Annotated in this window: 54 protein-coding genes, 1 tRNA gene, 1 other RNA gene and 1 pseudogene (2 of these 57 only partly in view); 45 read left to right on the forward strand and 12 right to left on the reverse strand. The window is 72.3% G+C overall.

Features of this window, described 5'->3' with window-relative positions; all coding sequences use genetic code 11:
• The 4 genes from ABZU69_RS03215 to ABZU69_RS03230 form a co-directional block, all read left to right on the forward strand.
• On the forward strand, positions 1–1,019 hold the 3' portion of the coding sequence (locus tag ABZU69_RS03215; protein WP_354962771.1) for a pyridoxal-phosphate dependent enzyme. 10 nt of this gene lie to the left of the window's left edge; 1,019 of the gene's 1,029 nt are visible here — the last part of the coding sequence; its start codon lies beyond the left edge, outside the window; it ends in the stop codon at positions 1,017–1,019.
• Complete coding sequence (locus tag ABZU69_RS03220) at positions 1,016–2,146, forward strand: D-alanine--D-alanine ligase family protein (protein WP_354962772.1); 1,131 nt, start codon at positions 1,016–1,018, stop codon at positions 2,144–2,146. The genes ABZU69_RS03215 and ABZU69_RS03220 overlap by 4 nt, the downstream gene beginning before the upstream one ends.
• On the forward strand, positions 2,143–2,814 hold the full coding sequence (locus ABZU69_RS03225; RefSeq protein ID WP_354962773.1) for a M15 family metallopeptidase: 672 nt from the start codon (positions 2,143–2,145) through the stop codon (positions 2,812–2,814). The genes ABZU69_RS03220 and ABZU69_RS03225 overlap by 4 nt, the downstream gene beginning before the upstream one ends.
• A 62-nt stretch (positions 2,815–2,876) precedes the next feature.
• Entirely contained in the window at positions 2,877–3,542 is a 666-nt protein-coding gene (locus ABZU69_RS03230; protein WP_354962774.1) for a hypothetical protein, read from the forward strand.
• A gap of 84 nt (positions 3,543–3,626) precedes the next feature.
• Here ABZU69_RS03230 and gabT read toward each other — a convergent pair whose 3' ends face one another.
• Together gabT and ABZU69_RS03240 are read right to left on the reverse strand one after the other, a co-directional pair.
• Positions 3,627–4,898 carry a 4-aminobutyrate--2-oxoglutarate transaminase gene (gabT, locus tag ABZU69_RS03235; RefSeq protein WP_354962775.1) on the reverse strand — a complete coding sequence of 424 codons (1,272 nt, stop codon included), beginning with the start codon at positions 4,896–4,898 and terminating at the stop codon, positions 3,627–3,629.
• 4 nt (positions 4,899–4,902) lie between these two features.
• Positions 4,903–6,339 (reverse strand): gamma-aminobutyraldehyde dehydrogenase, encoded by a 1,437-nt coding sequence (locus tag ABZU69_RS03240; RefSeq protein WP_354962776.1) that lies wholly within the window; start codon positions 6,337–6,339, stop codon positions 4,903–4,905.
• 140 nt (positions 6,340–6,479) lie between these two features.
• On the opposite strand from ABZU69_RS03240, the gene ABZU69_RS03245 reads away from it, so the two are divergent.
• The gene (locus tag ABZU69_RS03245) at positions 6,480–7,919 is read left to right on the forward strand and encodes an aldehyde dehydrogenase family protein (RefSeq protein ID WP_354962777.1); all 1,440 of its coding nucleotides are present in this window, start codon (positions 6,480–6,482) and stop codon (positions 7,917–7,919) included.
• On the opposite strand, the gene ABZU69_RS03250 is transcribed toward ABZU69_RS03245, so the two are convergent.
• Positions 7,916–8,191: an SUKH-3 domain-containing protein gene (locus ABZU69_RS03250; protein WP_354962778.1), complete on the reverse strand. Its 276-nt coding sequence runs from the start codon at positions 8,189–8,191 to the stop codon at positions 7,916–7,918. The genes ABZU69_RS03245 and ABZU69_RS03250 overlap by 4 nt on opposite strands.
• Positions 8,192–8,237: 46 nt before the next feature.
• A complete protein-coding gene (locus ABZU69_RS03255) occupies positions 8,238–9,086 on the reverse strand; it encodes a YwqJ-related putative deaminase (protein ID WP_354962779.1) in 849 nt (282 codons plus the stop codon).
• Between ABZU69_RS03255 and ABZU69_RS03260 the strand changes: the two genes are divergently transcribed.
• The 10 genes from ABZU69_RS03260 to ahcY all read left to right on the forward strand — a co-directional run bounded on the left by ABZU69_RS03260 (position 8,988) and on the right by ahcY (position 18,867).
• Complete coding sequence (locus ABZU69_RS03260) at positions 8,988–9,596, forward strand: DinB family protein (RefSeq protein ID WP_354962780.1); 609 nt, start codon at positions 8,988–8,990, stop codon at positions 9,594–9,596. The two genes, ABZU69_RS03255 and ABZU69_RS03260, sit on opposite strands and share 99 nt — an antisense overlap.
• Positions 9,597–9,691: 95 nt before the next feature.
• Entirely contained in the window at positions 9,692–9,991 is a 300-nt protein-coding gene (locus tag ABZU69_RS03265; RefSeq protein WP_354962781.1) for a hypothetical protein, read from the forward strand.
• 110 nt (positions 9,992–10,101) lie between these two features.
• Positions 10,102–10,734, forward strand: a complete 633-nt coding sequence (locus ABZU69_RS03270; protein ID WP_354962782.1) for an endonuclease V — start codon at positions 10,102–10,104, stop codon at positions 10,732–10,734.
• A 163-nt stretch (positions 10,735–10,897) separates the two neighbouring features.
• Entirely contained in the window at positions 10,898–11,956 is a 1,059-nt protein-coding gene (locus tag ABZU69_RS03275) for a hypothetical protein (RefSeq protein ID WP_354962783.1), read from the forward strand.
• Positions 11,957–12,024: 68 nt separating this feature from the next.
• The gene (locus tag ABZU69_RS03280) at positions 12,025–13,410 is read left to right on the forward strand and encodes a phosphomannomutase/phosphoglucomutase (RefSeq protein ID WP_354962784.1); all 1,386 of its coding nucleotides are present in this window, start codon (positions 12,025–12,027) and stop codon (positions 13,408–13,410) included.
• A 61-nt stretch (positions 13,411–13,471) separates the two neighbouring features.
• Positions 13,472–13,657, forward strand: a complete 186-nt coding sequence (locus ABZU69_RS03285; RefSeq protein ID WP_210793188.1) for a Trm112 family protein — start codon at positions 13,472–13,474, stop codon at positions 13,655–13,657.
• Positions 13,654–14,850 carry an SIS domain-containing protein gene (locus ABZU69_RS03290; protein ID WP_354962785.1) on the forward strand — a complete coding sequence of 399 codons (1,197 nt, stop codon included), beginning with the start codon at positions 13,654–13,656 and terminating at the stop codon, positions 14,848–14,850. The genes ABZU69_RS03285 and ABZU69_RS03290 overlap by 4 nt, the downstream gene beginning before the upstream one ends.
• A gap of 67 nt (positions 14,851–14,917) precedes the next feature.
• The gene (locus ABZU69_RS03295) at positions 14,918–15,925 is read left to right on the forward strand and encodes a cation diffusion facilitator family transporter (protein ID WP_354962786.1); all 1,008 of its coding nucleotides are present in this window, start codon (positions 14,918–14,920) and stop codon (positions 15,923–15,925) included.
• A 3-nt stretch (positions 15,926–15,928) separates the two neighbouring features.
• Positions 15,929–17,092, forward strand: coding sequence for a mannose-6-phosphate isomerase, class I (gene manA, locus ABZU69_RS03300; protein ID WP_354962787.1), 1,164 nt, complete (start codon positions 15,929–15,931; stop codon positions 17,090–17,092).
• Positions 17,093–17,367: 275 nt separating this feature from the next.
• Complete coding sequence (gene ahcY / locus ABZU69_RS03305) at positions 17,368–18,867, forward strand: adenosylhomocysteinase (RefSeq protein ID WP_354962788.1); 1,500 nt, start codon at positions 17,368–17,370, stop codon at positions 18,865–18,867.
• Positions 18,868–18,951: 84 nt separating this feature from the next.
• Here ahcY and ABZU69_RS03310 read toward each other — a convergent pair whose 3' ends face one another.
• Positions 18,952–19,110: a hypothetical protein gene (locus ABZU69_RS03310; RefSeq protein WP_354962789.1), complete on the reverse strand. Its 159-nt coding sequence runs from the start codon at positions 19,108–19,110 to the stop codon at positions 18,952–18,954.
• A gap of 157 nt (positions 19,111–19,267) precedes the next feature.
• Here ABZU69_RS03310 and efeU point away from each other — a divergent pair, with 157 nt between their 5' ends.
• The 8 genes and pseudogenes from efeU (at position 19,268) to raiA (ending at position 28,744) form a co-directional block, all read left to right on the forward strand.
• Positions 19,268–20,227: an iron uptake transporter permease EfeU gene (gene efeU, locus ABZU69_RS03315; protein ID WP_354962790.1), complete on the forward strand. Its 960-nt coding sequence runs from the start codon at positions 19,268–19,270 to the stop codon at positions 20,225–20,227.
• A gap of 22 nt (positions 20,228–20,249) precedes the next feature.
• Entirely contained in the window at positions 20,250–21,383 is a 1,134-nt protein-coding gene (gene efeO / locus ABZU69_RS03320) for an iron uptake system protein EfeO (protein ID WP_354962791.1), read from the forward strand.
• A 25-nt stretch (positions 21,384–21,408) separates the two neighbouring features.
• The gene (efeB, locus tag ABZU69_RS03325; RefSeq protein ID WP_354962792.1) at positions 21,409–22,686 is read left to right on the forward strand and encodes an iron uptake transporter deferrochelatase/peroxidase subunit; all 1,278 of its coding nucleotides are present in this window, start codon (positions 21,409–21,411) and stop codon (positions 22,684–22,686) included.
• A gap of 217 nt (positions 22,687–22,903) precedes the next feature.
• Entirely contained in the window at positions 22,904–23,593 is a 690-nt protein-coding gene (gene mtrA / locus ABZU69_RS03330) for an MtrAB system response regulator MtrA (RefSeq protein ID WP_109818783.1), read from the forward strand.
• Positions 23,594–23,605: 12 nt separating this feature from the next.
• Positions 23,606–25,363 carry an MtrAB system histidine kinase MtrB gene (gene mtrB / locus ABZU69_RS03335; protein ID WP_354962793.1) on the forward strand — a complete coding sequence of 586 codons (1,758 nt, stop codon included), beginning with the start codon at positions 23,606–23,608 and terminating at the stop codon, positions 25,361–25,363.
• Positions 25,360–27,153, forward strand: a complete 1,794-nt coding sequence (locus ABZU69_RS03340; protein WP_354962794.1) for an LpqB family beta-propeller domain-containing protein — start codon at positions 25,360–25,362, stop codon at positions 27,151–27,153. The genes mtrB and ABZU69_RS03340 overlap by 4 nt, the downstream gene beginning before the upstream one ends.
• 4 nt (positions 27,154–27,157) lie before the next feature.
• Positions 27,158–27,852, forward strand: a pseudogene (locus ABZU69_RS03345) (ComF family protein).
• A gap of 247 nt (positions 27,853–28,099) precedes the next feature.
• Entirely contained in the window at positions 28,100–28,744 is a 645-nt protein-coding gene (raiA, locus tag ABZU69_RS03350) for a ribosome-associated translation inhibitor RaiA (protein ID WP_354962795.1), read from the forward strand.
• Between the two features lie 78 nt (positions 28,745–28,822).
• Here the strand turns inward: raiA and ABZU69_RS03355 are convergent, their stop codons facing one another.
• Together ABZU69_RS03355 and ABZU69_RS03360 are read right to left on the reverse strand one after the other, a co-directional pair.
• Positions 28,823–29,935, reverse strand: a complete 1,113-nt coding sequence (locus ABZU69_RS03355; protein ID WP_354962796.1) for a GNAT family N-acetyltransferase — start codon at positions 29,933–29,935, stop codon at positions 28,823–28,825.
• Positions 29,932–31,083 (reverse strand): GNAT family N-acetyltransferase, encoded by a 1,152-nt coding sequence (locus tag ABZU69_RS03360; protein WP_354962797.1) that lies wholly within the window; start codon positions 31,081–31,083, stop codon positions 29,932–29,934. The genes ABZU69_RS03355 and ABZU69_RS03360 overlap by 4 nt, the downstream gene beginning before the upstream one ends.
• Before the next feature lie 168 nt (positions 31,084–31,251).
• On the opposite strand from ABZU69_RS03360, the gene secA reads away from it, so the two are divergent.
• Positions 31,252–34,176, forward strand: coding sequence for a preprotein translocase subunit SecA (gene secA, locus ABZU69_RS03365; RefSeq protein WP_354962798.1), 2,925 nt, complete (start codon positions 31,252–31,254; stop codon positions 34,174–34,176).
• A gap of 380 nt (positions 34,177–34,556) precedes the next feature.
• On the opposite strand, the gene ABZU69_RS03370 is transcribed toward secA, so the two are convergent.
• On the reverse strand, positions 34,557–34,883 hold the full coding sequence (locus ABZU69_RS03370; protein ID WP_354962799.1) for a hypothetical protein: 327 nt from the start codon (positions 34,881–34,883) through the stop codon (positions 34,557–34,559).
• 101 nt (positions 34,884–34,984) lie between these two features.
• The gene (locus ABZU69_RS03375; RefSeq protein ID WP_354962800.1) at positions 34,985–35,212 is read right to left on the reverse strand and encodes a helix-turn-helix domain-containing protein; all 228 of its coding nucleotides are present in this window, start codon (positions 35,210–35,212) and stop codon (positions 34,985–34,987) included.
• A 217-nt stretch (positions 35,213–35,429) separates the two neighbouring features.
• Between ABZU69_RS03375 and ABZU69_RS03380 the strand changes: the two genes are divergently transcribed.
• Positions 35,430–35,939, forward strand: a complete 510-nt coding sequence (locus ABZU69_RS03380; protein WP_354962801.1) for a hypothetical protein — start codon at positions 35,430–35,432, stop codon at positions 35,937–35,939.
• A gap of 18 nt (positions 35,940–35,957) precedes the next feature.
• Here ABZU69_RS03380 and ABZU69_RS03385 read toward each other — a convergent pair whose 3' ends face one another.
• Entirely contained in the window at positions 35,958–37,010 is a 1,053-nt protein-coding gene (locus ABZU69_RS03385) for a hypothetical protein (RefSeq protein ID WP_354962802.1), read from the reverse strand.
• 352 nt (positions 37,011–37,362) lie between these two features.
• On the opposite strand from ABZU69_RS03385, the gene pruA reads away from it, so the two are divergent.
• The 11 genes from pruA (at position 37,363) to ABZU69_RS03440 (ending at position 47,014) form a co-directional block, all read left to right on the forward strand.
• Positions 37,363–38,991, forward strand: a complete 1,629-nt coding sequence (pruA, locus tag ABZU69_RS03390; RefSeq protein WP_354962803.1) for an L-glutamate gamma-semialdehyde dehydrogenase — start codon at positions 37,363–37,365, stop codon at positions 38,989–38,991.
• A gap of 58 nt (positions 38,992–39,049) precedes the next feature.
• Positions 39,050–39,853, forward strand: a complete 804-nt coding sequence (locus ABZU69_RS03395; RefSeq protein WP_354962804.1) for a tryptophan 2,3-dioxygenase family protein — start codon at positions 39,050–39,052, stop codon at positions 39,851–39,853.
• Positions 39,854–39,996: 143 nt separating this feature from the next.
• A complete protein-coding gene (locus ABZU69_RS03400; RefSeq protein ID WP_354962805.1) occupies positions 39,997–40,512 on the forward strand; it encodes a PadR family transcriptional regulator in 516 nt (171 codons plus the stop codon).
• 64 nt (positions 40,513–40,576) lie between these two features.
• Positions 40,577–41,698: a peptide chain release factor 2 gene (gene prfB, locus ABZU69_RS03405; protein ID WP_354962806.1), complete on the forward strand. Its 1,122-nt coding sequence runs from the start codon at positions 40,577–40,579 to the stop codon at positions 41,696–41,698.
• Positions 41,699–41,816: 118 nt separating this feature from the next.
• On the forward strand, positions 41,817–42,497 hold the full coding sequence (ftsE, locus tag ABZU69_RS03410; RefSeq protein ID WP_030331491.1) for a cell division ATP-binding protein FtsE: 681 nt from the start codon (positions 41,817–41,819) through the stop codon (positions 42,495–42,497).
• Positions 42,498–42,564: 67 nt separating this feature from the next.
• Positions 42,565–43,440 carry a permease-like cell division protein FtsX gene (ftsX, locus tag ABZU69_RS03415; protein WP_354962807.1) on the forward strand — a complete coding sequence of 292 codons (876 nt, stop codon included), beginning with the start codon at positions 42,565–42,567 and terminating at the stop codon, positions 43,438–43,440.
• Positions 43,441–43,589: 149 nt separating this feature from the next.
• Positions 43,590–44,069, forward strand: a complete 480-nt coding sequence (gene smpB, locus ABZU69_RS03420; protein ID WP_354962808.1) for an SsrA-binding protein SmpB — start codon at positions 43,590–43,592, stop codon at positions 44,067–44,069.
• Positions 44,070–44,174: 105 nt separating this feature from the next.
• Positions 44,175–44,550: a transfer-messenger RNA gene (ssrA, locus tag ABZU69_RS03425) on the forward strand.
• A 124-nt stretch (positions 44,551–44,674) separates the two neighbouring features.
• Complete coding sequence (locus ABZU69_RS03430; RefSeq protein ID WP_354962809.1) at positions 44,675–45,364, forward strand: hypothetical protein; 690 nt, start codon at positions 44,675–44,677, stop codon at positions 45,362–45,364.
• 134 nt (positions 45,365–45,498) lie between these two features.
• Positions 45,499–46,002, forward strand: a complete 504-nt coding sequence (locus ABZU69_RS03435; protein ID WP_354962810.1) for a hypothetical protein — start codon at positions 45,499–45,501, stop codon at positions 46,000–46,002.
• Between the two features lie 55 nt (positions 46,003–46,057).
• Positions 46,058–47,014, forward strand: coding sequence for a hypothetical protein (locus tag ABZU69_RS03440; protein ID WP_354962811.1), 957 nt, complete (start codon positions 46,058–46,060; stop codon positions 47,012–47,014).
• A 27-nt stretch (positions 47,015–47,041) separates the two neighbouring features.
• Here the strand turns inward: ABZU69_RS03440 and mdlC are convergent, their stop codons facing one another.
• Positions 47,042–48,637: a benzoylformate decarboxylase gene (mdlC, locus tag ABZU69_RS03445; RefSeq protein ID WP_354962812.1), complete on the reverse strand. Its 1,596-nt coding sequence runs from the start codon at positions 48,635–48,637 to the stop codon at positions 47,042–47,044.
• Between the two features lie 363 nt (positions 48,638–49,000).
• Here mdlC and ABZU69_RS03450 point away from each other — a divergent pair, with 363 nt between their 5' ends.
• From ABZU69_RS03450 to ABZU69_RS03460, 3 genes are all read left to right on the forward strand, one after another.
• Positions 49,001–49,591 carry a YqgE/AlgH family protein gene (locus ABZU69_RS03450; RefSeq protein WP_354962813.1) on the forward strand — a complete coding sequence of 197 codons (591 nt, stop codon included), beginning with the start codon at positions 49,001–49,003 and terminating at the stop codon, positions 49,589–49,591.
• A 109-nt stretch (positions 49,592–49,700) separates the two neighbouring features.
• A tRNA-Ala gene (locus ABZU69_RS03455) sits at positions 49,701–49,773 on the forward strand.
• Positions 49,774–49,909: 136 nt separating this feature from the next.
• The gene (locus tag ABZU69_RS03460; protein WP_354962814.1) at positions 49,910–50,839 is read left to right on the forward strand and encodes a lytic polysaccharide monooxygenase; all 930 of its coding nucleotides are present in this window, start codon (positions 49,910–49,912) and stop codon (positions 50,837–50,839) included.
• Between the two features lie 28 nt (positions 50,840–50,867).
• Here the strand turns inward: ABZU69_RS03460 and mgrA are convergent, their stop codons facing one another.
• Entirely contained in the window at positions 50,868–51,863 is a 996-nt protein-coding gene (gene mgrA, locus ABZU69_RS03465; protein WP_354962815.1) for an L-glyceraldehyde 3-phosphate reductase, read from the reverse strand.
• Positions 51,864–51,933: 70 nt separating this feature from the next.
• Here mgrA and ABZU69_RS03470 point away from each other — a divergent pair, with 70 nt between their 5' ends.
• From ABZU69_RS03470 to ABZU69_RS03495, 6 genes are all read left to right on the forward strand, one after another.
• Positions 51,934–52,914 carry an aldo/keto reductase gene (locus ABZU69_RS03470; RefSeq protein WP_354962816.1) on the forward strand — a complete coding sequence of 327 codons (981 nt, stop codon included), beginning with the start codon at positions 51,934–51,936 and terminating at the stop codon, positions 52,912–52,914.
• On the forward strand, positions 52,911–53,417 hold the full coding sequence (locus tag ABZU69_RS03475; RefSeq protein ID WP_354962817.1) for a hemerythrin domain-containing protein: 507 nt from the start codon (positions 52,911–52,913) through the stop codon (positions 53,415–53,417). Before ABZU69_RS03470 ends, ABZU69_RS03475 begins: the two co-directional genes overlap by 4 nt.
• A 64-nt stretch (positions 53,418–53,481) precedes the next feature.
• On the forward strand, positions 53,482–54,726 hold the full coding sequence (locus ABZU69_RS03480; protein WP_354962818.1) for a histidine kinase: 1,245 nt from the start codon (positions 53,482–53,484) through the stop codon (positions 54,724–54,726).
• Positions 54,723–55,373, forward strand: coding sequence for a response regulator transcription factor (locus ABZU69_RS03485; protein WP_074317086.1), 651 nt, complete (start codon positions 54,723–54,725; stop codon positions 55,371–55,373). The genes ABZU69_RS03480 and ABZU69_RS03485 overlap by 4 nt, the downstream gene beginning before the upstream one ends.
• 76 nt (positions 55,374–55,449) lie before the next feature.
• Positions 55,450–56,526, forward strand: a complete 1,077-nt coding sequence (locus ABZU69_RS03490; RefSeq protein ID WP_354962819.1) for a hypothetical protein — start codon at positions 55,450–55,452, stop codon at positions 56,524–56,526.
• A gap of 56 nt (positions 56,527–56,582) precedes the next feature.
• A protein-coding gene (locus ABZU69_RS03495; protein WP_354962820.1) for a sigma 54-interacting transcriptional regulator crosses the window boundary here: on the forward strand, positions 56,583–56,898 show its beginning. It continues 1,145 nt past the right edge of the window; only the first 316 of its 1,461 coding nucleotides appear in the window; its start codon is at positions 56,583–56,585; the stop codon falls past the right edge of the window.

The following is a 56,898-nucleotide window of genomic DNA, read 5'->3' on the forward strand; positions in this document are numbered from 1 at the left end:
CCGCTGCTCCGGCCGGCCTGTGCCGTGCCGACGTCGAGGAGGCCGCCCACTGGCTCTCCGGCCGGGTGGTCCGCACCCCCGTGCTGCGGTCCGCGGTGATCGACGGGCTGGCCGGGGCCCGGGTCCTGCTCAAGGCGGAGAACCTCCAGGACGGCGGCTCGTACAAGATGCGCGGCGCGCTGCGGTCGGTCGGCCGCCTCGCCACGGCCGGGCACGACGGGGTGATCGCGCAGAGCACCGGCAACCATGCGGTGGCCGTGGCGTTGGCGGCCCGGCAGCACGGGCTCGCGGCCACCGTGGTGCTACCGGTCGACGCGGCGCCGACCAAGGTCGAGCGGGCCCGGGCGGCGGGGGCGCGGGTGGTGTTCGCCGGCACCGGCGTCGACGAGCGGGTGGCGACGGCCCGGCGGCTCAGCGAGGAGACCGGTCACCCCGTCATCGACGCGTACGACCACCCGGACGTGATCGCGGGGCAGGGCACCGCCAGCCTTGAGCTGATCGAGGAGGCCGAGCGCGTCGGCAGCCCGCTGGACGCGTTGGTGGTCCCGGTCGGTGGCGGCGGCGGGGTGGCGGGCGCCTGCCTGGCCGCCGCCGGCACCGCCATCGAGGTGTACGGCGTGGAGCCGGTGGGCTGCGACTCATTGGCCCGCAGCCTCGCGGCCGGCGAGCGGGTTCCGGTCGCCCCGGCGCCCACGATCGCCGACGGGCTGCGGCCGTCCTGCGTGGGTGAACTGCCGTTCGCCATCCTGCGGACCGCCCTGCGCGGGGTCGTCCGGGTCGACGACGACGAGATCGCGGCGGCCTTCCGGCTGCTCCTGATGGAGCTGAAGGTGCTGGTCGAGCCGTCCGGAGCGGCCGGTCTGGCCGGTGCGCTCCGGCTAGCCGCCGAGGCCGGTGTGCCGCGGCAACGAACGGTCGGCGTGGTGCTGACCGGCGGAAATGTGGAGGCGGCGCTAGTGGCCCGGTTGACGGTCCAGCGGCTCGTCGAGTTGACGACTGTGGAAGGAGCGGCGGCATGAGCGCGCCAACTCGGATCGGAATCCTGTTCGGCGGCCCGTCGGCGGAGCACGAGGTCTCCTGCGCCTCCGCCCTCGGCGTGGCCCGGGCGCTGGCCGGCGGCGGGTACCGCACGGTCGCCATCGGCGTCACCCGCACCGGTGCGTTCCGGCTGATGCCGGACGCGCTGCTGGCCGAGCTGCGCGACCGGCCCGCCGCCGAGCGGGCGATCGACGACCGGCTGACGGTGACCGGGCCGGCGGTCGAGCTGCGCTCCGGCCCGCGCGCGGGCACCGTGCAGGTGTCCGCGGTGAACGCCCCCGGCGCGGTGCACGCGGAGCTGGACGTGGTCTTCCCCGTGCTGCACGGCCCGTTCGGTGAGGACGGGGTGGTGCAGGGGCTGCTGGAGTCGCTCGACGTGCCGTACGTCGGGTGCGGCATCCTGGCCTCCGCGGTGGGCATGAACAAGGTGGCGATGAAACGGGCGCTGCGCGCCGACGGCATCCCGACCACCCCGCACGTCGCGTTCGACGCGCACACCTACCGCGCGACCGACGACCCGGAGAAGCTGGTGCTCGGCCTGCGCCGGCCGCTGTTCGTCAAGCCCGCCAGCATGGGTTCGTCCATCGGGATCTCCCGGGTGGACGAGGGCGACGACCTGGCCGCCGCGGTCGAGGAGGCGCTCCAGCACGACCAGCTCGTCATCGTCGAGCAGGGGGTCACCGGCCGGGAGTTGGAGTGCGCGGTGCTCGGCGGCTGGCGCCCGGAGGCGTCGGCCGTGGGGGAGGTGCGCGTCGCCGGCGGCTGGTTCGACTATCAGCAGAAGTACTTCGGCGACGCCGACCCCATGATCGTCCCGGCGGTGCTGCCCGAGGAGGTGACCGAGCGGGTTCGCGAGCTGTCGCTGCGCGCGTTCGCCGCGATCGGCGGCTGGGGGCTGGCCCGGGTCGACTTCCTGTACGACGAGACGACCGGTGAGCTGTACGTCAACGAGCTGAACACGATGCCCGGCTTCACCGCGCACTCCATGTACCCGAAGGTGTGGGCGGCGGCCGGCGTCGGCTACCGGGAGGTGGTGGACCGGTTGGTCGAGCTGGCCCGTACCCGGCACGCGAGCCGACCCGTGACCGCCACCAGGAGCGGCCGATGATCCTGCTCTCCGATCCCCGGGTGGCGGCGGTGCCCAGCGCCGACGACGGCGACCCGCTGGTGGACCGGCGCGAGCTGCCGAAGCTGCGACTGGACCGGCGTGCGGCCGACCCGTCCGGCGCGTACGCCCGGCTGCGCGCCGGCGTCGCGGACCGGCTCCTGGCCGCGCAGCGTGCGCTGCCCGCCGGGGTGCGGCTGCTGGTCATCGAGGGGTACCGGCCGTACCAGGCCCAGTTGGTCATCTTCACCGGCTACCGGGGTGAGCTGCGCCGGCGGCACCCGGACTGGTCCCCGAAGCGGCTGCACCGGGAGACCACCAAGTTCGTCTCGCCGGTCGAGGTGGCCCCGCACAGCACCGGCGGGGCCGTGGATCTGACCCTGTGCACCGACGACGGCGTGGAGTTGGATCTCGGCACGGCCGTCGACGCCACGCCGGAGGACAGCGCGAACGCCTGCTTCACCGACGCCCCCACCATCGACGGGGCCGCCCGGCGGCACCGGCAGATCATGGTGGACGCGCTCGGTGGCGCCGGGCTGGTGAACTACCCGACCGAGTGGTGGCACTGGTCGTACGGGGACCGCTACTGGGCCGTGACCACCGGGGCGCCTCGCACCCGGTACGGACCGGTGGATCTGGCCGCCGCGGCGATCGGTGCCCGTGTCGGCTGAACGGTAGGGCGCTCCCGTCCGTACCAGGCGGTAAGAAACCACCGAGGACGGGAGTGACGGCGATGAGGGTGCAGCGCAAGCACGTGCTGGCGGCGACCGTGGCGGTGCTCGCCGCGGCGGGCGTGGCGGTGGGGACCGGTTTCGGGTTCGCCGGGACCGCACCGGCACGGCAGTCCGTCTGCACGGGCTCGGTCACCTTCTCGGCGGAGGGCGGGGCGCCGGCGGCGACCAGCGACCGGTTCCCGGTGGGTACGCGGCTGCGGGTGACCAACCTGGACAACAACCGGGCGGCCACGGTGACGGTGACCGGCCCGTCGGGCAGTTGTGTGCTGCTCAACGCCGCCGCGATGGAGCTGGTCCGTGAGCCGGGGAAGAACGTGATCCGCCGCAACGTGGTGGAACGGCTGGACGGCGAGGCCGCCCCGCCGGCAGCCGGCACGGTCCGGCCCGGGTCCGCGTCTCCCGGCGCGCCGGGCCCGGCGCCCCGCTCGGCCTGCTCGGGCTCGGTCACCTTCTTCGCCGAGGGCGGGACGCCGGCGGCGACCAGCGGGCAGTTCCCGGTGGGTACGCGGCTGCGGGTGACCAACCTGGACAACAACAAGGTCACCACGGTGACGGTGACCGGCCCGTCGGGCAGTTGTGTGCTGCTCAACACCGCGGCGATGGATCAGATCCGTGAGCCGGGCAAGAACGTGGTCCGCCGCAACACCGTCGAGGTCCTGCGCTGACGATCTGCCGTCAGAAGCTGACACTGCCGTTAGGAAGGGCCCCTTCTTATGCACCAGGCGTTAAGAAGGGGCCCTTCCTTCGGGTCAGGCGAAGGTGGCGTCGAGGATGTCGGCGCCCCGGGTCAGGTGGGCGTCGGAGATCACCAGCGGGGGCAGGAAGCGCAGCACGTTGCCGTACGTGCCGCAGGTCAGGGTGAGCAGGCCGGCGGCGTGGCAGGCGGCCGAGATCGCCGCCGTGGCCGACGGGTCGGGAATGAGCGTGCCCGGCTGCACCAGTTCCACGGCGAGCATCGCGCCCCGACCGCGTACCTCGGCGATCCGGGGATCCCGCTCGGCGATGGCCCGTAGCCGGGGCGCCAGCACCGCCTCGATCCGACGGGCCGCGCCGGCCAGATCCAGCTCGTGCATGGTCTCGATGGTCGCCAGCGCGGCGGCGCAGGCGAGCGGGTTGCCGCCGTACGTGCCGCCGAGCCCGCCGACGTGCACCGCGTCCATCAGCTCGGCCCGGCCGGTCACCGCCGCCAGCGGCAGGCCGCCGGCGATGCCCTTGGCCAGGGTGACCAGGTCGGGCTCGACACCCTCGTGCTGGCAGGCGAACCAGTCGCCGGTACGGCAGAAGCCGGTCTGGATCTCGTCGGCGACGAAGACCACCCCGGCCGCTCTCGCCCAGCCGCTCAGTGCCGGCAGGAAACCCGGCGCGGGCACCACGAAGCCGCCCTCGCCCTGGATCGGCTCGATCAGCAGCGCGGCGACGTTCTCCGCACCGACCTGCTTCTCAATCATCTCGATCGCCCGCGCCGCCGCGTCCGCGCCGGACAGCCCGCCGTCGCGCAGCGGGTACGACATCGGCACCCGGTAGATCTCACCGGCGAACGGCCCGAACCGGTGCTTGTACGGCATGTTCTTCGCGGTCAACGCCATCGTCAGGTTGGTCCGGCCGTGGTACGCGTGGTCGAAGACCACGACCGCCGGCCGCCCGGTGGCGTGCCGGGCGATCTTCACGGCGTTCTCCACCGCCTCGGCGCCGGAGTTGAACAGGGCCGAGCGCTTCTCGAACCCGCCCGGCGTCAGCGCGTTGAGCTGCTCGCACACCGCCACGTACGACTCGTACGGCGCGACCATGAAGCAGGTGTGGGTGAACCGCTCGACCTGCGCCCGTACCGCCTCGACGACCTTCGGCGCGGAGTTGCCGACGCTGGTCACCGCGATGCCGGCGGCGAAGTCGATCCACTCCCGGCCGTCGACGTCGGTGAGCGTCCCGCCCGACGCGTGGTCCACGTAGGACGGGATCACGCTGCCGACGCCCCGCGCGACGGCACCGCCGCGCCGCTTGTGCAGTTCCTCGGAGGATGTCACGGGGTCAGCCCTCGATGTTGTGCATGACGTGCTTGATCCGGGTGTAGTCCTCCAGGCTGTAGACCGAGAGGTCCTTGCCGTGCCCGGAGTGCTTGAAGCCGCCGTGCGGCATCTCGGAGACGAACGGGATGTGCGTGTTCACCCAGACGCAGCCGAAGTCCAACCGCCGGGTCATCCGCATCGCCCGGCCGTGGTCCCTCGTCCAGACCGACGCCGAGAGGCCGTAGTCGACGCCGTTGGCCCAGCGCACCGCCTCGTCCTCGTCGGAGAACCGCTGCACGGTGATCACCGGCCCGAACACCTCGTCCTGGATGATCTCGTCGGCCTGGCGCAGCCCGGAGACGACGGTCGGCGCGTAGAAGTAGCCGCGCTCGCCCTGCCGGGAGCCGCCGGTCTGGATCGCCGCGTGGTCCGGCAGCCGGTCGACGAAACCACTGACCCGGGCGAGCTGGTTGGCGTTGTTCAGCGGGCCGTAGAGCACGTCGGCGTCGTCCGGTGCGCCGGTCCTGGTGGTGCGGGCCTGCTCGGCGAGCGCCGCCACGAAGTCGTCGTGGATGCCCGGCCCGGCCAGCACCCGGGTGGCCGCCGTGCAGTCCTGCCCGGCGTTGAAGTAGCCGCCCAGCGCGATAGCCTCGGCAGCCGCCGCCACGTCCGCGTCGTCGAAGATCACCACCGGCGCCTTGCCGCCCAGTTCCAGGTGCGTCCGCTTCAGGTCGGGGGCCGCCGCGGCGGCGACCTCCATGCCCGCGCGGGTCGAACCGGTGATCGACACCAACTGCGGGGTCGGGTGCGAGACGAGGGTACGGCCGGTGTCCCGGTCGCCGCAGACCACGTTGAACACCCCCGGTGGAAAGAACTCCGCGGCGATCTCGGCGAGCAGCAGCGTCGACACCGGCGTGGTGTCCGACGGCTTGAGCACCACCGTGTTGCCGGCGGCGAGCGCCGGGGCGATCTTCCAGACCGCCATCATCAGCGGGTAGTTCCACGGGGTGACCTGGGCGCAGACGCCGATCGGCTCGCGTCGCACGTACGAGGTGTGCCCGGCCAGGTACTCCCCGGCGGACCGCCCCTCCAGCAGGCGGGCGGCGCCGGCGAAGAAGCGGAACTGGTCCACCGCCGGCGGTAGCTCCTCCTCGGCGGTGAGCTGGCGCGGCTTGCCGGTGTTGCGGACCTCGGCGTCGACCAGTTCCGCCGCCCTGGCCTCCACGGCGTCGGCGAGCTTGAGCATCGCCCGCTGCCGCTCGGCCGGGGTGACGTCCCGCCAGCTCTCGAAGGCGGTCGCGGCGGCGGTCATCGCCGCGTCCACGTCCGCCGCGCCGGAGACCGGGGCCTGGGCGAACACCTCACCCGTGCAGGGGTCGATCAGGTCGGCGTAGCCACCGTCGGCCGGTTCGACGTAGGAGCCGTTGACGAAGTTGCGCAGCTGCTGCTGGTCACTCATGACGAGATCTCTCCGAGGGGGCCGGGTGCGGTCTGCGGCGGTTATCGCAATCTGTCTGCCATCTTGGCCACTGAATTCGCGGTAGACAAGGGCTGCGGCGACTGTTTCCGTCGGCCGCTCTCTCGTCTACGCTGCTCGGCGTGGAGCCCGCACCCTTCTTCGTCGCCTCCCGCCTCGCCCACGGCGAGGGCGAGCTGACCGTCCACCACCCGTACGACGGTCGCCCGGTGGGGCGTACCACCGTCGCCACGGCCGACCAGGTCGAGGCCGCCGTCGCCGCCGCGGCCGGGGTGGCCGCGCAGGCCGCGGCTCTGCCCGCGCACGCCCGCGCGGCGGCCCTGGACCACGTCTCCCGGCGGCTCGCCGAACGCGCCGACCCGGTCGCCGCCCTGATCACCGCCGAGAACGGCAAACCGCTGAAATGGGCCCGCGCCGAGGTCGGACGGGCCGTCTCCACCTTCCGGTGGGCCGCCGAGGAGGCCCGCAGGTTCTCCGGGGAGCTGCAACGCCTCGACACCGACCCGGCCGCCAGCGGGCGGATCGCGCTGGTGCGGAGGGTGCCGAGAGGGCCGGTGCTGGGCATCGCGCCGTTCAACTTCCCGCTCAACCTGGTCGCGCACAAGGTGGCGCCGGCCATCGCGGTCGGCGCGCCGATCATCGTCAAACCGGCCCCGGCGACACCGCTGTCCGCGCTGCTGCTCGGCGAGCTGCTGGCCGAGACCGAGCTGCCGGCCGGCATGTTCTCGGTCCTGCCACTGCCGAACTCCCGCGCCGCCGAGCTGGTCACCGACCCCCGACTGCCGGTCGTGTCGTTCACCGGGTCCGGGCCGGTCGGCGCGGCCATCCGTCGGCAGGCGCCGGAGAAGCACGTGACCCTGGAACTGGGCGGCAACGCGGCCGCGGTGATCTGCGCGGACTGGACGGCCGACGAGGACCTGGCCTTCGCCGCGCAGCGGATCGCCACCTTCGCCAACTACCAGGCCGGACAGTCGTGCATCGCCGTCCAACGGGTGTACGTGCACCACAACCTGTTCGCCGACTTCCTGCCCCGGCTGGTGGCGGCGGTGCGCGCGCTGCGCACCGGCGACCCCGCCTCCGAGCTGACGGACGTGGGCCCGATGGTGTCAGAGGACGCGGCACGCAGGGTCGAGACGTGGGTGGCCGAGGCGGTGGCGGCCGGCGCCACCGTCGAGGTGGGCGGCGAGCGCGACGGCGCGACGTACCCCCCGACCGTCCTCACCGGCGTGCCGGCGGGCGCCAAGGTCGTCGCCGAGGAGGTGTTCGGCCCGGTGCTCGTGGTCGCCCCGGTCGCCGACGACCAGGCCGCGTTCACCGCGGTCAACGATTCGGCGTACGGGTTGCAGGCGGGCGTGTTCACCCGGCGCCTGGACGTGGCCTTCTCCGCCGCGCGGTCGCTGGAGGTGGGCGGGGTGATCGTCGGAGACGTGCCGTCGTACCGGGCGGACCAGATGCCGTACGGCGGGGTCAAGGGCAGCGGCGTCGGCCGGGAGGGGCTGCGCAGCGCGATGGACGACTACACCGAGCCACGGGTCATGGTGCTGACCGGACTCGCGCTCTAGCCGACCGGCCAGGTGCCGTCGTCACGGACCCGGGCGGGGGCGCGGCCGAGCAGCAGGGTGGTCAGCGCGGCGTCGATGGTGTCGCCGAGGAACCACTCGCCGGCCTGGTCCAGTGCGAAGACCCGGCCGTGCTCGTCCACCACCAGGATGCTGTCCTGCTGCTCGGTGCCGATCGGAAAGAGCCGTACGCCGAGCACCGCCCCGAAGTCGGCGAGGGTGTCGGCGGTGTGCGCGATGGTGTGCGGGCGGATGTCGAAGCGGGAGATCCACACCTGCTCGCCCGGGCCACGCCGGGCGCCGACAGGCTGGGGAACGCGGTCAGCGCCTCAAGGCGGCGGGGAAGACCTCGTGTCGGTGGGCCCGCCCCGGCACGGCGGTGACGTCCCGCACGGCGGCGGCGGCCATGATCTGATCCCCGATGTGCGGTCGCCAACCGGCCGCCACCAACGCGTTGGCGACGTCGGGCGGAAAGCGGCCCGGGTCGGGGTCGGGCTCCGCCGGTGCTTGCCAGGTCTCGGTGTAGGCCCGCGCCGACTCCGGCAGGACGTTGGCGCTGACCAGAAAGTTGATGCACGAGTCGCAGGGCCGGTCGGCCACTCCACCAGCGGGATCGCCCTGCTCACGGATCCGGAAGACCTCCAACCGGGCATCCTCGAAGAGGAGCGCCGCGTCGCCCCGACCCATCGGCGCGACGCCCTCGGCCGCCCGCACGTGGTCGTACTCGTGCAGTACGTCGGACACCACGATCAGCTCGGCATGACTCTCGCCGCCGCGGACCAACTCACCAGGCGGCAGTTCGTCCAGGTAGGTACGGATGAGCGGGTGATGGTTCAGCGGGACGTCGCCCTTCGTCCCCTGCGCCGTCCAGACCCGACCGCCGATGGCCAGGTGCGCGGCGGAGTTCGGGGTGGGGACCCGGTTGATCTCCCGGACCAGCGGGCTCGACGGGTCGACCGTGCGGGGCGGAGCAGCTCCGAGCTGCCGGTGACCCGGGCGCGGACCCCGGGCTGGCGGCGAGTTAGGCAGAACCCATTGCGGCTTCCGTCGCGGATCGACGAGGGTCGCCGTATGGCTGATTCCCTCACCGACCCCGACCCCGGCCCCGAAGCGAATACCTCCGGCAGCGAGCCGGGCAGAACCTTCGAATGGTTGGCCAGGTTCGTCCACCCGGACGACGACCCCCGCTCCGGCAGCGACATCGTCGACGAGCGGACCGTCCTCATCGAGTTTTTGCGCAACCAGCGTCTGACCTTCCAATTGAAGTGCGACGGTCTGGACGCCGACCAGTTGGCCCGGCGGCCGGTTCCGCCGTCGACGATGTCGCTGCTCGGTCTGATCCGGCACCTGGCCGAGGTGGAGCGCGGTTGGTTCCGGCGGACGATGGCGGGTCAGGACGCGCCCAAGCTCTACTGCTCGGACGACGATCCCGATGGCGACTTCGACGGTGCGGTGGCCGATTCGGAGGTGGTCGCGGAGGCGTGGCGTGCCTGGCGGGCGGAGGTGGACTTCGCCGAGCGGTTCGTCGAGACGTCCGATCTCGGGGTGCAGGGGCGGCAGCGCAAGGGCAACACCATCGTGCTGCGTGAGCTGTTGGTGCACATGATCGAGGAGTACGCGCGACACAACGGCCACGCCGACCTGTTTCGCGAGCGGATCGATGGCCGGGTCGGTCAGTGAGCGTCAGCGGAGTCCGGCTCGGCCTGGGTGTCGCGGCGGCGGCACGGCCGGTGCGCGCGGCACGCCGCCCGGGAGCGGCGGAATAACATCCAGGGATGGCAGCAGAACCGGGGACGGAGAAGAAGAGTCAGTCCAATGCCTGGGCCTGGCCGGTGGGCATCCTGCTCGGTCTGGCCATCGGCATCCCCTTGTTCGGTTCGACGGGCGGCGTCGCCTTCGGTGTCGCCATCGGCATCGCCTTCGCGATCGCCTTCGGTGCGACCAGGAAACCGGCCGAGAGCCGCACCGGCGGTGACTCGGACGGCGACGCCGGCACTACCGGGAGCGGCCCGACTCGGGGCGGGCCGGAGGGCAGCGCCACTGGGGACGATGCCGGCGGCTCGCGCCAAGGATGAACGACTCCGGATCAGGGATATCGCGGCATCGAGGGCAGTGGGACAGCCCGATCTCGCCGAAACCGAGTGGATCATGGCAGGAGGCGGGGCCGCGCAGTGTGGCGGAGGCGGTGGCCGTACAGGAGGAGTTGCGGCCGCTGGTCGACCTGGTCGCGCCGGGGCCGGCCGCGCCGGCCACGGTGGCTGGCCTGGACGTCGCGTACGCGAAGAGCGGTGACCTGCTCGCGGCGGCCGTGACCGTGCTGGACGCCCGGACGCTGGCCGTGGTGGACTCCGCGGTCAGCGTGGGCCGGCCCGCGTTCGGCTACGTCCCGGGGCTGTTCGCCTTCCGTGAGATGCCCGCGTTGCTCGCCGCGCTGGACCGGCTGACCACCCTCCCGACCCTGCTGGTCTGCGACGGGCACGGGCTGGCCCATCCGCGCCGGTTCGGGCTCGCCTGTCATCTCGGGGTGGTCACCGGGCTGCCCGCGATCGGGGTCGGGAAGACGCCACTGGTCGGCGAGTGGGTTCCGCCGCCCGCCGAGCGGGGTGCCTGGTCGCCACTGCGCGACGGGGGCGACGTCGTCGGTCGGGTGCTGCGGACCCAGGCCGGGGTGAAGCCCGTCTTCGTCAGCGTCGGGCACCGGATGAGCCTGGCCAACGCCACCGCGCAGGTGCTCGCGCTGGCCCCGCGCTACCGGTTGCCGGAGACCACCCGTACCGCCGACCGGCTCTGCCGGGACGCCCTCGCGGCGGCGGTCTGACCGGTCGGAGACCGACGGCATGAGGCACCCGCCGCAGGTCGGCGGGTTGGGGTCGGAAACCGTAACGCCGCACACATGCGGGCCGCTCTATGACCGGTGGTGGGGGTGGCCCGGTAGTAGCCTGACCCGCGGACCCCACCCGGGGAGGAACGGTGAGGTGATCATGACGGTTCGTCGGCGCGCGGCGCGTCTCGCGACGGTCTGCGGTCTGGTGGGCGGCTTGGTGATGCTCGGTGCGTCCCCCGCGCTGGCCGACGACGACTCGGTCCGCGTGGGTGCGCCCAGCAGCTTCGCCGCCGGCGGCTCCCCCGAGGGGGTGAACGTCGCGGTGCGCAAGCGCTCGGACGGGTGCGTCCTGCTGCGTACCGCCCTGGGCCTGCGTCTTTCGGGCCTCCAGCCGGATCAGGTGTCGGTGCAGGTCAACGCGGGCGGGCGCTGGTTCCCGGTGGCTGTCTCCGGCGGCGGCGGCAGCGTGGCGACCGCGCAGACCTCGCCGGCGAAGCCGACCCTCTGCAAGGGCAAGGGCATCACCGTGCGGTACCGGGTGGCGTTCGCCGCCGGTGCGCCGGCCGGCCGGCTCGCGGTGACCGGCGTGGCGCTCAGCGCGGCGGGCCAGGAGTTGGGTCGGGGTTCCGACTCGTCGAAGCTGACCAGCCGGGCATCGGCGTCGCCGACCCCGTCGAAGAAGCCGTCGCCCACCCCGAGCGCGACCATCGAGGCCGCCCCGACCGACGACGCGGTGAACCAGGCCGTGCTGGGTGGCGTGTCCGGCGCACCCGACACCACGGCGACCGCGGCCGAATCATCCGGCGGCTCGCCGGTGATGTTCTTCGGTATCGCGATGGTGGCGGTCGGCCTGCTGCTCATCGTGCTGCTGTTCCGTCGCTCGCGTCAGGACCGGAAGCCGGCCGACGAGCTGTCCGGACCGCTGCCGGGCAACCCCGGTGGCACCACCTACCGCTCCGGGAGTGGGTCGCCGGCCGCGCCCGGCCAGCCCGGCCAGGTGTACGGCCAGCAGCCGCCGCCCGGCGGCTACGGCGCGGTGCCGGCTCCCCGGCCCGCAACCGGCGGGGTCTACGGCGCCCCACCGGCCGGGCCCCCGTCGCCGCCCGGCGCGACGCAGGCCATGCCGGACGCTCCGGATGGCCGGCCCGGCCCCGACGAGCCACCCGCCGCCGCTGGCGGCGACCACACCGTCTTCATGCCTCGGCTGCCCGGCTGAGCGGGGCCGGACCCGGACCCTCCGATACGCTCAGGTCCGGTGGAACCTGCGGCCAAGGAGCGGAACCCGTGTCTGATCTGTCCCAGATCGTGAAGGCGTACGACGTCCGAGGGACGGTGCCGGACCAGTGGGACGAGCGGGTCGCCGAAGCCCTCGGAGCCGCGTTCACCCAGCTGCTCAACAGCACCGACGAGCCGGGCGACGCGGTCGTCATCGGGTACGACATGCGAGCCACCTCGCCGGGGCTGGCCGCGGCCTTCGCGGCCGGCGTCCGCGCCGAGGGGCGCTCGGTGATCGAGATCGGGCTGGCCTCCACCGACCTGCTCTACTTCGCGTCCGGCTCACTCGATCTGCCGGGTGCGATGTTCACCGCCAGTCACAATCCCGCGCAGTACAACGGCATCAAGATGTGCCGCTCGGGTGCCCGCCCGATCGGCCAGGACAGCGGTCTGACGGAGATCCGTGAGCGGGCCCAGGCCCTGCTGGACTCGGGCGAGGCCCGCCCGGCCGGCGACCCGGTCCGGCCGGCCGAGCGGCGCGACCTGCTGCCCGACTATGCCGCCTACCTGCGCAAGCTGGTCGACCTCTCCGGTATCCGGCCACTGAAGGTGGTGGTCGACGCCGGCAACGGGATGGGCGGCTTCACCGTCCCCACCGTGCTCGGCGACGCCGCCCTGTCGGCCCTGCCGCTGGAGATCGTGCCGCTCTACTTCGAGCTGGACGGCACCTTCCCCAACCACGAGGCCAACCCGCTGGACCCGGCGAACCTGGTCGACCTCCAGCGCGCCGTGGTCAAGCACGGAGCCGAGATCGGGCTCGCCTTCGACGGCGACGCCGACCGCTGCTTCGTGGTGGACGAGCGTGGTGAGCCGGTTTCACCGTCGGCGATCACGGCCATGGTCGCCGCTCGGGAGCTGGCCAAGCACCCGGGTTCCACCGTGATCCACGGGCTGATCACCTCCAGCGCGGTGCCGGAGATCATTCGTGAGCACGGTGGGGAGCCGGTGGTCGCCCGGGTCGGGCACTCCTTCATCAAGGCGGAGATGGCCCGCACCAACGCCGTCTTCGGCGGCGAGCACTCGGCGCACTACTACTTCCGGGACTTCTGGTTCGCCGACACCGGGATGCTCGCCGCGATGCACACGTTGGCCGCGCTCGGCGAGCAGTCGCTGCCGCTGTCCGTGCTGGCCGGCGAGTACGAGCGCTACATCGCCTCCGGTGAAATCAACTCGACGGTCGTCGACCAGGCGGCGGCGGTGGCCGAGGTGCGCGCCGCGTACCCCGAGGCGGTGGCCGACGAGATGGACGGGCTCACGCTGCGTTTCCCGGACGGCGCCTGGTTCAACCTGCGAGCCTCCAACACGGAGCCGCTGCTGCGGCTCAACGTCGAGGCGCCCACCCGCGAGCGGATGGTCTCGCTCCGGGACGAGGTGCTGGGCCGGGTTCGCCGATAAGATCGCCTGCGCCGGTCGGCACCGCCGCCGGTAAAGCCGCACACGTGGAAGGAGCCGTGCCATGGCCCTGGACCCGCAGTTGCTCGAGATTCTCGCCTGTCCGGACACGCACCACGCCCCGCTCACCTACGACGCCGACGCGCAGACGCTGACCTGCACGGAGTGCGGCCGGATCTTCGAGGTCCGCGACGACGTGCCGGTGCTGCTGCTCGACGAGGCGCGCGGCGGCCCCGGACAGCCGTCATGATCGACGGTACGGCCGGGGTCAGCGGGCGTCGCGACGCCGACGAGGCCCTGCTCGACAGCCCGGAGGCGCTGGCCGAGCACGACCCGGGCGGCATGCTCCGGCACACCGCCTCGGCCGGTGCGCAGGTCCGCGAGACGGCCGCGCTGGCCGCCGAGGCGAACCTGGCGGTGCTCGCCGACGACGGGCGGCCCCGGGCCGTGGTCATCGCCGGCATCGGCACCGCCGGGCGTACCGGAGACGTGCTGGCCACGGTCGCCGGGCCGCGCTGCCCGGTGCCGGTCATCGCGCACCGCAGCGCTGGTGTTCCCGGTTGGGTCGGTGCGGCCGACGTGGTCATCGCGGTGAGCGCGTCCGGTCGTAGCCCGGAGGCGCTCGGCGCCGCCGAGGCGGCGCACCGGCGTGGCGCACGGCTGGTCGCGGTGGGCGCCCCCGACTCGCAGTTGCAGTCGGTCGCCGAGCGGGCCCGCGCGCCGTTCATCCCGGTGCCCCGGCGTGCTCCGGCCCGGGCCAGCCTCTGGGCGCTCACCGTGCCGGTTCTGCTCGCCGCCCGTTCCCTCGGGCTGGTGAAGGTCAACGAGGCGGACCTGGCGGAGACCGCGGCCCGGCTCGACGCGGACGCCGACCGCTGCCGCTCCACCGCGGAGTCCTTCGTCAACCCGGCGAAGTCGCTGGCCCTGGGCCTGGCCGGCTCGGTCCCGATCGTCTGGGGCTCGTCCCCGCTGGCCACCGTGGCGGCCCGCCGGTTCGGTGACACCCTGTCGGCGAACGCCCGCTACCCGGTGGTCACCGGGGCGCTCGGCGAGGCCGGCCGGGGCCGGGTCGGGTTGCTGGACGGCGTCTTCGGTGGCCTGGCCGAGGGGGAGCGGGACATCTTCGCCGATCCGGCGGAGGACGACGGCGAGGGCACCCGGCTGCGGCTGGTGCTGCTGCGCGACGGCGGGCTCAACGCCGAGGACGACACGGACGAGCCGCTGGCGGTCGAGGAGCGCCGCGCCGACGCGGTGCGGACCCTCGCCGAACGCCGCGGTGTGCGCTGCGACGTGGTGACCGCTGAGGGTGGGTCCGCGCTGGAGCGGCTGGCCTCGCTGATCGCCGTACCGGATTTCGCCTCGATCTACCTTGCCCTGGCCCACGGGCTGGACCCGATGGCGGTACCGGCCATCACCGAGATGAAGGAGCTGTCGAACCAGTGAACGGACGTAGGGGACGGCTCGCCATGCGCGCATCGGGCAGCGCAGTGCGGCAGAGCGGAGCGACGGCGTGAGCGCCAACGGCGGGACGAAGGCGATCGTCGCCGCCCTGCTGGCCAACGTCGGCATCGCCGTCACCAAGTTCATCGCGTTCCTGCTCTCCGGCTCGTCGTCGATGTTGGCCGAGGCGGTCCACTCGGTCGCCGACTCCGGCAACCAGGGCCTGCTGCTGCTCGGTGGCAAGCGCGCCAGGCGGGAGGCGACCCCGCAGCACCCGTTCGGGTACGGCCGGGAGCGCTACATCTACGCGTTCATCGTGTCCATCGTGCTGTTCAGCATCGGTGGCTTGTTCGCCCTGTACGAGGCGTACCACAAGTGGGACGACCCGCACGGCATCAAGTCCTGGCACTGGTTGCCCGTGGTCGTGCTGGTGGCGGCGATCGTCATGGAGTCGTTCTCCTTCCGGACCGCCATCAAGGAGTCCAACCAGATTCGGGGCAACCAGTCCTGGGTGCGCTTCATCCGCCGGGCCAAGGCGCCTGAGCTGCCGGTGGTGCTGCTGGAGGACTTCGGCGCGCTGGTCGGTCTGGTGTTCGCGCTGTTCGGCGTCGGCATGACGCTGATCACCGGCAACGGCCGGTGGGACGCCGCCGGCACCGCGATGATCGGCATCCTCCTGGTCACCATCGCCATCGTGCTGGCCATCGAGACCAAGAGCCTGCTGCTCGGTGAGGGCGCCGAGTCCACCGACGTGGCTGCCATCGAGCGCGCGGTCACCGACGGCCCCGAGGTGGAGCGGATCATCCACATGAAGACGCTCTACCTGGGCCCGGAGGAGCTGATGGTGGCCGCGAAGATCGGGGTGCCGGCCTGCGAGAGCGCCCAGGATCTGGCCCGGGGCATCAACGCGGTGGAGGCGCGGATCCGCGCCGCGGTGCCGATCGCCCGGGTGATCTACCTGGAGCCGGACATCTTCAGCGCCGCCGCTGCCGAAGCCGGCACCGGTGCCGCCGCCGACACCGCCGTACCGCAGCCCCAGGATGCGTCCGGCGAGGCGGCCGGGCGGCCCGGGGGCTGACGGGTGGAGCTGCTGTACGGCCCGATCCGGGACTACGCCTGGGGGTCCCGCTCCGCGATCGCCCTGCTGCAGGGGCGGCCGGTGCCCAGTGCCGGCCCGGAGGCGGAGCTGTGGCTGGGCGCCCACCCGGGCGCCCCGGCCAGCGTGGAGCGGGCCGGCCTCCGGGTCAGTCTCTGCGACCTGGTCCGCGACGAGCCGGGGCAGTGGCTCGGCCAGCGGGTGTCCGAGCGCTTCGGCACCCGGCTGCCGTTCCTGCTCAAGGTGCTCGCCGCCGACGCTCCGCTGAGCCTGCAGGCCCACCCGGACGCCGAACAGGCCCGCGTGGGCTACGCGGCGGACGCGGGGCGCCCGCCGGGGGAGCGCAACTACTCCGACCCGCACCACAAGCCGGAGTTGCTGGTGGCGCTCACCCCGTTCGAGGCGCTGTGCGGTTTCCGGGATCCGACGGTGTCGGCCGAGGCGCTCGCCGCGTTCGGCGTACCGGCGTTGGCTCCGGTGGTCGCGGCGTTGCGGACGGGGCCGGTGGGGCTGCGCGCGGCGGTGCAGACGCTGCTCGCCTGGCCGGTCGCGGAGCGCGACGAGTTGCTGGGCTCGGTGCTGGCGGCGTCGGCCGACGGCCCGGACGCGGAGCTGGCCCACCGGCTGGCGGCGGCCTACCCGGGGGACCCGGGTGTGCTGGTCGCGCTGCTGCTGCACCATTTGCGCCTGACGCCGGGGGAGGCGATCTGGATGCCCGCGGGCAATCTGCACGCCTACCTGAGCGGCTGCGGGGTGGAGATCATGGCGGCCAGCGACAACGTGCTGCGCGGCGGGCTGACCCCGAAGCGGGTCGACGTGGACGAGCTGCTGCGGGTGCTGCGCTTCGAGGTGCTCGAGGATCCGGTACGGGCCGCTCAGCCGGTCGGGCCGGGGGTGGAGTGCTGGCCGGTGCCGGTGGACGACTTCGCGCTGCACCGGGTGCGGGTCGGGACGGCCGTGCCCGCGGTGACGTTGCCGCTCCCCGGTCCCCGGGTGGTGCTCTGCGGCGCCGGCTCGGTCACCGTGGACGACGGGGCGGGGGCGTTGACGCTCGCGTCCGGCCAGGCCGCGATTGGTACCGCGGCCGGCGAGCCGCTGCGGGTCAGCGGTGATGGTGAGGCGTACGTGGCAACCGCCGGACTGGGCTGACAGACGCGACGCCACGCCGCAAGTCCGACTTTCCCGGAATAGCTTGACGCTTTCTTGGCTGAGTGTGAGTCTATGAGTACGCAGCGTTATCGCGACGACGGTCCGACAACGTGCGGGGAACCAAACCGGGGGGATGCACGGGGCGGCGGGAGTGGACGGTGTTTCCGTCCACCACCGACCGCCCCGTGCGCTGTCCGTCGACCGTCCCCCGGGCGCCCGTCGCCGGCGCGCGTAAGGTGGAGGGTCGGCGCAGACATCGTTCGACAGGAGCTTTCATGACCAGCACCCTCCCGGCGTCCGCCAGCGGTACGCCGTCCGAGGCCCGGCCGAGCACGCTCGCCGAGGGCGACTTCAAGGTGGCGGATCTGTCGCTCGCCGAGTTCGGGCGCAAGGAGATCCAGCTCGCCGAGCACGAGATGCCCGGCCTGATGTCGATCCGCCGGGAGTTCGCCGAGGCACAGCCGCTCGCCGGCGCGCGGATCACCGGCTCGCTGCACATGACCATCCAGACCGCCGTCCTGATCGAGACGCTGGTCGCGCTCGGCGCGCAGGTGCGCTGGGCGTCCTGCAACATCTTCTCCACGCAGGACCACGCCGCCGCCGCGATCGTCGTCGGCCAGAACGGCACCCCCGACGCCCCCGCCGGCGTCCCGGTCTACGCCTGGAAGGGCGAGACGCTGCCGGAATACTGGTGGTGCACCGAGCAGGTGCTCGCCTGGCCGGACGGGCAGGGCCCGAACATGATCCTCGACGACGGCGGCGACGCCACCCTGCTGGTGCACAAGGGCGCCGAGTTCGAGAAGGCCGGAGTGGTCCCGCCGGTCGAGTCCGCGGACTCGGAGGAGTACGCGGTCATCCTCGAGCTGCTGCACCGCTCGATCGCCGAGGACAACCAGCACTGGACCCGGATCGCCTCGGGCATCAAGGGCGTCACCGAGGAGACCACGACCGGTGTGCACCGGCTCTACGAGATGCACCGCGCCGGAACGCTGCTCTTCCCGGCGATCAACGTCAACGACTCGGTGACCAAGAGCAAGTTCGACAACAAGTACGGCTGCCGGCACTCGCTGATCGACGGCATCAACCGGGCCACCGACGTGCTGATCGGCGGCAAGATGGCCGTCGTGATGGGCTACGGCGATGTCGGCAAGGGCTGCGCCGAGTCGCTGCGCGGCCAGGGCGCCCGGGTCGTGGTGACCGAGGTCGACCCGATCTGCGCGCTCCAGGCGGCGATGGACGGCTACCAGGTGGCCACCCTGGACGACGTGGTCGAGCAGGCGGACATCTTCATCACCGCCACCGGCTGCTTCGACGTCATCACCAACGTGCACATGGCCCGGATGAAGCACCAGGCCATCGTCGGTAACATCGGCCACTTCGACAACGAGATCGACATGGCCGGCCTGGCCAAGCGCTCCGACGTCGAGCGGGTCAACATCAAGCCGCAGGTCGACCTGTGGCGCTTCGCCGACGGGCACGCCATCATCGTGCTCTCCGAGGGCCGCCTGCTGAACCTGGGCAACGCCACCGGGCACCCGAGCTTCGTGATGTCGAACTCGTTCGCCAACCAGACGATCGCCCAGATCGAGCTGTTCACCAAGACCGAGGAGTACCCGATCGGCGTCTACGTGCTGCCCAAGCACCTGGACGAGAAGGTCGCCCGGCTGCACCTGGGCGCGCTCGGCGCCAAGTTGAGCACGCTGACCAAGGAGCAGGCCTCCTACCTCGGCATCTCCACCGAGGGGCCGTTCAAGCCGGACCACTACCGCTACTGATCGACGCTCCCGTACCGGGTCGGCTGTTCGCAGCCGGCCCGGTTCGTCGTCTCCGTGCCGGCTCGGGTCGGCCCGGCGGGTGTGTCAGCGCGAGCGGGGGCCGCGGCGGGCGGGGCGGAACCAGGTCCAGACGCACCATGCGAGCCAGCCGAGTGACACGACGGTGGCCAGTGGCCGCAGGCGCAGCGCGCTGAGCAGCAGCACCACGGCCAGCACCGTCAACCACGGCAGTAATCCCTTCACGGCGGGGATCCTTCCACAGCGGGACCGCGGGTGGCTGAACGTCGACCGGCGGGCGGCCGGTGAGCAGGTCAAGAACGACTTGACGAGGCCTCTGAACTGGAGGAAGGTATGGCTGCCCTAAGTTAGCTGAGGCGTGCCTAATGATTTCGGAGCCCCGATGTTCGCCACCTACCTGATCGGCCTGCGGGAAGGCCTGGAAGCGACCCTGGTGGTCAGCATCCTGGTCGCCTTCCTGGTGAAGTCGCAGCGCCGGGACCGGTTGCCGCAGGTCTGGGCGGGCGTCGCCCTGGCCGTGGCGCTGTCGGTGCTCTTCGGCTGGCTAATCGAGTACACCTCGAGTTCGCTGCTGGCCCGCTCCGAGGACCGCGAGCTGTTCGAGGCGATCACCTCCGTCGCCGCAGTGGTCTTCGTCACCTGGATGATCTTCTGGATGCGGCGGGCCGCCCGCACCATCGCCGGTGAGCTGCGCGGCAAGCTCACCGAGGCGTTGGCCGTCGGGTCCCTGGCGGTCGCAGGGATGGCCTTCCTCGCGGTGATCCGGGAGGGGCTGGAGACGGCGCTGATCTTCTACTCCGCAGCCCAGGGCGCGGCCGGCGACAGCGGACCGCTGCTCGCGCTGATCGGTGGCATCGCCACGGCCGTGGCGCTCGGCGTGCTGCTCTACGCCAGCGCCCTGCGCATCAACCTCAGCAAGTTCTTCACCTGGACCGGGGCGCTGCTGATCCTGGTCGCCGCCGGCATCCTGAAGTACGGCGTGCACGACTTCCAGGAGGCCGGGGTCCTGCCCGGCCTGAACGACCTGGCCTTCGACATCACCACCGCGCTCGACCCCAGCACCTGGTACGCCGCGCTGCTCGCCGGAATGTTCAACGTGACCCCCGCGCCCACCGTGCTGGAGACGATCGCCTGGATCGGGTACGCCGTACCGGTCCTCCTGCTCTTCCTGCGCCCGGCCCGTCGTACGCCGGCACCGGTCGCGGCGCCGGCCGGCCCCGCGGCCGAGACGGTCCCGACGACCGGCGCGAGCGACACCGCGACGACCACCACCACCGTCACCGAGCGCGGGGCCGACACCGGCACCGAGGCCGAGGCGGCGTCCACGCCGCAGCGTGCCTGACCCACGAGGAGAGACAGCTCAGATGCGTACCGCCCGATTCTTCGCGCTGGCCGCTGCCGGCGTGCTGGCGACGACCGGTGTCGCCGCCTGCTCCGACTCCGAGAAGGGTGACGCGGCCGGGTCCGGCGGCCCGATCGTGGTCAAGGCCACCGACACCGCCTGTGAGGTCGGCACCACCGACCTCGGCGCCGGAACCGCCACTTTCAAGATCACCAACTCCGGTGCGAAGGTGACCGAGTTCTACGTGTACGCCTCCGGCGACCGGGTGATGGGCGAGGTCGAGAACATCGCCCCCGGGCTGAGCCGCGAGCTGCACGTGGAGCTGCCGGCCGGCACGTACGAGACGGCCTGCAAGCCCGGGATGAGCGGCAAGGGCATCCGCGGTGCGCTTAAGGTCAGCGGGTCCGCCGAGCCGCTGACCGCCGACGCCGCGCTGCCCGGCGCGACCGACAACTACCAGCGCTACGTCAAGAGCCAGACCGCCGCGCTGCTGGAGAAGACCGAGGAGTTCGTCGCCGCGGTCAAGGCCGGCGACGTGGCGAAGTCCAAGGCGCTCTTCCCGGTGGCCCGCACGTACTGGGAGCGGATCGAGCCGGTGGCCGAGATCTTCGGCGACCTCGACCCCAAGATCGACGGCCGCGAGGAGGTCATCGAGGAGGGGATGGAGTTCACCGGCTTCCACCGGATCGAGAAGGACCTCTGGCAGTCCGGCGACATCAGCAAGGACGGCCCGATCGCCGACCGGCTGCTGGTCGACGTCAAGGAGATCGTGGCCAAGGCCAACGCGGAGAAGCTCTCCCCGCTCCAGCTCGCCAACGGGGCCAAGGAGCTGCTCGACGAGGTCGCCAGTGGCAAGATCACCGGCGAGGAGGACCGCTACTCGCACACCGACCTGTGGGACTTCGCCGCCAACCTGGAGGGTTCCAAGGCTGCCGTGTCCGCCCTCCGCCCGGCGCTGGAGCAGCGCTCGCCGGAGCTGGTCAAGCAGCTGGACACCGAGTTCACCAACGTCGAGGCGCTGCTCGGCAAGCACCGCGACGGCGACGGGTGGAAGCTGCACACCGCGTTGAGCAAGGCCGAGCTCAAGGAGCTCTCCGACGGCATCAACGCCCTCGCCGAGCCGATCAGCAAGGTCGCCGCAGTCGTCGCCCGGTGACCGGGCGTCAGGGAGGGTCGAGTCGATGAGCGGGAGCAGGTTGACCCGGCGGCGAGCCATCACGCTCGCCGGTGCGGGGGTGGCCGGAGTCGCCGGGGTGGCGGCCGGCGCGGGCGCGCTGATCAGCGGCTCCCGTGACCCGGCCGCGGCCAGCGACCACCCGGCGGGAGCCGTGCCGTTCCACGGCGAGCACCAGGCCGGCATCGTCACCCCGGCCCAGGACCGGCTGCACTTCGTCGCCTTCGACGTGATCACCAAGGATCGCGCCCGGCTGGTCGAGCTGCTCCAGGAGTGGACGGCCGCCGCCGCGCGGATGACCGCCGGGCGTGACGCCGGGGTGCTCGGTGCGGTGGGTGGGATGCCGGAGGCCCCGCCGGACGACACCGGCGAAGCGCTCGGCCTGCCCCCCTCGCAGCTCACCCTGACCATCGGCTTCGGGCCGACCCTGTTCCGCGACGCCGACGGCCGGGACCGGTTCGGCATCGCCGACCGGCGCCCGGCCGCGCTGGCCGAGCTGCCGAAGTTCCCCGGCGACGCGTTGCAGCCGCAGCTCTCCGGGGGCGACCTCTGCGTCCAGGCGTGCGCGAACGATCCGCAGGTGGCGGTGCACGCGATCCGCAACCTGGCCCGGCTCGGCATGGGGGTGGTGAGCGTCCGCTGGTCGCAGCTCGGCTTCGGCCGTACCTCGTCGACCTCGCGGGACCAGGCCACCGCGCGCAACCTGTTCGGTTTCAAGGACGGCACGGCCAACCTCAAGGCCGAGGAGACCGACCTGCTGCGCGACCAGCTGTGGGTGCAGCCGGGCGACGGGCCGGACTGGATGACCGGCGGCTCGTACCTGGTCACCCGCAAGATCCGGATGCTGGTCGAGACGTGGGACCGCACCTCGCTGGCCGAGCAGGAGGAGATCGTCGGCCGGACGAAGGGCAGCGGCGCCCCGCTGGGCCGCACCGACGAGTTCGACGAGCCGGATTTCGCGGCCCGCGGCGCCGACGGGCAGCCGGTGATCGCCGAGCACGCCCACGTCACGCTGGCCCACCCCAGCCGGAACAACGGCGCTCACCTGCTGCGCCGCGGCTACAACTTCGTCGACGGCTCGGACGGCCTCGGCCGGCTCGACGCGGGTCTGTTCTTCATCGCCTACCAGCGGGATCCGCGCCGGCAGTTCGTGCCGATCCAGACCCAGTTGGCGCGGCACGACGTGATGAACGAATACCTCCGGCACGTCTCCAGCGGCCTGTTCGCCTGCCCGCCCGGGGTGCGCGACGGCGGCGACGACTGGGGTCGGGCACTCTTCGGCTGACGGTCGTCCGGATCGTGACAGGGCGACCGGCCGAAGCAGCGGTGGCGCCGGGCGGCACCGAAGGGGGATCATGGGTAACCCGGCGGGGATCCGTCCGTGCCGGGCCCCGCACCACGTGGCGCCGCCGCGGGTCGCGGTGACACGCTTGCCGGCGGCGCTATCCGTTACCGGCTGACGCCGGTCCCACCGAACTGAACGGGGATGCAATATTAATCCCATGAGAGCCCGGGTACTGGTGGTCGACGACGACCCCGCGCTCGCCGAGATGCTCGGCATCGTGCTGCGTAGCGAGGGCTTCCTGCCCTCGTTCGTGGCCGACGGCGAGCGGGCGTTGGCGGCGTTCCGCGACAGTCGTCCCGATATCGTCCTGCTTGACCTGATGCTGCCCGGGATGAGCGGCATCGACGTGGCACGGTCCATCCGAGCGGAGTCCGGCGTGCCGATCGTCATGCTCACCGCCAAGAGCGACACCGTCGACGTGGTGCTCGGCCTGGAGTCCGGCGCCGACGACTACGTGGTCAAGCCGTTCAAGCCCAAGGAGCTGGTCGCCCGGATGCGGGCCCGGCTGCGCCGGGGCGAGGACGTGGCACCGGAGATGCTGACCATCGGGCCGCCTGGCAACCAGATCACCATCGACGTGCCGGCGCACACGGTGAGCCGCAACGGCGAGGAGGTGAAGCTGACTCCGCTGGAGTTCGACCTGCTGGTCGCGCTCGCCCGCAAGCCGCGTCAGGTCTTCACCCGCGAGGTGCTGCTGGAGCAGGTCTGGGGCTACCGGCACGCAGCCGACACCCGGCTGGTCAACGTGCACGTGCAGCGGCTGCGCGCCAAGATCGAGCCGGACCCGGAGCGGCCGGAAATCATCCTCACCGTGCGGGGCGTGGGCTATAAGGCGGGGACCGGATAACCTGGTCACACTGTGTCAACCTCCCCGCCCCCGCCCCCTCAGACGACGGCTGCCCGCCGGCCGTCCGCCGCCTGGGAGCTCTGGCGTGCGCTGAGCGGGCGGGCCGCCCGGATGGTGGCGCGGGTGCACCAGACCTGGCGCCGCTCGCTCCAGGTGCGGGTGGTGACCATCACGCTGGTCGCCTCCAGCCTGCTGGTCGGGGGTTTCGCGTACCTGATCGCTGACAAGATCACCACCATCCTGCTCGACAGCGCCCGCACCGACGTCCAGCAGCGCGTGAACAGCGGCGCCGGCTACGCGGCCAAGCAGGTCTCCCTGTACGGCCAGCCGCAGGAGGCGCAGCTCCAGGAGACCATCGAGGACACCGTCAACTACCTGGCCGGCGGCGACCCCGAGCAGATCAGTGGTGTGGTGGTGGCGATCACCGCCGACGGCTATCCCAACGTCATCCAGACCCGCACCGCGCCCGCGGCGAACGTCCAGCCGTTGATCAGCCAGGAGCTGCGGGCCGCGGTCGCCAGCGGCAAGGTGGCCAGTCAGATCCGCACCGGCCGGCTGACCGGAGAGCCCACCAAATATCTGGTCTACGGCTCGCCGGTGCCCACCCGGTTCGGCCAGATCGAGCTCTACTACCTCGTGCCGTTGACCCGGCAGGACGGCACCGCCGCCGACGCCCGAGCCACCGTGGCGGCCACCGGGGTCGCCCTGGTGATCCTGCTCGGGCTGCTCGCGGCCCTGGTCACCCGGCTGGTGGTCAATCCGGTCCGGGTCGCCGCGCGGACGGCCCAGCGGCTCTCCGCCGGCCTGCTCGACCAGCGGATGGTGGTCAACGGCGAGGACGACCTCGCTCTGCTCGCCGCGTCGTTCAACCAGATGGCGACCAACCTGCAACGGCAGATCCTCCGCCTGGAGGAGATGTCCCGGTTGCAGCGCCGGTTCACGTCCGACGTCTCGCACGAGCTGCGTACCCCGTTGACCACGGTCCGGATGGCCGCCGACCTGATCTTCGCCGAGCGCGACGAGTTCGACCCGGCGGTGGCCCGCAGCGCCGAGCTGCTCCAGGCCGAGCTGGACCGGTTCGAGGAGCTGCTCACCGACCTGCTGGAGATCAGCCGGTTCGACGCGGGCTTCGCCATGCTGGACGCCGAGCCGACCGACCTGGTGCCGGTGGTGCACCGGGTGGTCGACCGGCTCGCCGGCCTGGCCGAGCGCGTGGGCGTCCCGATCGAGTTGGACCTGCCGGGCACGCCGGTGATCGCCGAGGTCGACCCGCGCCGGGTCGAGCGGGTGCTGCGCAACCTGGTCGGCAACGCCGTCGAGCACGGTGAGGCACGTCCGGTGCTGATCACTCTCGGCATCGACGAGACCGCCGTGGCGATCACCGTTCGGGATCGTGGCGTGGGGCTCAAGGTGGGCGAGGAGAAGTTGGTGTTCAACCGGTTCTGGCGGGCGGACCCGTCCCGGGCGCGGCAGACCGGTGGCACCGGTCTGGGCCTGTCCATCAGCCTTGAGGACGCCCGGCTGCACGGCGGTTGGCTGGAGGCGTGGGGTGCGCCCGGGCAGGGCGCGCAGTTCCGGCTCACCCTGCCGGCCCGCGCGGGTGACCGGCTGACCACCTCGCCGCTGCGGCTGGTGCCCGCCGACGCCGCGCTGCCGTTCGGCGGTCCCCGGGACGGCGGCCCCCTGGCCATCGGGCCCGGCGCCGGCGGCACGCTGGCGATCGACCCGGCGCCGGCCGAGGACGGACACCGTGCGGAGGTGCGATCGTGAGGCGCCAGGTCATGGTCGGGGCACTCGGCGCGGCGCTGCTGCTGGGCGGGGGGTGCGGCATCCCGGCGTCGTCCGACGTGCGGGTGGACGGCAAGGGCGGGACCGCGACGGAGGCCGGCAGGGACAACGGCCGTCGCAGCGAGCCGCCGACGCGTACGGCCAGCGGCAGCGACATCGACGCGTTCGTGCGCAACTTCCTGGACGCCGCCGCTGGCGAGCCGGACCGGGCCTACGAGCGGGTCAAGCTGTTCGTCGCTCCGGAGCACCAGACCCAACTGAAGGAGAAGAAGGGCAGCGAGGTCGCGCTGAACGTGGTCCGGCTGCGTGAGGCGGTCTTCACCGGCAACAGCGACTCGACCACCACCGTGAAGATCAAGGTGCAACAGCTCGGCCTGCTGCGGGCCAACGGCACCCTGGCCCCGCCGGTGGCGACCGAGACGGGGTACGAGTTCCGGGTGCGCAACGCGGCGTTCGGCGGTGACGACGAGCGCGCCGGCCTGTACGTCCTCGACCCGCCGAACGTGCTGCTGCTCAGCGACAACGCCCTCCAGCGGTACTACCAGGACGAGTCGATCTACTTCTGGAGTTCCGACGGCAGCCGTCTGGTGCCCGATCAGCGCTATCTGCCGGCGGCGGTACCGGACGAACGCCGGGTCAACGAGGTGGTGAAGTGGCTGGTCGGTGGCCCGTCCGACTGGCTGCGCCCCGGCGTCGTCGGGCTGCCCGACCGCACCGAGCTGGTCAACAACGCCACCGGCGCGAACAACCGGTGGGAGGTCAACCTGGACATGTCCGGTGACGACCAGACCCAGATCGACCGGTTGATCACCCAGCTGGCCTGGTCGCTGGGCGACCTGCGGGGCGAGCTGGCGCTGAGGATCCGCAACAACTCGCTGCCCGTGCAGGATCTGGACGCGCGCCGAAACTCCGACCAGCTCTACCCGATCACAGACGGCCCGCAGCGGTTCGGCGTCTACGAGGGCGCCATCCGCCCGCTCGACTTCGCTGGCGAGCCCAGCGGCGCCGTGCCGCTGTCGGCCGAGGTCAACCGCAACATCGTTTCCGCGGGCCTCGCGCGGGCCGAGGGCCGGATCCTCGCCGCGATGGTGGTGAACAGCGGCAAGGGCCGGCATCGACTCGCGGTGGGCACCGGCCCCGGGCTCAAACGGAGCGGGAACGACTACGCCTCGATCAGCCGTCCGGTCTGGCTGCGCACGGTCGACTCCCGCCCGGGCCGGGGCGTGGTGGTGGCCGACGGCCGGCTCTACCGCTTCGACGAGGACGCCGGGATGTACCAGGTGCCACTCAACCTGCCCACCGCCGAGGTCACCGCGGTGGCCGCATCGCTGGACGGCCAGCGGGTCGCGCTGATCGCCGGCGGCCGGCTCTACGTCGCCGCGGTCAACCTGGACGGCGGCGGGGTCTCCATCGGCCCGCCCCGGGCGCTCGTCACCTCGCTGACCAGCCTCAGCGCCGTGGACTGGAGCGGGGAGGGCCGCCTGGTGGTGGCCGGGTCGGCCGGTCAACCGGCGATCTACGGGCTCAGCGTGGACGGGGCCCTGGAGACGCCGCTGAAGACCGACGTGGGTGCCAAGGTCAACCACCTGACGGCGTACCCGACCAACCGCGAGGTGCCGTCACCCAGCGTGGGATACATGTACGAGGCGAACGGGGTGGCCTACCGCAGCAGCCCGTTCGAGCGGATCGAGGCCGCACGGGTACGGGACATCGCTCCACCGCCGGCCGGGCTCCGCCCGAGCAACCCGTCGGCCCCGTTCTTCCTCTACTGACGTCGTGCGCGGGCTCTGGGCCGACCTTGGCGACCTGGTCCTGCCCACCGACTGCGCGGGCTGTCGGGAGCGTCGGCCCGGTCTGCGGCACGGAATCTGCCCGACCTGCGTGACGGCGCTGGGCGCGCTGCGTCCCCGTCCCGTCCGTCCCACCCCCGCCCCACCGGGCCTGCCGCCCTGCGTCGCCCTCGGCCCGTACGCCGGTCCGCTGCGCGAGGCTCTGCTGGCGTACAAGGAGCACGGCCGGCACGGGCTGGCCCGCCCGCTCGGCGCGCTGCTCGCCGAGGTCGTCGCCGCGGCGGTCGGCGGGGCCCGTCCGCTGGCGTTGGTGGCGGTGCCGGACACCGCGGCGGCGGCCCGGGCCCGCTACGGCGACCACCTGGACCGGCTCGCCCGGCACTGCGCGGCGCGGCTGAGCCGGGCCGGCTGGCCGGTCCGGGTGCACCGGCCGCTGCGGGCGCTGCCCCGGCCCGACTCGATGACGCTGGACAGCGCCAGCCGGGCGGCGGCCGCCGAGGCCGCCTTCCGGCACCGTTCCGGTGCTGGGCGCCGGGCGTGGCACCCGTCGTCGTGTTGCTGGACGACATCGCCACCACCGGGGTCACCCTGGCCGCGGCGGCCCGCGTGCTGGCCGCGACCGGGCAGGCGCCGGGCGTCGCCGCGGTGCTCGCGGCAACCGAGAAGAGACGTCCTTCGTAACCGTTCGTGTTTCCGTTTCACCCGTTGGTGTATGAGCTGCGAAAAATCACCGGCGGTCTCGACAACATGGGGTGACTGCCGCACGAACACGAGTTAGCGTTTCGCTGTCGGGGGTAGGAGGTCATACCCACCCGCCCTCGGCGGTGAGAGGAGGCGTAGCCGCACTGACCGGTCGACGCCAGCGGGGCTCCCCAGGGCGCGCGGCCGGGTAAACCGGATCGAAGACCGTCCGAACAAGGGAGGTCACGTGGACATCGTGGTCAAGGGCCGAAACGTCGAAGTGCCGGACCATTACCGGGTGCACGTAGCCGAGAAACTCGCAAAGATCGAACGCTACGACCACAAACTCATTCGTGTCGATGTCGAGCTGTTTCACGAGCGCAATCCGCGCCAGGCCGACCACTGCCAGCGGGTGGAGATCACCTGCGTTTCCCGGGGCCCGGTGATCCGGGCCGAGGCGTGCACGAACGACTTCTACAGCGCGCTCGACGCGGCCATCGCGAAGCTCGACACCCGGCTGCGCCGCGCGGCCGACCGCCGCCGCGTACATCGGGGTCGGCACGCGCCGATCTCCGTCGCCGCCGCCACCGCCGGCCTGCCGGTCGAGGACCTGGTGGCCGCCCCGTTGAGCGGGCCGGGTGACGGCGCCCGGTCCGGCACGGCCCTCGTGGAGCGGGTCGAGGACGAGCACGACGGGCAGCCGTGGCACATCGCCCGGGAGAAGGTGCACCCGGCGGAGCCGATGACCATTGACGACGCGCTCTTCGAGATGGAACTGGTCGGCCACGACTTCTACCTGTTCCAGGACAAGGTGTCCGGCCGCCCCAGCGTCGTCTACCGCCGGCACGCCTACGACTACGGCATCATCTCCCTCGCCACCGACCGGCCCTGACCCAGGTTGATCATGGAGTTGTGGTGGGCGCGGCGACCGCGAAACGGTGCGGACCGCCCACCACGACTCCATGATCTGTCAGCGGAGGTCGGCGGGTAGCAGGGCGAAGGTCAGGTCGTCGAGGCGGGTGCCGGCCAGGCCGGGGAGCCGGGCACGCTGCAAGGCCTCGCGGTGGAAGCCGACCCGCTCCAGCACCCGGTGGGACGCGGTGTTCTCCGGCACGGTGCCGGCGGTCAGCCGAGCGATACCGGCCGGCCCGAACGCCCAGCCGGCGAGCAGCCGGACGGCCCGGGTCGCGTACCCCCGGCCCCGCCAGTCGGGCAGCAACGCGTAGCCCAGCGACGCCTCCCCGCTGGCCACATCCGTGTACGACAACCCGCAACTGCCCGCCGGCTCGCCGGTGGCCAGGTCGGTGATCAGCAGTCGGGCGATGTCGCCGGTCAGCCACCCGCTCTCCGCGAGCCGGCAGCGCCGCTCGATCGCGGCCCGTTCCGGCGGCACCGGTGGCGCCTGGTTCGCCACCACCTCGGGCCGGCTGTGCAGCCGGTACAACAGCTCGGCGTCGTCCGGGGCGAGTCGGCGCAGCGCCACCACCTGGTCGGTGAGCACCCCGCCGGGCAGGTCGGGCAGCAGCCGGGCGGTCGGCCCGGGCGGGTCGCCGGCGAGGCGTACCCAGGCCAGCAGGTCGTGCCGGCCGTCGCCCCGGCTCGGGCCGGCCGACCGGCGTACCCCCTCGTACCGGAAGCCGGCGGCCAGCGCGACCCGTTGGCTGGGCCCGTTCTCCGGATCGGTGAGCAACTCCAGCCGGATCGTCCCGGTGGCGAACGCGTGCTCGCTCAGCGCTCGGGTGGCGGCTGCGGCCACCCCTCGCCCGCGCGCCTCCGGCCGCACCCAGTAGCCGATCTCGGCCTGACCCCGGTCGGGCACCGGGTAGCTCAGCCCGATCCCGCCGAGCAGCCGGTCGGTGGCCGGGTCCGCGACCGCGTACGCCGCGCCGCCCCCGGTCCAGGCCGCCGGGGCACCCGAGCCGATCCACCAGCGGGCGTCGGTTTCGGTGTACGGCGCCGGCAGGCTCGGCACGAACCGCTGGCTCACCGGGTCCGCGCAGCCGGCGACCACGTCGGCGGCGTCATCCGCGCGGAACGGGCGCAGCCGTACCCCGTGCGCCTCGACGACCTGCTGCGGCGTCACGTCAGGTCCTCAGGGAGCAGTGCGGCCACCCAGGCGTCGATCCGCTCGCCCCGGTGCTGCACCCCGCCCCGGGCGGTCCCCTCGAAGGCGAAGCCCGCCTTCTCGGCCACCCGGCGGGAGGCGGTGTTGCCCACGTTCGCTCTCCACTCGATCCGGGCCAGGCCCAGCGTGGTGAAGCCCCACGCGCTCAGCGCGGCCAGCGCGACCGGCATGTAACCCCGGCCGCGGGCCGCCGGGGCGGTCATGAAGCCCACATCGGCCAGCAGCGGATCCGCGGGGGAGAGCCGCAGGTCGACCGAGCCGGCGTACCGGTCGTCCGGGTCGGCGAGCACGTAGCAGGCGGCGTCTCCCCGGGCCCAGGCCTCCTGGCTGAAGCCGCGGTACCACTGCGCGTCGGCGTGCTCGTACGGGTCCGGCACGGTGGTCCAGCGGACGGTCTCCGGGTCGCGGCAGGTCTCCACGACGGCGTCCAGGTCCTGCTCCTCCATCGGGCGCAGCCGCAGCTCGCCAGGCCGGGCAGTGGCGAACAGGGTGGGCTGCGGGCGGCCGAACACGGCGGCCCGTCGGGCGGCCAGCGTGCCGGGTCCGGCCGGCCCGGTCGAACCCGGCGCCGGCACCTCACCGGGCAACAGCGACCCGATCCAGCCGTCCGCGCCGCCCTCCGGCGCCGGGTCGGCCAACCGCAGCCGGCCGTCGATCCGGAACCCGGCGCGGAGCGCGACCAGTCGGGAGGCGTGATTGCCCACCTCGGCCTGCCAGATCAGCCGGCGCAACCCCCGCGTGCCGAAGGACCAGCGGGCCACCGCCCGGGCGGCCCGCACGGTCACGCCTCGACCGCGCGCCCACGGGGCCGTCCAGTAGCCGATCTCACCGGTGCCGCCGGCGTCGATGGAGACCAGCCCGCACGAGCCGAGGAGGTCGCCGGTGGCCGGGTCGCACACCGCGAACGGCGCGCCCGTGCCCTCCGCCCAGGCCCGTCCGCTCAGGTCGCTGACGAATCCGTGCGCGTGTTCCGGTCGGTACGGGCGGGGTACGGTGGTCCAGCGCTGGATGTCCGGGTCCTGGCAGGCACGGTGCACCGCGTCGGCGTCGCTGCTTCGCCAGGGCCGCAACAGCAGGCCGTCCTCGTTGATCTCCACAGGCTCCACCAGTGCATCGTGCCGGAACGTTCGCCAACGGCGTAACCGGATAACGTCCGGTCCGCACCCGGCACGCGAGTTATGTCGGGTTCGGCGGGGTGGACCACCGCCACCAGTGACCATCGCGCCGATGGAGCGCCTACGATGGTTCGAGACTGTCTAGGGGAGCGTTGATCCGTGTCGATTCTGGAAAAGGTCCTTAACGCGGGCGAGGGCCGCATGGTGCGCCGGCTCAAGGCCATCGCCGCCGCCGTCAGCTCGATCGAGGACGACTACGTCAACCTCACCGACGAGGAGCTGCGCGGCATGACCGAGCAGTTCCGCGAGCGGCTCGCCGACGGCGAGACCCTCGACGACCTGCTGCCGGAGGCGTTCGCGGTGGCCCGCGAGGCGGCCGCACGGGTGCTCGGCCAGCGGCCGTACGACGTCCAGGTGATGGGCGGCGCGGCGCTGCACTTCGGCAACATCGCCGAGATGAAGACCGGTGAGGGTAAGACGCTGACCTCGGTCATGGCGGTCTACCTCAACGCGCTCTCCGGCGACGGCGTGCACGTGGTCACCGTCAACGACTACCTCGCCCAGCGCGACGCGGCCTGGATGGGTCGGGTGCACGAGTTTCTCGGGCTGACCGTCGGCGTGGTGCTGCCCAACCGGCCGGCCAGCGAGCACAAGGCCGCGTACGAGTGCGACATCACCTACGGCACCAACAACGAGTTCGGCTTCGACTACCTGCGCGACAACATGGCCTGGTCGAGGGACGAACTGGTCCAGCGAGGTCACAACTTCGCAGTGGTCGACGAGGTCGACTCGATCCTGATCGACGAGGCGCGTACCCCGCTGATCATCTCCGGCCCGGCCGAGCACTCGGCCCGCTGGTACGGCGAGTTCGCCGGCGTGGTGGCCCGGCTCCAGCCCGGCACCGACGGCGAGGGCGACTACGAGGTCGACCACTCCAAGCGCACCATCGCGGTCACCGAGCGCGGCGTCGCCAAGGTCGAGGACCGGCTCGGCATCGACAACCTGTACGAGTCGGTGAACACTCCGCTGGTCGGCTACCTGAACAACGCCATCAAGGCGAAGGAGCTGTACAAGCGCGACAAGGACTACATCGTCAGCGACGGTGAGGTCCTGATCGTCGACGAGTTCACCGGTCGCATCCTGCACGGCCGTCGCTACAACGAGGGCATGCACCAGGCGATCGAGGCCAAGGAGGGGGTGGAGATCAAGCAGGAGAACCAGACCCTGGCCACCATCACCCTCCAGAACTACTTCCGCCTCTACAACAAGCTGTCCGGGATGACCGGTACGGCGCAGACCGAGGCGAGCGAGTTCAACAAGGTCTACAAGGTCGGCGTCGTGAGCATCCCGACCCACCGCCCGATGGTCCGCGAGGACCGGCCCGACGTCATCTACAAGACCGAGAAGGCCAAGTTCAACGCGGTCATCGAGGACATCGCCGAGCGGCACCAGATGGGCCAGCCGGTGCTCGTCGGCACCGTCTCGGTGGAAAACTCCGAGATCCTCTCCCAGTTGCTGCGCCGACGGGGCATCCCGCACAACGTGCTGAACGCCAAGTTCCACGCGCGGGAGGCCGAGATCGTCGCCCAGGCAGGGCGCAAGGGCGCGGTCACCGTGGCCACCAACATGGCCGGCCGTGGCACGGACATCCTGCTCGGCGGCAACGCCGAGTTCCTCGCCGCGAACGAGCTGCGCCAGCGCGGCCTCGACCCGCTGGAGAACGAGGAGGAGTACGCCAAGGCGATGGAGGAGGTCCTGCCCACGTGGAAGCAGGCCTGCGACGCCGAGGCGGACGAGGTCACCGCCGCCGGGGGACTGTACGTGCTGGGCACCGAGCGGCACGAGTCCCGGCGGATCGACAACCAGCTGCGCGGTCGCGCCGGCCGGCAGGGTGACCCCGGCGAGTCCCGCTTCTACCTGTCGCTGCAGGACGAGCTGATGCGGCGCTTCCGGGCCGGCGCGGTCGAGGCGGTGATGGAGCGCTTCAACATCCCGGAGGACGTGCCCATCGAGTCGAAGATGGTCACCCGCCAGATCAAGAGCGCCCAGGCCCAGATCGAGGGCCAGAACGCGGAGATCCGCAAGAACGTGCTCAAGTACGACGAGGTGCTCAACAAGCAGCGCCAGGTCGTCTACGCCGAGCGGTTGCGGGTGCTCAACGGCGAGGACCTCTCCGACCAGGTCCGCAACATGATCGACGACACCGTCGAGGCGTACGTGCGGGGTGCCACCTCCGAGGGCTACGGCGAGGACTGGGACCTTGAGCAGCTCTGGTCCAGCCTCAAGCAGCTCTACCCGGTCGGCGTGACGATCGAGGAGCTGGAGGAGGAGGCCGGCGGCTCCCGGGCCGGCATGGACGCCGACTTCCTGGTCGCCCGCCTCAAGGAGGACGCGAACGCCGCGTACGACCGCCGTGAGGAGCAGGTCGGCACCGAGGGGGTGCGCCAGCTCGAGCGGATGGTGCTGCTCCAGGTGATCGACCGCAAGTGGCGCGAGCACCTCTACGAGATGGACTACCTCCAGGAGGGCATCAACCTCCGGGCGTACGCCCAGCGCGACCCCGTGGTGGAGTACCAGCGCGAGGGCTTCGACATGTTCGCCACCATGATGGACGGCATCAAGGAGGAGACGGTCGGCTTCCTCTACAACGTCGACGTCCAGGTGACCGAGCCGGAGCCGGCCGCGGAGTCGGAGGAGGTCACGCTGCTCGACAAGCCGGTCGAGATCCGGGCGAAGGGCCTCAACCGCGCGCCGCAGCGGCAGGGCCTGCAATACTCCGCCCCCACCATCGACGGTGAGGCCAGCCCCGGTGCGGTGGCCGTCGAGCAGGCCGAGCAGCAGGCCCCGGCGCTCGGTGTGGGTCGACCGGCCCCGGGTGCCCCGGCGGCGCCGGGGCGGACGGCTCCGTCGGCTCCGCAGCGGCCGGCTTCCGGGCTGCGCGGCCCGGCGGTCCCGTCGGCCGCCTCCCGACGGCCCGCCCCGAACCAGGCGGAGGCCAGCAACGGCCCGTCCCGCAACGCGCCGTGCCCGTGTGGCTCGGGCCGCAAGTACAAGCGCTGCCACGGCGCCCCCAACGGCGGCTGACCGACAGCACCTCGACGGGCCCCGGCCAACTGGCCGGGGCCTGTTCGTGTCCCCGGACCCGCGTGTGCCCGTCCGGCGCGCCATGGCTCGGCTTCCCGGGGCGACCTGTTCCTGATGAGCCTTATACCTGTGAGTCATATCTATGACTCACAGGTATAGCCCTCTTTCGGCACACGCCTGCCGGACGGTGGCCACGGAAAGGTCGGGTGTCCCGACGACCCGATTTCCGGTAAACCGGGGCGATCATCTGGTCTGTAGCCCGTGGCCGGCGGCCCGCAGGCAGGCGCCGGCCTGCGCGCGTGTGGTCCCGAGGCGTCGCGGTGTCGGAGGTGCGGGTCAGAGGACCTGGAGGGCGGTGCAGAGCCAGCCAGGGGTCGCAACTATGCCGGCGAGCGGTAGCCGTTGACCACCTCCAGGCAGGTGTCGACGAAGCGGTGCGCGACCCGGATCGACTCCGGGGTGGTCGCCGGCGGCGAGGGCGGAACCGGGTGGATGCCGGGCCGCGCCGGAACCCGGCGGAGGGCGGCGCGGCGGTCCGGCGGCCGGACCGGGTCCGGCCTCGTCGAGGCGAACAGGTCGAGGGCGAACTGGCCGTGGGTCGGCGGCCAGTACGCCACGTCGGCCTCGTCGGCGTACGGAGGGTCGATGGGCGGGACGGGGCGCAGCCGCACGGGTGGCCGGGACGGACCGGATCGCGATTCACTCATCGCTGCCCCTTCTGATCTTGCGTTTGCCTTCGTTTGCCTTCGACTCACTCAATTCTGGGCCATGGAACGGCCTCGGTCAATGGCACAGCGGATAGCGGTGGCTACTCGGTGTCGCGGTCGACGAGCGGGTTGCCGCGGACCCAGTCGGCGGTCTCGGCGTACTTGTGCGCGATGTACTCCTCCAGCCGCGCGCGCTCGACCCGCCACTGGCCACGACCACCGATCTTGATCGCCGGCAGCTCCCCGCTGCGCACCATGTGGTAGACCTGCGAGTCCGACACGTTCAGCTCGGCGGCGACGTCGGAGAGCAGCAGGAACCTCGGCTCCACAGGAACTCCCGGGGTTGTTGTCGTTTGCCTCAGTTTGCCATCGACAGCCCGGACCGCCCAGCACCCCCTACGGCCCGGCGACGAGCCAGGCGCGGCGGGACACACCGGCGGGGAACTTCCACCGGCTGGATGCGAGGTGTATGACGGTCACGGCGTGCGGCATGATCTGCGCCCGGGCCGGCGGCCGCCGGTAGAGGACTGAGCGGGGAGACGACCGGTGACCGACGAGCTTGTCCGGGTGTACGTGCCGGCGACCGTACCGATGCTGGCCCACCTGCGTGAGCAGGGGCTGACCGCCGACCAGGCGCACGCGGTGACCCCGGCGCTGCGCGAGTGGTACGCCGAGGGCGATGAGGAGGAGTTGGAGTACGTCGCGTTCACCCGGGCCGCCCAGGACGCGCTGCACCTACTCCGCGCCGATCCGGCCGCGCCCCGCCGCCGGGTCGTCATCTCGGCCGACCTGCCGCGCGCCGCGCTCGGGCGCGGTGATGGTGAGCTGGGTTCCAGCACGGTGACGTTGGCCGACATGGTGCCGGTGGGCGCCGTCGCGGCGATCCACGTGGACGGCACGGACGCGGTCGAGGAGGTCGCCGCCGCGGCCGACGTGGTGGCCGAGGCCGCCGCCGGTGACCCGGACGCCCAGTTCACCGTCGACGGCGCCGAGGACCACGAGCTGGAGTGGTACGACGTGAGCGAGCTGGACCAGCTGCTCCGGTCCGCCGGCTGAGCCGGACGCCGGTCGGGGTCAGCGGGCCCGGTCGACCTCGGCCGGGTCCGCGTCGTCCGCGTCGGCGTCCAGTGCGGGGGAGTCGTCGGCCGCAACGGGTTCGTCGTCGGGCCGAGCCGGGCCGAGCGTGCGGCCGAACGCGATGAGCGCGGTCAGCGCGCCCACGAAGAGCACCCAGATGCCGTTGTCCACCCGCGAGGTGCCCAGCGAGGTCTGCGCCACCGCGTCCGCCTCGCTCAGCGCGCCGGCCAGGTCGAGCAGCGACCGTCCACCGATCCGGATGATCACCTCGGCGAGCAGCAGGAGCAGCCCCGGCCCTGCTCCGGCGAGCAGGTACGCGGGCCAGCGCAGCGCCGGCGCGCCGGAATCGCGCCGCACGGCCTGTCGCCGTGCCCAGCGCAGGTAGCCGAAGGCGAGCAGCCCGGCCAGTAGGCCGGCGGCGAGCGACTCGGTGCGCGACACCCACTTCGCCGCGTTGACCAGCGACTCCTGGCTGTCGCCCGCGCCGAAGAGGTCGAAGAGCGGGTCCCGGGCGCGGCTGAACACGACCACGAAGACCAGAGTGCCCAGCGCGGCGGCCGTCGCCGCGCCGACCGCCGGTGCCGTCCGCGCGCCGGCCACCGCGCCACCGATGATCGCCGCAGCCGCGGTGGTGCCCGCGATCACGTTGGTGGTCGAGGTGTCGAAGTAGGTGAGGTTGATCGCGAGCGCGGCGGCCAGGCCGACCACCATCCCCGCCCCGATCGCGCCGACGAAGCGCAGGGTGACCCCGTCGCCGTACCGGCGGGACAGCAGGTTGCCGAAGGCCAGGGCGACGGCCGCCCCGGCGACCAGCGCGGCGGAGATCACGCCGGGCAGGGCGAACGCGGAGAGGCTGATCGCGGTGACCCCGGCCGCCGACGAGGCGATGGCCTCCCGGGTCGACCAGAGCATGGCGGCCAGCCAGCCGAGCGCCAGCAGCGCGAGCACGGCGGCGCCGGGCGCGGCCACGGGCCGACCGCTGGGGATGGCCGGGTCGACCGCCGGCTCGTCCGACTCCGCGGCCGGGACGCGGCCGGGCTGCTTGGTCATCGTCTCCCCTTCGAGGCGGCAGGTCACCGACCATTCAGGGTACGCGGGCCCGATGGACCTTCCGCCGTCACGGGACGGCCGCGACCGGTGCCGACCGGCGCGGCTCACGCCGGACGGGTGCCCGCTGTCCGGGCCGGCTCACCCGCCCGCGTCTCATCGGTAAGGAGAGGAGGGGTGGGGCGGTCCTTGGCGGGACGGCGGTGGTGGAGGTGAGGCGGGCACCCCAGCATGGAAGAATCGTGGGAGGTCCCGCCGCAGCTCGGCCCTCCCGTGCGGCGTCCGGTGTTCGACCGTCCGGTCGGTGCCCGCGGGTCCGGTTTCGCCACCGCTGTCGAGATCGCCAGGAGCCTTGATGGATGCCGTGTTCTCCGTACCCGAGCCGCGCAACGAGCCGGTTCGCAACTACGAGCCGGGCAGCCCCGACCGGGACCGGCTCCAGCGGCGGCTGACCGAGCTCGCCGCCGAGCGGATCGACCTGCCGATGACCATCGGCGGCGAGCAGCGGATGGCCGCCGGCGACCCGATCAACGTCGTGCAGCCGCACAAGCACGCGCACGTGCTCGGTGTGACGGCGCACGCCACCCACGACGACGCCCGCGCCGCGATCAAGGCGGCCAAGGACGCCGCCCCGATGTGGCGGGCGCTGCCGTTCGAGGAGCGCGCCGCGATCTTCCTGCGCGCCGCCGAGCTGCTCGCCGGCCCGTGGCGGGACACGCTCAACGCCGCCACCATGCTCGGGCAGTCGAAGACCGCGATCCAGGCGGAGATCGACGCGGCCTGCGAGTTCATCGACTTCCTCCGGTTCAACGTGCACTTCGCCCGGCGCCTGCTCGAGGAGCAGCCCAGCTCCTCGCCCGGCGTCTGGAACCGCTTCGACCACCGCCCGCTGGAGGGCTTCGTCTACGCGGTCACCCCGTTCAACTTCACCGCCATCGCCGGCAACCTGCCCTCGGCACCGGCGCTGCTCGGCAACACGGTGATCTGGAAGCCGGGCCCGACCCAGCAGTTCGCCGCGCACTTCACCATGCGGCTGTTCGAGGCCGCCGGCCTGCCGCCCGGCGTGATCAACATGGTCACCGGCCGGGGCGAGGAGGTCTCGGACGTCGTGCTCGCCGACCCGGACCTGGCCGGCATCCACTTCACCGGTTCGACCAAGGTCTTCCAGCAGCTGTGGCGGACCGTCGGCGACAACATCTCCCGCTACCGGGGCTACCCCCGTCTGGTCGGCGAGACCGGCGGCAAGGACTTCGTGGTCGCGCACACCAGCGCCGACGTGGACGCCCTGCACACCGCGCTGATCCGCGGCGCCTACGAGTACCAGGGCCAGAAGTGCTCGGCGGCCTCGCGGGCGTACGTGCCGCGCTCGCTCTGGGAGGGTGGCCTGCGGGACCGGCTGGCCGCCACCGCCGACTCGCTCACCTACGGCGACGTGGCCGACTTCAGCAACTTCGGCGGCGCGGTGATCGACGACAAGGCGTTCTCCCGGCACACCGCCGCGCTGGAGCTGATCGCCGGTGACGACACCTGCCGGGTGCTGGCCGGCGGCACCGCCGACGACTCGGTCGGGTACTTCGTCCGGCCGACGCTCTTCGAGTGCAGCGACGCCGCCCACGAGACCTTCACCACCGAGTACTTCGGGCCGATCCTGGGCGTGCACGTCTTCGACGACGCCCGTTTCGACGACGTGGTCGCGCAGGCCGAGTCGATCGCCCCGTACGCGCTGACCGGGTCGGTTTTCGCCACCGACCGTCGGGTGGTCGACGCGGTCGGTGAGCGGATGCGGTACGCGGCCGGCAACTTCTACATCAACGACAAGCCCACCGGCGCGGTCGTCGGGCAGCAGCCCTTCGGTGGCGCCCGGGCCAGCGGCACCAACGACAAGGCGGGTTCCTGGCTCAACCTGGTGCGCTGGGTGTCGCCGCGGACGATCAAGGAGACCTTCGTGCCGCCGACCGACCACACGTACCCCCACATGGGCTGAGAGGCGGTCGACCGCCGGCGGCGCGCGTGGCGCTGCCGCCGGCGGTAGCCTGGCCGGGGTGACGCACCCCACCCCCGCGCCCGACCCTCGCTTCGGCGAGCAGGGCGGCCTGCTCACCTACAGCGACTACCTTCGGTTGGCCGACCTGCTCGCCGCGCAGGTGCCGGAGTCCGACCCGGCCTCCCACGACGAACTGCTCTTCATCACCATCCACCAGGTGTACGAGCTGTGGTTCAAGCTGCTGCTCGCCGAGCTGTCCGACGCCCGGGACCGCATGCTGGCCGGCGAGACCTACCTGCCCCGGGTGCGGCTGGAACGCTGCCACGTGGTGGAGCGGGTGCTGGTCGGCCAGGTCGACGTGATCGACACGATGACGCCGCAGGACTTCCTGGCCTTCCGCACCAAGCTCGCCCCGGCCAGCGGGTTCCAGTCGGTGCAGTTCCGGGAGATCGAGTTCCTCTCCGGGCTCAAGGACCCGGATTTCCTGCACCGGTTCCGCCGGTTGCCGCCGGCCGAACGGGACCGACTGGAACGGCGACTGGTCGAGCCGAGCCTCTGGGACGGCTTCCTGGCCGTGCTCGCCCGGGCCGGGTTCCCGGTCGGCGACGCCGAGGCGCGCTTCGCGGCGTACGCCAGGATCGCCGCGGACCGGGAGCGGTTCGGGCCGCTCTGGGACCTCGCGGAGGCGCTGGTCGCCCACGATCAGGCATTTTCCCTGTGGCGAGCCCGGCACGTGCTGATGGCCGAGCGGCAGATCGGCACCAAGCCGGGCACCGGCGGGTCGGCGGGCGGCGCCTACCTGCGGTCCCGGGTGGAGACGCGCTTCTATCCGGAGTTGTGGGAGCTGCGCAGCCGGCTCTGACCGGGTCGGCGCGACCGGTCCGCGCAATCCATCGATAGTCCTCAGCAGACTGTCTGCGACCGACAGTGCACATAGGAAGTCCTGTCGGGTGGCAAACCGGCAAATCCTGGACGCCGGGAGCGCAAAGTGGCAGCGTAGTGGGCATGGCGGATTCCGGAGTCAACCCCACGGCGGCGGCCCTGCTCGGGCTGCTCCACGAGGGTCCCATGACAGGTGGCCAGTTGATGGCCGCCGCTGAGCGTCGGCTGGCGCCGTACTGGTCGATGACCCGCAGCCAGGTCTACCGCGAGTTGCCGGTGCTGGCCGAGCGGGGTTTTGTGCGGCTCGGCAAGCCCGGGCCGCGGATGAGTCAGCCGTACTCGCTCACCGCCAGCGGGAAACGGACATTTTCCCGCTGGTTGACGGAGAACCCGGGGCGGGACACCATCCGCAACCCGATAGCGCTCCGGATGGCCTTCGGCGAGTTGCACTCCGCCAGCCAGCTCAAGGGCCTGTACGCCTCCGCCAACGAATACCACACGGAGGCCCTCGCCCAGGTGCGGGAACAGGTGAAGAACGCCAAACGGGACGGGGAGACGTACGACGCCAGCGCGCTGGAGTTCGCCGTCGCCTACCACCGCGCGGCCCTGTCGTGGCTGAAGTCCGCCCCCGTCGGGTGACGATCGGCGGGTTCACGCATACGGAACGAGCTGAGCTGCCCACGGCACAGTACGCTTGTTTGTCGTGACCGCTGCCGATTACGCCGAACAGCTCAAGGAACTCGACGCCACCCTGCGAAACATCGAGGCCGTCCTCAACCTTGACCGTCTGCACGAGGAAAAGGCCCGGCTGGAGGAGGAGGCTTCCGCCCCGGACCTCTGGGACGACCAGGCCAAGGCTCAGCAGGTGACCTCGCAGCTGTCGTACGTCAACGGCGAGATCAGCAAGCTGGGCAGCCTGCGCGCCCAGCTTGACGACGCCCAGGTGCTGCTGGAGCTGGCCGAGGCCGAGTCCGACCCGGGCGTGCTGACCGAGGTCGAATCGGAGATCACCGGGCTGACCAAGGCCATCCAGGAGATGGAGGTCCGCACCCTGCTCTCCGGCGAGTACGACTCCCGGGAGGCGTTGATCGCCATCCGGGCCGGGGCGGGCGGCGTGGACGCGGCGGACTTCGCCGAGATGCTGCTGCGGATGTACCTGCGCTGGGCGGAGCGGCACGGCTACCCGACCGAGGTCTACGAGACCTCGTACGCCGAGGAGGCGGGCCTGAAGTCGGCCACCTTCGCGGTCAAGGTGCCCTACGCGTACGGCACGCTCAGCGTCGAGTCGGGGACCCACCGGCTGGTCCGGATCAGCCCGTTCGACAACCAGGGCCGCCGGCAGACCAGCTTCGCGGGCGTGGAGGTCCTGCCGGTCACCGAGCAGACCGACCACATCGACATCCCGGAGAACGAGATGCGGGTCGACGTCTACCGCTCCTCCGGCCCGGGCGGGCAGAGCGTCAACACCACCGACTCGGCGGTCCGGCTCACGCACATTCCGACCGGCATCGTGGTGACCTGCCAGAACGAGAAGTCTCAGCTGCAGAACAAGGCCTCCGCGCTGCGGGTGCTCCAGGCTCGGCTGCTGGAGCGCAAGCGCCAGGAGGAGCAGGCCAAGCTTGAGGGTCTCAAGGAGAACGCCGCCGGCTCGTGGGGCGACCAGATGCGCTCCTACGTTCTGCACCCGTATCAGATGGTGAAGGATCTCCGAACCGAGCAGGAGACCGGCAATCCGAGCGCGGTCTTCGATGGCGACTTGGACGGTTTCATCGAAGCGGGTATCCGTTGGCGCAAGCAGCGTCAGATCGCCGGCGACGGTGCGTGATCACACGCAGGCGGAGCGCGTCGTCGATCTCCCGGTAAGACCCTAATTCGAGGACGCGCACCGTCTGTGCGGGGCGTGGGGCTTGGCTCTGTCGTCACACCGCGTAGACTCACCACCCGTGATTCAGCTTGAGCAAGTGACGAAGACGTACCCGAAGGCGTCCCGGCCTTCGCTCGACAACGTGTCCGTCTCGATCGAGAAGGGCGAGTTCGTCTTCTTCATCGGTCCATCCGGCTCCGGCAAGTCCACGATCATCAAGATGCTGCTGCACGAGGTCGCCCCCAACAAGGGGCGCGTGGTCGTCAACGGCAAGGACGTCACCTCGATGCGCTCCTGGAAGCGACCCCACTTCCGGCGTTCGATCGGCTGCGTCTTCCAGGACTTCCGGCTGCTGCCGAACCGCACCGCGTATGAGAACGTGGCGTTCGCCCTTGAGGTGATCGGCAAGACCAAGGCGGTTGCCCGTCGGGTCGTGCCGGAGGTGCTGGAGCTGGTCGGGCTCGGTGGCAAGGAGCACCGCTACCCGCACGAGCTCTCCGGTGGTGAGCAGCAGCGGGTCGCCGTGGCCCGGGCGTTCGTGAACCGTCCGCTGATCCTCCTGGCGGACGAGCCCACGGGAAACCTGGACCCGGACACCTCGATCGAGATCATGCGTCTGCTGGACCGGATCAACCGCACCGGCACGACCGTCGTGATGGTCACCCACGACTCCAACATCGTGAACCAGATGCGCCGCCGCGTCGTAGAGATTGAGAGCGGTCGCATCGTCCGTGACCAGGCTCGCGGCGTTTACGGGTGAGCCGGCGCTCCACCCCTGCGCAGCCTGACGACGAACACTTCATGCCGGAGACCCGGAGGAACCCCCGATGCGCGTGAAATACGTCCTGTCCGAGGTACTGGTCGGACTGTGGCGCAACGTGACCATGACCGTCGCGATGATCATCACGATGGCGGTCTCGTTGACCATGCTCGGCGCCAGCGGTCTCATGTACCGCCAGGTCGACGACATGAAGGACCTCTACTACAAGAACATCCAGGTCTCGATCTTCCTTCAGACTGACGTGACCGACGAGCAGCGCGAGCAGATGAACGCGAAGCTCGAGGCTGACCCGCTGGTCAGCGACGTCATCTACGTCGACAAGGCCGAGGCGTACAAGCGGTTCCAGGAGATGTTCCAGGACGCGCCGGATCTGATCAGCGCCGTCAAGGAGGACAGCCTTCCGCCGTCGTTCCGGATCAAGCTGAACAACCCGGAGCAGTACAAGAACATCTACGACCAGTACAAGGACACCGAGGGCGTCGACGAGATCGTCGACCAGAGCCGACTGCTGGACAAGATCTTCAACATCCTCACCGCGATCCAGAACATCGCATTGGCCGCCGCCATCGTGATGGCTGTCGCCGCGCTGCTGCTGGTCGCCAACACCATTCAGGTGGCCGCGTACAGCAAGCGGCGTGAGGTGGCGGTCATGAAGCTCGTCGGCGCATCCAACTGGTTCATCCAGGCGCCGTTCGTGCTGGAGGCCGTCGTGGCCGGCCTGATCGGCTCGTTGCTCGGCCTGGCGGCACTGATAGCGGCGAAGTATCTGCTCTTCGACGGGTCGCTCAAGGCCCTGGAGGGCCTGCTCTCGCCGATCAGCTGGGGGGACATCCTGTTCATCTTCCCGCTGATGGCCGGCGTCGGTGGCCTGATCAGCGCCGTCACCGCCTGGACCACCCTCCGCTTCTACCTGCGGGTGTAGCGACCGTAGGGGTCGTCCCGTCGTCTCCCGGGGGCCCTCCCGCGCCGGAAATAAACGGCGCGGGAGGGTCCTTGTGATTCAGGTAGCATGATCGGTTGTCCGGCCGGGGTGACCCCGGCGGGTGATGATCAGGAGAGGGGGTGGCGCCGATGCCACGGGAAAAGGGGCGCAAGGTGGTCGCCTCCAACAAGAAGGCGCGCCACGACTACTCGATCCTCGACACGTACGAGGCGGGCATGGCGTTGACCGGCACCGAGGTCAAGTCGCTGCGGGCCGGGCGGGCGTCGCTCGTGGACGCGTTCGCCCAGGAGCGCAACGGCGAGTTGTTCCTGCACGCGATGCACATTCCGGAGTACACCCAGGGCACCTGGACCAACCACGAGCCCCGGCGTACCCGCAAGCTGTTGCTCAACCGTGGGGAGATCGACCGGCTGATCGGCAAGACCCGCGAGGGGGGCCTGACCATGGTCCCGTTGCAGGTCTACTTCTCCGACGGCTGGGCCAAGGTGGAGATCGCCCTGGCCAAGGGCAAGAAGGCGTACGACAAGCGGCAGGACCTCGCCAAGCGGGACGCGGACCGGGAGATCGCCCGGGTCAGCGGTCGACGCGGCAAGGGAATGGACGACTAGTTTGTCCCGTTTGTCCGGGTCGGCACGCCGACCCGGGGCTCGGGATGAAACCCGTTGCGGCAGGCGTTAGTCTTGTCAGTGCCGCCAACATCGGCGGCCTGTCGAGGGGGTGACTGGTTTCGACTTCGTACGCAGCGACAGGGGAAGCGAGCCGAGGAAGCCGACGTCGTCTCGAGAATCGGTCGTCGGAAACTTATAAGCGCCAAGAACAATCGCGCTGACTTCGCTCTCGCCGCCTGAGGCGAGTAGCTAAGTCTGTCGGCCTGGGAACGCCTTCGTCCCAGTAGCCGGCATCAGCTAGGAGGCTGGCCAATCGGACCCGGTCGCGGGGTCCGTGCGGCGAGATTAATCAGCGACTGGGCCCGTCACACCAACTTGCTCGCGTGAGCGGTGGGGCCGAGTAGAGGCACAGCGAGCTGCGCTCGGAGAAGCCCTGACAAACCGGCGAAGGACCCGGGTTCGATTCCCGGCACCTCCACCACCTCGAAAGCGATGCGCCCCGGCCCACCGGCCGGGGCGCATCGTCGTATCCGGGGTCCCCGGGTTTTCGCACCCGGCGGACGCCAGCACGCGGCCGGCAGCCCGGCTCGCCTAGGCTGCCGGCTGTGCGGATCGAGGAACTGCGCCTGTCGGTCGGTGCGTCACCCGGCCAGCGCACCGTCTCGGTGCTGGCCGGCGTGTTCGTCGCCGCCGTCGGTGCCGCGTTCGTGTTGCTGCCCCTGGTCGCTGACGGGTTGCTGCGCCAGCTGACCGGCCCCGGCGACGGGTTCGCCTCCTATGAGGAGGCCCGCGACGTGCCACCGGGGATGTTGCCGCCCGCGCTGCGGGACTCCGGCGGCGGTGGCGGCTGGGACCAGTCCGGGTCCGGCCGGCTCGTCGGGCTGTGCGGGCTGCCGTTCGCCCTGCTCGGCGTCTACCTGGTGCTGCGGGTGCTGCGGACGGCCGCCTGGCTGGACGGCAGTCGGGTGCGGGTGCGCGGCGCGTTCGGCAGCCGCATCGTCGACCTCGCGACCGCCCGGATCGACGCCGGGATGGTGCCGTACGGCGGGGCGGGGGACGACGACCCGCGGGCGCGGGGGCACCGCGCGCCGGTCATCGTCGCCACCGACCACGAGAGCGGACGGCGGCTCACCATCCCGCTGCACGGCATGGGGCTGCCCACCCTGCCCCCGTCCGAGCTGCGGGCGCTGGCCGACGCGATCACCACCGGGCGTCCCTCCGACGGCCGTGACGGCGACGCGCACGCTGTCGCCGGCGCGCTGCGTCGCCTCGCGGAGCACCCCTTCGCCGGTTGAGCCGCATACGGGTGGGGCGCGCGGGACCACTGCGGCGGGTGGGGCAGAAGAGGCGGCCAGGGGCCCTGGACAGGGGCGGACGGGCGGGTTCACCATCGCGGTATGCGGTAGCAGCGCAAGCGCGGGAGGTGCCCATGGTCACCGGTCCGGTTCAGCAGCCGACAGTCGTCGCCCGGCCGCCCGCCGCGCATTCGCATCCGGCCAGCCTCCCCACCGAGCGGCTGCCCGGTGACCCGCGCCCAGCGGGGCTCACCGGTGACGTGCACGTGCTCGCCCGTGCTGTCGCCGCGGCGCCGACCGAGCCGCACTGGCGCGAACGCGTGCTGCTGCGGCTGCACCCGGTCAGGCAGGGCTTCACCGAGCACGTCCAGGTCACCGAGGGCCCCGGCGGGCTCTACCGGGAACTGCTCACCCACGCGCCCCGGCTCTGCCACGGTGTCCGGCTGCTGACCCGGGAGCACACGGCGATCGGCGCCGCGCTCCTGGCCGTGCAGCGGGTCGCCGAGCAGTCCGACGCCAGCCCGGACGAGCTGCGCCACCGGGCCGCGTACCTGCTGCGGACGCTGGCGCGACATCGGCGGCGCGGCGCGGACCTGCTGTGGCAGGCGTACCAGACGGACCTGGGTGGCGAGACCTGAGCGTGGGCGCGCCGACGGCGGGAACCAGGGCGTCGACGGGACCGTCGAAACCCGCATGCGTCGATCGCTTCTGCTCCTCGGTCTGCCCCTGCTGCTGCTCGCGGTCGGCTGCGCCCCGACGGGCGGCGGCCCGGCCGACGGACCCACCGCCCCGGCGCACCGGTCGGAAACCTTCGACCAGCGGGCCACCGAGGTCGCGGAGGCGTGGCGCCCCGGCCCCGAATGGCGCACCGGGTACGTCCCGTTGCAGGGGCCGACGGTGCTGACCGGCGACCCCCGCTTCACCCCCGACACCGAGGCCGCCTTCCGGGCCGGCTGGTACCGGGAGCAGGTGCCCATTCCGCCCACCCGGGTCGGCGGGGAGATCCGCTTCCCGGACGGCCGGCTGACCCTGCCGTTGGTGAGCGCGGCGGAGGCGTACCGGCAGCTCCACCAGGGTGACCCGCTGCCCTGCCCCGGGCGACCGAAGCGGCCCGGACTGCCGACCCCCGGCCCCACCATCGAACCCGGCCCGGACGGCTGGGTCAGCAGCGGCCCCGAGACCGCCTGCCTTCCGCTGACCGTCACCGGCGTCACGCTCGGCACCGTGCCGGTCCGCACCAGCCGGGGCGAGGCGCAGGTCCCGGCCTGGCTGTTCACCGTCGAGGAGTTGGCCGTTCCGGTGGCGCGGCTCGCCGTCGCGCCGACGGCGATCGTTCCAGTCCCCGACCCCACCGCCCCGGCGCGGCCGCTGCCGGACGGACTGCTGTCCGCTCAGGACCTGACGGCCGTCGACGGCGCGCGGCTGACCGTCCGGCTCGGTGTCGGCGCCTGCGACACCGGGATCACTCCGCTCGTGCGGGAACGGCCGGACGTGGTGGTGGTCGGCGGGGGCTTCACCGCCCGGTCGACCGGCCCCTGTCCCGACCTGCTCAAACTGGAGCCGGTCACCGTCACCCTGGCCGCGCCGCTGGGCGCACGGCCGGTGCTGGACGTCTCCACCGGCACCCCGCTGTCGATCGCCCCGCGCTGACCGGCTGAGGCAGGCCGGGAGTGCCGGTCAGAGGATGGTGGGCACGTCGGTGCTGATCGGCACCGGCAGCACGGTGGGGCGGTCGGCGCGCAGTCCGGCGGCGAGCGCCGAGTCGAGCTGGTCGGGTGTTTCGACCACCTCGGTGGCACAGCCGTAGCCGGCCGCGATCGCCGTGATGTCCAGGCCCGGCAGGTCCAGTCCGGGCACCCCGGGCGTCTTTTTCAGTTCGGCGAACGCCTTGAGGATCGCGTACTGCTGGTTGACCGGCACGACCACCACCACCGGCAGGGACAGCCGGGCGGCGGTCCACAGCGCCTGCACGGAGTAGTGGAACGAGCCGTCGCCGACCACCGCCACCACCGGTCGGCCGCGCCCGGTGTCCCGCTCGGCCAGCGCCACCCCGACCGCGGCCGGCAGGCCGTAGCCGAGACCGCCGCTGGCCATCGTGAAGTACGACGCCGGGCGGGCGATCCGCAGCCGGCGGCGCAGTGCGGACAGGTTGGACGGTGACTCCTGGATCAGCACTCCGTCCGCCGGCCAGTGCGCGGCCAACGCGGCAAAGAGCGCGTCCGCGCTCAGCGGCGCGGTGACCTCCGGCGGCGCCGGGGCGGCCCGGGGCGCCGGTGGCGACCGGTCGGCCGGCGGCACCAGCTCGAGCAGCGCGGCCAGGGTCAGCCCGGGATCGCCGAGCAGGCTGTCCCCGACCGGGGCCCGGGCGGCCTCGTCCGGGTCGTCCGTCACGTGCAGCAGGCGGGTGCCTTCGGGCAGGTGATCGCCCGGCACGTACGGGTAGTAGCGGAATACCGGAGCGCCGACCACCAGGACGGTGTCGTGTCCACGCAGCGCCTCGGCCAGCGGTCCGATGGCGAACGGCAGCACCCCGCGAAACTGCGGGTGGTCCTCCGGGAACACGGCCCGTTCCGGGGCGGGGGCCGACCAGACCGGCGCGGCCAGCCGTTCGGCCAGCGCGATCGCGGTCGACCAACTCCCGGACCGGTCCACCCCGGGCCCGAACACCAGGACGGGGTCGCGGCTGCCGGCCAGGGCCCGGGCGAACTCGTCCAGCCGCTGCGGGTCCGGTGCGAACCGGGTGGCCACCGTGCGTGGTGCGGGTGGGGAGTCGGCCGGCTGGTCCCAGTCGTCCATCGGCAGGGACAGGAACACCGGCCCGGCCGGCGGCTGCACTGCGGTCGCGTACGCGCGCAGCAGCGCCGCGGGGATGTCCTGCGCCCGGACCGGCTCGTAGCCCCATTTCACGTACGGCTGGGGGAGCTCGGCGGCCCGACGGCTGGTGAGCCGGGGTTCGAGCAGCAGCATCTCGCGGGTCTGCTGGCCGGCGGTGACGATCAGCGGGGTCTTGTTGTGCCAGGCGGTGACCATGTTGCCCATGCCGTTGCCGGTGCCCGGGGAGGTGTGCAGGTTGACGTGGGCGGGTGCGCCGGTGGCCTGGGCGTAGCCGTCGGCCATCGCGACCGCCGTCGCCTCGTGCAGGGCGTGGACGTAGTGGAAGTCGGCCGGGAAGTCCCGCAGGAACGGCTCCTCGGTGGAGCCGGGGTTGCCGAAGATGGTGGTCATGCCGAGGGTGCGGAGCACGTCGTACGTCGCGTCCCGGACCGTTGCCATCGCCACCTGCCTCCGTGTCGCGCGCAGGGACGACCGCGCCGCCCTCTCGATCAGCCGAATCTATCGGGATGTGACGGACCTTTCGGGCGTTTCCCGGGCGTCGTGACCGGGCGCGCACCCTGGCGTATCCGGTCGTGCCGGGGCGGGAACGCGATCCGTCGATCACCGCGACGCCCGCCGTCGGTGCCGATCGGCCCTCCGTCTCAACTGTCCGATCACCCGCCGGTCAGACCTTAGCCAGCACCCGGGACGCAGGCTATGGTGCCAGGCATGGCGTTGACAGCACGGATGATCCCGGTGCACCGTGCGGATCCGGTGGGTGGCGGATCCCCGGCGCGGGTTCACGGTTGACGGGTGTGTGGGATGCAGGGAGAGGGCCAGGCGATCGGCGGACGGGCGATGGAGTCGATGACCGGGCGGCTGCTGGTCGCGACTCCGGCCCTCAAGGACCCGAACTTCGACCGTACGGTGGTGCTGCTGGTCGCCCACGAGCCGGGCGGCGCGCTCGGCGTGGTGCTGAACCGGGCCACCGAGGTGCCGGTCGCCGAGGTGCTCGGCGACTGGAACGACCTGGCCCGTCACCCGGCGGTGCTCTTCGAGGGTGGCCCGGTGCAGCCCGACTCGGCCATCTGCCTGGCGCGGATGCGCCACCCGCTGCGCCGGGTCAAGGGCTTTCACCAGGTCTCCGGGGCGGTCGGCACGATCGACCTCTCGGTCGACCCGGAGCGGCTGCGGGAGAGCATCGGCGGCATCCGGGTCTTCGCCGGCTACTCCGGCTGGGGGAGCGGCCAGTTGGAGCAGGAGATCGCCGACGGCTCCTGGTTCCTGCTGGACGCGCTGCCCGGTGACGCCTTCGTCGACCGGCCGGACGACCTGTGGCCGATGGTGCTGCGCCGGCAGGGCGGGATGATGGCCGCCGTCGCCCATTTCCCGCCGGACGTGGCGCTCAACTGACCCGCTTCGGCGGGAGCCCGGGGGCGGCGTCGGCGGGGACCCCGCGAGATGACCATGCCGAACGGGATGTGTATAGTTTCCCAGTGCCCGGGCGACCGGGACACAGCAAGGGGCCGTGGCGCAGCTGGTAGCGCACCACACTGGCAGTGTGGGGGTCAGGGGTTCGAGTCCCCTCGGCTCCACCTTGCGAAAACGCCCTGACCGGGAGTATCCGGTCAGGGCGTTTTCGGCTGTAGGTCAGGGGTCCGCGATTCCCGGCCGCCCCGACGTCGAACCTTTGTCGCCCCGCGCCCGTACCACTGCGCGGGAGGTCACACCATGACCGTGCGCCGAGTGCTCGCCGCCGTGCTGGTCGCCGTCGCGGCCATGCCGTTCAGCGCCGCGCCCGCCGCCGCGCACGGCGCCCCGACCAGCCCGGTCAGCCGGGCCGCGGCGTGCGGACCCGAAGGTCGGTACGCGGCCACCAGCGCCTGCCGGGCGGCGGTCGAGGCGGGTGCGGCGGTACGCGAGTGGGACAACGTCCGGGTCGCCGCGATCAACGGCCAGGACCGGGAGAAGATCCCGGACGGTGAGCTGTGCAGCGGAGGGCTCTCCGCGTACCGGGGGCTGGACCTGCCCCGCACCGACTGGCCGAGCACCGAGCTGACCGCCGGCGCCCGGTTCACCTTCCGGTACCGGACCACCATCGAGCACCGGGGCAGCTTCCGGCTCTACGTCACCCGGCCCGGCTATGACCCGCGCGCGCCGCTGACCTGGGCGGATCTGGAGTCGCGCCCGTTTCTGACGGTGACCGACCCGCCGGTGCGGGCCGGGGCGTACCAACTGCCGGGCCGGCTGCCGGCGGGCCGCGACGGCCGACACCTGATCTACACGATCTGGCAGAACTCCAACACCCCGGACACCTACTACTCCTGCTCCGACGTGGTGTTCCGCGCGGCGCGCGGCGGCACGGCGACGGGTACCCCGAAACCGGCCGCCGCGACGAAGGGCGCGCCGGCGGTGTCGCGTACCGCCGCGAGCCGGCCGGCCGGCACCGAGCCGGCGGTGGCGGCGGCGGCCGACCCGGGCGTGCCCGTGGCGTCGGTGACCGACCTCAGCAGCCGGTGGCCCATGCTGGCCGGTGCCGCCGCCGTGCTGGTGATCGCGCTGCTGGTCGGCGCGGCTCGGCTGCGTCGCGCCGGCGCCGCGCCGGTCGGACGGCAGTGCGGGGTGCGCAACCACCGGGCGGGGCGGCGCCGGATCTGGTGACCCGGCCCGCGCCGCCGCCCGGCGGCGCTCAGCCCAGGTGCCGGTCGATCTCGGCCAGCTCCTCGGCGCTGAAGTCGAGATTGTCCAGCGCGGCGATGTTCGTCTCCAGCTGCTCCACGCTGCTCGCCCCGATGATCAGGCTGGTCATCCGCGGGTCGCGCAGCGCCCAGGCCAGCGCGAGCTGGGCCAGTGACTGACCGCGCCGCTCGGCGACCGCCCCCAGCCCCCGGATGGTGGCCATCTTCTCCTCGCTGAGGTCGCTCTCGTTGAGGAAGACGCTGGTGCGCACCCGGGAGTCGGCCGGGATGCCAGCCAGGTAGCGGTCGGTCAGCAGACCCTGGGCCAGCGGGCTGTACGCGATGCAGCCGGCGCCGACCTGCTCCAGCGTGTCGAGCAGGCCGTCGGCCTCCGTCCACCGGTTGAGCATCGAGTACGACGGCTGGTTGATCAGCAGCGGCGTGCCCAGCTCGCCCAGGATCGCGGCGGCGCGAGCGGTCTGCTCGGAGTTGTAGTTCGAGATGCCCACGTAGAGGGCCTTGCCGGAGCGGACGATGGCGTCCAACGCGCCCATCGTCTCCTCCAGCGGGGTGTCCGGGTCGAACCGGTGCGAGTAGAAGACGTCGACGTAGTCCAGCCCCATCCGGCTCAGTGACTGGTTCAGCGAGGAGATCAGGTTTTTGCGCGAGCCCCATTCGCCGTACGGGCCGGGCCACATCAGGTAGCCGGCCTTGCTGGAGATCACCAGCTCGTCCCGGTACGGCTTCAGGTCGGTGGCGAGCATCCGGCCGAAGTTCTCCTCGGCGGCGCCGGGCGGCGGGCCGTAGTTGTTGGCCAGGTCGAAGTGGGTGACACCCAGGTCGAAGGCGCGCCGGACGATGTCGCGCTGGCGCTCGTACGGGCGGTCCGGGCCGAAGTTGTGCCACAGGCCGAGGGAGACGGCGGGCAGCCGCAGGCCACTGCGTCCGCTGCGCCGGTAGGTCATCGTTTCGTAGCGGTCATCCGCGGCGAGGTAGGTCACGATCATGAGCCTAGCTCCGGCTCGGGGTACGCGGGATCGGGCGCGTGGAGCCGGACATAGGGGTAGCTTCGAGGCCATGCGTCTCATCGCGCTCGACACTCCCAAACCGCTGTCGAAGATCGGGTTGGGCACCTGGCAGTTCGGCTCCCGGGAGTGGGGCTACGGCCCGGAATTCGAGCGCCAGGCGGCGCAGATCGTGCGGCGGGCCCTCGAGTTGGGCGTGACCGTCTTCGACACCGCTGAGGTCTACGGCTTCGGGCGCAGCGAGCGGATCCTCGGCGCGGCGCTCGGCGACGACCGGCCCAAGGTGGTGGTCGCGTCCAAGCTCTTCCCGGTCTGGCCGGTGGCCGCGGTGGTGCAGCAGCGGGCGGTCGCCTCGGCGGCCCGGCTCGGCGTCACCTCACTGGATCTCTACCAGGTGCACCAGCCCCACCCGCTGGTCGCCGACCACACCACCATGCGCGGCATGCGCGCGTTGCAGGACGTCGGGCTGGTCGGCGAGGTCGGGGTGAGCAACTACGGGCTGCGCCGCTGGCAGGTCGCCGAGGCGGCGCTCGGCCGGCGGGTGCTCAGCAACCAGGTCCGCTACAGCATGGTGGACCGCGCACCCGAGCAGGACCTGCTGCCGTACGCCCGGGAGGCCGGCCGGGTGGTCATCGCGTACAGCCCGCTGGCCCAGGGCTTCCTCTCCGGCCGGTACGACGCGAAGAACCCGCCGACCGGCGCGGTCCGGCGGGCCAACCCGTACTTCCTGCCGGAGAACCTGGAGCGGGGCAGCGCCCTGATCGACACGTTGCGCCAGGTCGCCGACGCGCACGACGCCACCCCCAGCCAGATCGCGCTGGCCTACGTGCTGCGCCACCCGAACGTGCTGGCCATCCCCGGCGCGTCCGGAGTGGAGCAGATGGAACGCAACGCCGCCGCCGCCGACATCGACCTCGCCGACGACGAGTACGCCGCGCTGGCCGAGGCCGCCAAACGGTTCCGCCCGATCACCGGCCTCGCCGCGATGCCCCGAATGCTGCGCGCCCGGTTCACCAGTCCGACGGGAAAGTGAGCACAGTGGACGACATCACCGCACTGATCCTGGACGACCACGCCGCCTTCCGGCGCGGCTTCGCCCGCTTGGACGACGCCCGCGACGAGCAGGAGCTGTTGGCGATCTGGGACGCACTCGCCCTGCACCTGGACATCCACGCCGAGGCCGAAGAGGCGATCCTCTACCCGCACCTGGTCAAGCACGGCGACGACGGCGAGGACGAGACCGCCGACGCGATCGGCGACCACAACAAGATCAGGGACGCCATCGCCGAGTCCAAGCTGCACCCCGTCGGCTCGGAACGCTGGTGGACGGCGGTCGGCACGGCCCGTCGGGAGAACAGCGAGCACCTGGCCGAGGAGGAGGACGAGGCCCTACCCGACTTCCGCCGGCATGCCAGCAGTGAGTTGCGCGCCGAGCTGGGCCACCGCTGGCTCACCTTCTACGGCGAGCACAAGAACGGGCGTGACCTGGCGTTCCGCGACAAGGACCCGCAGTCGTACGTGGCCGACCACCGCTGAACGCGGCCCGATCTCCCCGGCGCGGGGGAGTCGCGGAGGCCGGTGACGGCAGCAGAATGGCGGGGTGACCCCCCGAGCGGCGCTGGCCCCGCTGGTCGCCGGCAGCACCTGGCGGCGCGGCGTGTTCCTGCTGCTCGGCGGGGTGCTGGCGCTCCCGTACGGCCTGCTCGCGGTGACCTTCGCCCAGCTGCTCACCGGCTCGGAGGTCCCCCGTCCGCTGGTGTTCGCCCTGCTGGTGATCGCGCTGGTGATCGCCGTGGTGCCGCTGCTGCTCGACGGCAGCCGGGCGCTGGAGATCGCCGCCGTACGGGCGCTGCTCGGCGTCGACCTGCCCGACCCCGCGCCGGGGCACCGCGGCGACCGGGACACCCGGCTGCGCAGCGCGCTCTGGATCGCCACCCACCTCATCATCGGCGCGCTGGTGATGGTCGCGCTGATCACGGCCGTGCCGATGGCGCTGGCCTTCATCGCCCAGCAGTTCGGCGTCGGAGCCGAGTTGACCAGCCGGGAACGGTTCGGGCCGCTGGACGGGCGGGACACCGGCTGGCTGACGCTGACCGGCGTGGTCCTGCTGGTCGGGCTCGGCTACGCCGTCGCCGGGCTCGGCGCGCTCGCCGGGTCGATGGCGCCGGTGCTGCTCGGCCCGGCCCCGGCGGAGCGGATCGCCGCACTGGAGGCGCGGGCCACCCGGCTCGCCGAACGCAACCGGCTGGCCCGGGAACTGCACGACTCGGTCGGCCACGCGCTGACGGTGGCCACCCTCCAGGCCGGGGCCGCCCGCGAGGTGCTCGACACCGACCCGGAGTTCGTCCGGCGGGCGCTCACCGCCATCGAGGAGGCCGGGCGGACCGCGATGGACGAGCTGGACCACGTCCTCGGGCTGCTCCGGGAGACCGGTGGCGACCGGCCCGGGGTGGCGCCGCAGCGTACCCTCGCCGACCTGGATCGGCTGGTCACCGACGCCCGCGCGACCGGGCTGGCGGTACACGCGCACCGCACCGGCGACCCGTCGCGGGTGCCCTCGGTGGTCTCCCGGGAGGGCTACCGGATCGTCCAGGAAGGGTTGACCAACGCGGCACGGTACGGCCACGGGCCGGTGACGCTGCGGCTCGATCTGCACCCCGACGCGCTGGAGCTGGAATTGGTCAACGCGATGGGTCACGTGGGCCGGGCCGACCCGGGCCGGGGCGGCCGCGGCCTGGACGGGATGCGGGAACGCGTGCTGCTGCTCGGCGGCCGGCTCAGCGTGGGCCCGGACGGCGGCCGGTGGCTGATCCGGGCCCGCCTGCCGTACGAGGAGACGCGATGACCACCGGTGTGCTGATCGTCGACGACGACGAGCTGATCCGGGTCGGGCTGCGGGCCATCATCGACGCCCAACCCGACCTGCGGGTGCTCGCCGAGGCCGCCGACGGCGCCGAGGTGCCGCCGCTGGTCGCCCGGCACCGGCCGGACGTGGTGCTGATGGACGTGCGGATGCCCGGCATCGACGGCATCCAGGCCACCCGACACCTGCTGGCCACCTCCGCCGACCCGCCGCGGGTGCTGGTGGTCACCACCTTCGCCAACGACGAGTACGTCTACGAGGCGCTGCGCGCCGGCGCCGCCGGCTTCCTGCTCAAACGGGCCCGGCCGGCCGAGGTGGTCGAGGCGGTCCGGGTGGTCGCGGCGGGGGAGTCGCTGCTCTTCCCGGCCGCGATCCGCCGGCTGGCCGGCGCGTACGGCCCGACGGGGGGCGACCGGCTGACCGCCGCCCGGCTCACCGAGCGGGAGGCCGAGGTGCTGCGGCTCATGACCACCGGCCGGTCCAACCCGGAGATCGCCGCGCACCTGGTGGTCGGCGTGGAGACGGTCAAGACGCACGTCGGCAACGTGCTGGCCAAGCTGGGCGTACGCGATCGCACCCAGGCGGTGATTGCCGCCTACGAGTCCGGCTTCGTCACCCCGTCCGGCTGACCGGTCCCTCTCTGGGGGGAGCGGGTTCACCGCCGCGCGGGAGGGGCCCGGCCGGCCACCGGCCGAGGCTGGGAGCATGACGACGATCACTGCCTCCCGACCCCGTCCCGACTCCCGATGGCCCGACCGGCTGGCCCCGCTGGCCGCTGGCTGGCTCGGCCTGTGGGGCGTGCTCGCCCTGCTCGGCACGCTCACCGGCGCCGGCTACCCGTTCGGCACGAACGACCCGCACGGCGGCGACGTCAACCTGCTGCGCCTGGTGCCGGTGCAGCTGGCCACCCCGCTCTTCGCCGGGGTGCTGCTGACCGCCGCGGTGGCGGCGCTGGCGATGAGCCGTCCGGCCGTACGCCCGCCCGGCCCGCTGCGGGCGCTGCTCGCCGGATACGGCTGGACGGTGGCGTTCGTGCTCGCCGTGGTCGTTCCGGACGCCCGGGTGCTGGTCATCCTCGGCTACGCGCCGATGCTGATCATCGGGGCGCCGTTCGGCTGGCCGCCCGTCGACTACGCCGAAATCTTCAACTGGGCGCTGTTCGCCCGGTTCGCCGCGCTCGTCGGCGGGCTGCTGCTGGCCGGGGCGGTGCTCGCCTGGCAGCGCCGCACCGCCGGGGCCTGCGTCGGCTGCGGCCGCTACGACACCGACCGGGGCTGGACGACCCCGGCCGCCGCCGCGCGCTGGGGTCGGTGGGCCGCCGGCATCGCCGCGGCCATCCCGCTGGCGTACGCGGTGACCCGGTTCGCCTGGGCGGCCGGCATCCCGCTGGGCATCTCTGAGGAGTTCCTGACCGAGATGCGGGAGACCGGACTGGTGTGGGCCGGGTTCGGGCTGGGCGCGTTCGCCACCGTCGGCGCGATCCTCACCCTCGGGCTGGTGCAGCGGTGGGGCGAGCGGTTCCCCCGCTGGATGCTCGGGCTGGCCGGCAGCCGGGTGCCGGTGAAGCTGGCCGTGGTGCCGGCCACCCTGGTCGCCGTCGCGGTGACCGCGGCCACCCTGGGGCTGCTCAGCAACCCCGAGTTCTGGCAGCTCACCCACGGGTTCAGCCTGGCCGGGGCGCCGATGCTGCTCTGGCCGTTCTGGGGGGTGACGCTCGGTGCCGCCACCTACGCGTACCACCTGCGCCGCCGCGGAGCCTGCCGGCGCTGCGGTCGGGGCTGATGGTGGGAGCGGGGGTGCCCCCCGATGCCGGGGCGCCCCCGCGAATGTGAGCTAGCGTGGGTCGGGTGACTGCGCCCTCCCCGGTAATCCCGGTTCCACCGGCCGACCTGCCCGGCACGCTCGGCGCGCTTCGGGCGGCCGGTCACCAGTACCGCACCGTCAAGCAGGAACTCCGCGGCAACCTTCTGGCCCGGATGCGTGCCGGCGAGGCCCGCTTCCCCGGCATCGTCGGCTACGACGACAGCGTGCTGCCCGAGGTCGAGCGGGCGCTGCTCGCCGGGCACGACATGGTGCTGCTCGGCGAGCGGGGCCAGGGCAAGACCCGGCTGATCCGCTCCCTCGGTGCGCTGCTCGACGAGTGGACCCCGGTCA

It is taken from the genome of Micromonospora sp. NPDC005206, assembly GCF_040608175.1.
In the GTDB taxonomy this organism is placed as follows: Bacteria; Actinomycetota; Actinomycetes; order Mycobacteriales; family Micromonosporaceae; genus Micromonospora.

Excerpts from the sequence above, each read along its gene's own strand:
- ABZU69_RS03220 (WP_354962772.1), top strand. The coding sequence starts at position 1,016 with ATGAGCGCGCCAACTCGGATCGGAATCCTGTTCGGCGGCCCGTCGGCG.
- ABZU69_RS03285 (WP_210793188.1), top strand. The coding sequence starts at position 13,472 with ATGGCCCTGGACCCGCAGTTGCTCGAGATTCTCGCCTGTCCGGACACG.
- ABZU69_RS03460 (WP_354962814.1), top strand. The coding sequence starts at position 49,910 with ATGACCGTGCGCCGAGTGCTCGCCGCCGTGCTGGTCGCCGTCGCGGCC.
- ABZU69_RS03385 (WP_354962802.1), bottom strand. The coding sequence starts at position 37,010 with ATGACCAAGCAGCCCGGCCGCGTCCCGGCCGCGGAGTCGGACGAGCCG.
- ABZU69_RS03400 (WP_354962805.1), top strand. The coding sequence starts at position 39,997 with ATGGCGGATTCCGGAGTCAACCCCACGGCGGCGGCCCTGCTCGGGCTG.
- mdlC (WP_354962812.1), bottom strand. The coding sequence starts at position 48,637 with ATGGCAACGGTCCGGGACGCGACGTACGACGTGCTCCGCACCCTCGGC.
- efeB (WP_354962792.1), top strand. The coding sequence starts at position 21,409 with ATGAGCGGGAGCAGGTTGACCCGGCGGCGAGCCATCACGCTCGCCGGT.
- ABZU69_RS03265 (WP_354962781.1), top strand. The coding sequence starts at position 9,692 with ATGGCAGCAGAACCGGGGACGGAGAAGAAGAGTCAGTCCAATGCCTGG.
- pruA (WP_354962803.1), top strand. The coding sequence starts at position 37,363 with ATGGATGCCGTGTTCTCCGTACCCGAGCCGCGCAACGAGCCGGTTCGC.
- mgrA (WP_354962815.1), bottom strand. The coding sequence starts at position 51,863 with ATGATCGTGACCTACCTCGCCGCGGATGACCGCTACGAAACGATGACC.
- ABZU69_RS03435 (WP_354962810.1), top strand. The coding sequence starts at position 45,499 with ATGGTCACCGGTCCGGTTCAGCAGCCGACAGTCGTCGCCCGGCCGCCC.
- ABZU69_RS03275 (WP_354962783.1), top strand. The coding sequence starts at position 10,898 with ATGACGGTTCGTCGGCGCGCGGCGCGTCTCGCGACGGTCTGCGGTCTG.
- ftsX (WP_354962807.1), top strand. The coding sequence starts at position 42,565 with ATGCGCGTGAAATACGTCCTGTCCGAGGTACTGGTCGGACTGTGGCGC.
- ABZU69_RS03260 (WP_354962780.1), top strand. The coding sequence starts at position 8,988 with ATGGCTGATTCCCTCACCGACCCCGACCCCGGCCCCGAAGCGAATACC.
- ABZU69_RS03470 (WP_354962816.1), top strand. The coding sequence starts at position 51,934 with ATGCGTCTCATCGCGCTCGACACTCCCAAACCGCTGTCGAAGATCGGG.
- ABZU69_RS03230 (WP_354962774.1), top strand. The coding sequence starts at position 2,877 with ATGAGGGTGCAGCGCAAGCACGTGCTGGCGGCGACCGTGGCGGTGCTC.
- ABZU69_RS03225 (WP_354962773.1), top strand. The coding sequence starts at position 2,143 with ATGATCCTGCTCTCCGATCCCCGGGTGGCGGCGGTGCCCAGCGCCGAC.
- ABZU69_RS03240 (WP_354962776.1), bottom strand. The coding sequence starts at position 6,339 with ATGAGTGACCAGCAGCAGCTGCGCAACTTCGTCAACGGCTCCTACGTC.
- ABZU69_RS03370 (WP_354962799.1), bottom strand. The coding sequence starts at position 34,883 with ATGAGTGAATCGCGATCCGGTCCGTCCCGGCCACCCGTGCGGCTGCGC.
- ABZU69_RS03290 (WP_354962785.1), top strand. The coding sequence starts at position 13,654 with ATGATCGACGGTACGGCCGGGGTCAGCGGGCGTCGCGACGCCGACGAG.
- mtrA (WP_109818783.1), top strand. The coding sequence starts at position 22,904 with ATGAGAGCCCGGGTACTGGTGGTCGACGACGACCCCGCGCTCGCCGAG.
- efeO (WP_354962791.1), top strand. The coding sequence starts at position 20,250 with ATGCGTACCGCCCGATTCTTCGCGCTGGCCGCTGCCGGCGTGCTGGCG.
- ahcY (WP_354962788.1), top strand. The coding sequence starts at position 17,368 with ATGACCAGCACCCTCCCGGCGTCCGCCAGCGGTACGCCGTCCGAGGCC.
- ABZU69_RS03490 (WP_354962819.1), top strand. The coding sequence starts at position 55,450 with ATGACGACGATCACTGCCTCCCGACCCCGTCCCGACTCCCGATGGCCC.
- ABZU69_RS03450 (WP_354962813.1), top strand. The coding sequence starts at position 49,001 with ATGCAGGGAGAGGGCCAGGCGATCGGCGGACGGGCGATGGAGTCGATG.
- efeU (WP_354962790.1), top strand. The coding sequence starts at position 19,268 with ATGTTCGCCACCTACCTGATCGGCCTGCGGGAAGGCCTGGAAGCGACC.
- ABZU69_RS03485 (WP_074317086.1), top strand. The coding sequence starts at position 54,723 with ATGACCACCGGTGTGCTGATCGTCGACGACGACGAGCTGATCCGGGTC.
- ABZU69_RS03440 (WP_354962811.1), top strand. The coding sequence starts at position 46,058 with ATGCGTCGATCGCTTCTGCTCCTCGGTCTGCCCCTGCTGCTGCTCGCG.
- smpB (WP_354962808.1), top strand. The coding sequence starts at position 43,590 with ATGCCACGGGAAAAGGGGCGCAAGGTGGTCGCCTCCAACAAGAAGGCG.